Genomic DNA, 56306 nt, shown 5'->3' with positions numbered 1-56306 from the left:
CAGTTTACAAATCGATTTAAGAGGATCAGATAATCATAGCCAATTCCGCCAAGTTTAGCGATCCATTTGGCCTGATGCACGGAGTTATCGAAAATGTCACCGTGAAAAATCCATGCTTTCTTGCCGTCCATTTCCAAAATGAGTTTATTGACGATTGCAAAATTCCCCATTTCAGTATCGGCAAATCTCCGCAGCATTTCATCATGATTACCAGTTACATAATACACTTTAGTTCCTTTTGCAGTAAAATCAAGGATTTTTTTGATAACCTTCAAATGTGGCTTCGGAAAATAAGATTTTTTAAATTGCCAGATATCGATAATGTCTCCATTTAAAATCAGGATTTCCGGCTTTACAGAATTTAAATACTCCAAAAGTTCAACAGCATGACAGCCGTAGGTACCTAAATGAACATCTGAAATGACAACAGTGTTTACTTTTCTTTTTTTCAAGCGTTGTTTTATTTCAAAGAAAATACACTGCTATAACTTAATCATTAAATTAATGTTGTCAAATCTTTATAAATAATACCGAAATATTAGTTATATGATAAAAAAGTAACCTGTAAATGTCTTATTTTTGGTAAAAATATTAGTTATGGCAGGAAATTCTTTTGGTAACAGATTTAAGTTGATGACATTTGGCGAATCCCACGGCGAGGCTATCGGTGGGGTAATTGACGGTTGTCCTCCGGGAATAAGCCTGGATTTTGACGCCATTCAAAATGATCTTGACCGAAGAAAACCAGGTCAGTCTGCCATAGTAACCCAGCGTAAAGAGTCTGACACCGTTCAGTTTCTGTCCGGTATTTTTGAAGGAAAGACAACCGGGACACCTATCGGATTCATTATTCCCAATGAAAATCAGAAATCAGATGATTACTCCCATATAAAAGACACCTACCGTCCCAGTCATGCCGATTATGTTTATGAAAAAAAATACGGTATCCGTGATTACAGGGGCGGAGGAAGGAGCTCGGCCAGGGAAACAGCAGCAAGAGTTGTTGCCGGAGCCATAGCAAAACAAGCACTTCCTGATATTAAAATCAATGCATTTGTGTCTTCTGTTGGTGATATTTTTATCGATAAACCTTACCAGGAATTAGATTTCTCACTGATTGAGAGCAATCCTGTAAGATGTCCTGACCCGCAAATTGCAGCAAAAATGGAGAATTACATCAGGCAAATAAGAAAAGAAGGTGATACGGTAGGCGGTACAGTAACCTGTGTGATCCAGAATGTTCCAATTGGTTTAGGTGAACCCGTTTTTGACAAATTACATGCGGAACTTGGCAAAGCAATGTTATCCATAAATGCCGTAAAAGGATTTGAATACGGAAGCGGTTTTTGCGGGGCAAAGATGAAAGGAAGCGAGCATAACGACCTGTTTAACACGGATGGTACCACAAAAACAAATCTTTCCGGCGGAATCCAGGGCGGTATTTCAAACGGTATGGATATTTATTTCCGTGTAGCTTTTAAGCCAGTGGCAACGCTTATACAATTACAGGAAGTGCTTGATAATCAAGGTAATTTGATTGAACAACAAGGAAAAGGAAGACATGATCCATGTGTAGTTCCAAGGGCGGTGCCTATAGTTGAAGCGATGGCGGCAATTGTGATATTAGATTATTTTTTGCAAAAAATGTAGTTTTTTTTCAGCATTGAGTTTTTTTTATTTAATTTGTCTTACCAATTTTAAATATAAACGTATGAAAAAACTATTACTCGCACTTTCATTATCATTATCTTCTTTAGGCTTTTCCCAGATAACAGTTTTTCAGGACAGCTTTGATACTTATGGTGATTTTTTAATTACAGGATATGGTCAGTGGCAAACAATTGATGTAGACCTGTTAAATACTTATACAGGTGGATTACCGGATGGTGTTGATCCGACATGGGCTCATGCCGGTGAACCAATGGCTTTTCAGATATTTAATCCAGTTGCAGCTGGAGTATCTAATTCTACTGGGGCTTGTACTGCAACAACTGAAAACAGAAATTTTGATCCTAGAACCGGTGCCAAATATGCCGGATGTTGGGCTGGTGTTCCTTCAACAACAGGTGGAGCTACCGCAAATAACGACTGGTTAGTAAGTCCTCCAATCAATTTAGCTGGAGCAACAGGTTGTGCTTTAAGTGTTTGGGTTAAATCTTTAGGAGATTGTTATGGTTTGGAAAAATACAAAATCGGTATTTATGTAGGGTCAGGAACTCCTACTGCTACGGATTTTACAATAATTTCCGGTGTTCCAAATTTAACTGCTACTACAGCATGGACAGAAAGAACACAATCTTTATCGGCTTATGATGGTCAGACAATCCGAATCGGAATCAACTGTAAAACAGCAGATGCTTATATGTTCATGGTTGACGATTTCAAAGTAACTGCAACTACTTTATCTACTTCTGATTTTGTTGCTGAAAGATTATCAGTTTATCCGAATCCTGCAAACGACGTTGTGAACATCACTAACAACGGAGCATTACAAATCAATAAAGTTACAGTAACCGACATCAACGGAAGAACAGTTAAAACTATTAATTTAGATGGTGTTTCTGAATCTCAAATCAATGTGTCGGAATTAAATGCAGGTGTTTACTTTGTAAATATCGATACAAACGAAGGTTCAGCTACCAAGAAAGTAGTAAAGAAATAATCTAAATCGTTTAAAAAAAATGAAAAATCCCGATAAACGTCGGGATTTTTATTTTAGAGTGAATAATTGTTAATTTAATGGCATTCATGCACTTTATTTACAGAAATTACCTAATTTTGTTTAAACTTTAAAAAAAGTCCTATGATGAAAAAATTACTTTTAGCTTCTTTAGTATTAGGGTCTATTCAAATTTCACAGGCTCAATTATTAACTTCTGACAATTTCAATGCATTGACAGTAGGGAACATCGGTACTGATTTGACAGGCACAACAGCTGGTCAGGGCGGTTTTTATACTTATGTTGCTGCAGCTGGTTCAAATGCTGATTTCCAAATTGTTAATGATGGTGTAGCACATGCCAACGTGCTTCAGATAACAGGATCCGCCACTGCCGCCAATTCCAGATTTCTTTGGAAAAACGGTTTGGATGTTGCCTGGGCTGCAAGAACTGCCGGAAATAACATTTTAGAAGTTGAATATGACTTCTATACCGGAGGAACAACAACGAGTAAAAACTCTCAAAGAATCGTAGTATATAACACTGACGGAAGTAAAGCATTAGTTGGTCTAAGTGTTGCTATGGATACTAAAATTATTTCCGGTGTCGGATATTACAATAATGGAGGAACCCTAGGAAATTATTTATTTAATTTAGGTGCTTCTCCGGTTGTATTACCTTCAAATACTTGGGTACGTGTGGGAATGAGTTTTAACATGACTACAGGTGCACTTATCTGGAAAGGTCCTGGATTTGATGCAGGAGTAACTGTTACAGGTGCTGGTGCCGCTACTGATCCTGCTGAAATGGATTATGTCGCAGCTGCAGGAACAGCTAACGCAGTAGCTTCTACAGGACGATTTGACAATATCACTGTAAAAGCAACTAATACTGACACACTATTAGGATCTGAGGATTTCAACGGAGTAAGCGGTTCAAAAGTAGCTGTTTATCCAAACCCTGCTTCTGATTTCGTAACTATTGCAACTACAAGCAATGTACAAATCAACAATGTTCAGGTTTTGGATATCAACGGAAGAACTGTTAAAACGCAAAACTTCAACGGAGTTGCTGAAGGTAACATCAATATTTCAGATTTGAACGCCGGTGTTTATTTCATGACTATCGACACTAACGAAGGTGCGACTACTAAAAAAATCATCAAAAGCTAATTACGGTTTTGATATAAAATAAAAGTCCCGATAATTCGGGACTTTTTTTATTCTAAAAATTTAGCTTTCATTTCAGGAGTAGGCATCATGCAGCTTTCCTTTTTGCCAAACCATTTGTATCGGCTCTTGGCCACAAAGTCGTAAACTAAATTGTTTAATCGGGTAGGTAATACCGAGAATAAATTCAAAAGCGAATAAACACCACCAATGTTCTTAGCTATTTCAATGGCTGCTTCAGATTTGACATGATAGGCAATTCCGGGTTCATACAAAACAATACTGTCAATCTTTTGGGGATCAACACCAATATATTTAAGAATTTCTTTTCCCATTTCAGACTGCAAAGGGACAAATCTGAAAATATCGTTTTTATCCTTTTTAATCAGCAATTGAACGGTTGAATCACATAAATTGCAAACCCCGTCAAAGAGTACGATTTTCTTATTTTTGGGTAATTTTTCCATATTATTTCATTCGTTCTACTAATTCCAGACTGTCTAAATCGACCTTGGAGGTAAAAATCCCGTAATTTACTGTTGCTTTGTTTTTTTCAATACTATCGATACTTCCAACGGCTTTTCCATCGATCATTCGCACTCTGTCACCAACTTTTAAAGGGATTTTAGGCTTATTGGCCTCTTCTTTCTGGGCTTTTATTTTTTTCTCTTTCTTCTCTTTACGGATTTCGTCTACCTTTTCTTTTACTTCTTCAATAACCTGCTTTTGAATTACTTCCTTAGCTTTTTTCTCCTTGGCTGTAATTTTTTTACGTTTTGAATTTTCAATTTCCACCATTTTCAGGAATTCACTGATCAATTCTTTCTTGTTCTTATTGTTGAAGTATTTCTCGGAAATATCATCCAGTTTCTGTCCCATATAAACGAGACGTTGGTTAGAATCGTATAATTCCTGATAACTTTCCAATTTTTGCTGGATTTTCGTATTGATGTTTTCCATTTTTTTGCTCTCCTCACGGGCACGGCTTTCCTCTTCTTTCAGGTTTTGCGATGTTTTTTCCAGCTTGGAACGCTCTTTCTGAAGATTGGCAATGGTTTTATCAAAACGTACTTTTTCGCCTTCTATTTTCTTTTTAGCACGATTAATCAATCCGAAAGGTATACCGTTTTTCTGCGCTACTTCGAAAGTAAAGGAACTACCGGCTTGACCCAAATGCAATTTATACATTGGTTCCAGTGATTTTTCATCAAAAAGCATGTTGGCGTTAATAGCAAACGGAAGCTCATTAGCCAAAATTTTTAAATTGGTATAATGCGTTGTAATGATACCGAATGCTTCCCGTTCGTAGAATTCCTCGAGAAAAACTTCTGCTAAAGCGCCACCCAATTCAGGATCTGAACCCGTTCCGAATTCATCGATTAAGAACAAAGTCTTTGCATTACACTTCTTGAGAAAATAGTTCATGTTCTTCAATCGATAACTATACGTACTCAGGTGATTTTCAATAGATTGATTATCTCCGATATCCGTAAGAATCCGATCAAACAAGAAGGTTTCACTGCGCTCGTGTACCGGAATCAGCATCCCGCATTGCAACATCAATTGCAGCAAACCTATGGTTTTAAGCGTAATACTTTTTCCACCGGCATTTGGCCCGGAAATAACAATAATCCTACTGTCATTCACCAGTTCAATGGTTTGCGGAAACGTGGGCTTGTTTTTAGCTTTATTGTTTAAAAACAAAATAGGATGGAAGGCTTCCCTGAAATACAAACGTTTTTCATTGTTGATAGCAGGAAGGATTCCGTTTATTCTGTTGGCATAACGGGCTTTTCCTGCAACAACATCCATATCACTTAAGAAATCCTGATATTGATGCAAAAGCTCCGTATACGGCCGAATCGCGTTAGTAAGCTGCTTTAAAATCCGCGTGATTTCTTCCCGCTCTTCATATTCCAGATTACTCAATTCCCTTGAATACCGCAACGTGGCTTCCGGTTCTATATAAGCAATGCTCCCGGTTTTAGAACTACCTAAAATGGTTCCTTTAACCTTTTTTCGGTACATCGCCATAACGGCTAAAACTCTTCTGTTATCCACAATGGTTTCGCGAATATCGTCCAAATAACCAAGGCTGTTGTAACTGGACAACGCCATCCCGAAACTCTGGTTGATCTTTCCGCGAACAAGATTCATGTTTTTACGGATTTCGGCCAAAGCCGGAGAAGCGGTATCTTTTATCTCTCCATATTTATCAAGGACTTCATCAATCTTCTGGATAATAAATTTTGTCAGTTCTATGGAAGAGGCTTTTTCGCTTAATTTCGGGTAATAATCATCAAACTTCTTTAAAAAAAGCAGCAAGGTATTCGTAGTTTCAGAAATCGTAGCAATCTTTTTGAAACTGCTGACTTCCAGAAAACTATCCTCAATAGCCAAAAACTTTAATTCGTTGGTTATTTCATCAAAATAATGATTAGGGATAGCGTTATTGTTGCTATATGACGAAACATACTCTGAGGTTTGCAGCAAAGCATCCATCAGAATATCTTTTGTTTTAAATGGCTTTATATCGACAGCTTTCTGTTTTCCTAATTCTGTGGTACACAAATCGGAAACCGTTTCAAGCACGGTAGTAAATTCTAAATCCTGTAATGTTTTATTGTTAATTGAAATCATCTTACTGGTTACAAAGCATCAAAGTTACAAAGGTTGGAAGGCTTGATGCAATAGAATTTCATATTTTTGGGAAAATTTTATCCAATGCAAGTTGATATTCACCCATCCTGGGGTACTGTTCTGGCTTCCGAGTTTGAAAAGCCTTATTTTAAAAGCCTTATTTCGTTTGTACAAAACGAATATGCCACACAGAAATGTTATCCTGAAGAGAAGCAGATTTTTTCGGCATTTGACCATTGTCCTTTTGATAAAGTGAAAGTCGTAATCATTGGCCAGGATCCGTATCATGGAGCAGGGCAGGCCAACGGGTTGTGCTTTTCGGTGAATGACGGAATACCTTTACCGCCTTCGCTGGTTAATATTTTTAAAGAAATTGAGAAGGATTTAGGTATCCAATTTCCCGAATCCGGAAACTTAGAGCGTTGGGCAGATCAGGGAATTTTGCTTCTGAACGCTACGCTGACCGTTCGTGAAAGTGAAGCAGGCAGTCATCAAAAGAAAGGATGGGAAACTTTTACGGATGCGATTATCCAAAAAATATCGCAAGAAAAAGAGCAGGTCGTTTTTTTGCTTTGGGGCGGATTTGCCAAAAAGAAAGGTGCTAAAATTGACAGAAAGAAACATTACGTCTTAGAAACCGGGCACCCTTCGCCATTGAGTGCTAACAGAGGATTATGGTTTGACAATAAGCATTTCAGCAAAACCAATAGTTTCCTGAATCAAAAAGGAGAGAAAGCAATAAACTGGTAATAAAAAATCCACCTTTTGGTGGATTTTTTTATTCTTTAATTAACCGTAAATTGATAATATCCAAAAGCATCAAGAGCGTTGGCGTTGGTAGAAATCAATACCAAAGTTTTATCTGAAGGGTTTCTCGAGATCAGTTCCGTAGTTGCAGCTCCGGTATAACTTTCTCCAAAACTCAGACGGTACTGACCAGTCGTTGTTAAAGGTACTGCCACATCACATTTATAGGTCATGGTTCCAGACTGATAAACTGCTTCAGCTACGCTGTATTCATCATTGGCTCCTAACACATTGTTCCAGTTGTTATTAGCATCTTTTTTCTCTAAACGATAAGCAAACCGGAAAGATTCCGCTCCACTGGTTCTGTAGATATCCAAAAGATTAGCTTGATTTGCTTCCGGTAAATATCTTGAAAAATCAGTGTGAAATTCCAGATTATCACCGGTTGTATAACTGGGCGGAGTATCGATTGTAATCAAATCGGCCACATCCAGATAAACGGCATTGTAAAAATCATCATCGCTTTTACACGAAGTAAGTGACACAATACCTAAAACAGTTAGTAAAAATAAGCGAATTGTTTTCATGTATATTTTTTTAGAATCTGTAACCAAAATTAGCACCAACACGTTGAACATAAGTAGGACTTACATCTGTATTCAATAAGTTCTTACCGACACCTACGAACAATTCAACGGCGTATTTATCACTAAAATAAAGTTTGTAGCCTACAGCGCCACCAATGGCCAAATCGGTATAATTATCCTCTACAACAAGAACATAATTGTTTCCTAAACCATCAGGCATATGCTTCAACTCTTTGTATTTCCCGCCATTAACAGACATAAACGCTTCTACGAAATAAAAGGTTTTATGACTTTTAGACAACGAGTAACGAACGAAAGGGTTTATTTCATATTCCGGAAGCGTATTGTTGAAGTTTTCATCAAAATCTTCTTTATCTCTTTTTCCGACTCTCAGGCTGGTACTCAAACCAACGGAGAAGTCATTTTTAAGGAATCGTTCGTAACTAACATGAAGTTTTCCTTTTGCAATCAGAGAGACAACATCTAATCTGATTTCATTTTTTTTCGGTAAAAGCGGATTTTCAACAACTGTCGAATCCTGTTGCGCATTGGCAAACTGAAAAAACAGTAAACCCAGTAATGCAAGTTTTTTCATATGTTTAGATTTGTTTTTCATAGGTAACATATGGTATCGCCTTTTTAAGTATTGTTGTTTGAAACAAACTTGTTGTCAGTGGCGATTTCATAAATCGTTTTTAATTATATGATGGTAAATATAGCAAAAGGTTGCTTAATTAAAAGTAAGAGCTCCCAGAATTTCTTCGCTCATGAAAGGGCCGCCCGGGTATCTTGCTGTGTAATCGAGGTTTAGCCAAATCTGGCCTCTTTCATCAATATGATAGTGCACATCTTTGCCTTTCGATTCATCTTTGAATAAAACTTCTTTGATCAGATAATTGATGTTTTCAAAATCTGCTTTTCTACCGATTAACATTTCCGGATAGAGGTGTCCTCCGGTATGAATAATTCTCGGTGTTCCGCCGATGGCGCGTATCAGGGCGGAAGTAAAGATGGCGTGATCATCACAATCACCCGAAAAATGTTGCAGGGATTCACTGGCATAAGCGATGTATTCGCGGCCTTTCGGATCATTTACATAATTCCACCGGTTGCGGATTTCCTTAAAAACAGCAAAACATTGTATTACCTGACGGTATTCCCGGTGTCCTTTAACATCTTTAAAATGAAGTGTTGTAGCCTTTAATGCAAAATTCCTAACGCGGGGATTATCGTAATCAACAGCGTCAATGATTTTTGATTTATTAGGAAAGGGTAACAACTTGGAAATGATAACATCCTGAGGATTAGTATTTTCGTTCATCGTATAGATCATGGCCTGATAATCTTCAAATACAGAACCAAAACCATAACCACCTAAAAGAGTTCCCCAAATCAAGGCAATCAGATAAAGAAAAATACAAACTACAATAATGGTTTTCAACAATCTCAGAGTTAACTGTATAACCACCAGAATTATGATAAACAAAATGATCCGGTCAATATGGAGAAACCATTCCGGATCAATAAAATTCTGATGGGCAATGATAAAAACAGGAACTGCAATAAGAATGTTCAACAGAAAAATAACAACAGTGTCCCAGGGCTTTGGCAGGGAAAACCTTTTTTTAAGCAACTGGAGTTTTGTTGGCGTTGACGGAAGCATTCTCTTGAAGCTGTTTATTGTACCACAGTTTCGTAGTTGGTTTTTTCTGTAATCAAATTTAACTCAAATAATTGGTTCTGTATTTTATCAAACGTGGTTTTATCTAATTTCTTTTGTGACCAACGTGTAAGTTTCAGCCATTGTTGGATATCTTCCAGTTTTTGATGGTAGCGAGTAGCCAAAGTTCTGTCAATACTCGGGATTTCTTTAAACTCAATTGTAGTATTGTTGATAATTTCCAAAACCTGATTTACCACGTGTTTGTTGTTTTTCAGAAACTCATTTCTCACAGCGATTACGAAACAAGGCCAAGGAGTAGGGCAGTCGTCAATTCTTCTGAAAGTCCCGTTGTCCACCAAGGGCTTGGTCATAAAACGCTCCCACATGAAATAATCGGCTTTACCGGAAGAAAGCGCTTCCACGGCACCATCGATCGTATTTACAATTTCAAAGGCAATGGTTTCTGTATTCCAGTTTTGGCTTTTGGCATTCACGATAGCCATCAAATGCGAACCGGAGCCCATTCTGCTGATAGCCACTTTTTTATTTTCCAGATCGGATAAAGATTGAAAACCGGATTTAGCATCAACATGAATCCCCCAAATCAAAGGCGACTGAACATAAACCTGAACGATAGACGCATCATTTCCGGCCGAAATATCTTTTACGATTCCTTCGGATAGAATAACTGCCATATCCGTTTCCCCGTCGCGTAACATTTGACACATTTTACCGGTACCTTCCGGAACATCGGTCCATTGTAAATCGATATCTACTTCATCAAATTCACCGTTTTCGATACACAAATGCCAAGGCAGATTAAAATGCTCTGGAACTCCAGCTATACGTACTGTTTTCATTGTTTTAATTGTTTTTTGAAAGTGCTTCAATACAAGTTTCACGCAATTCCCAAAGCTCTTCTAAAGTAAGTTTTATATTAGATTCAGTCAGCCAATTTTTCAGATATTCTTTATGATAATCCACTTTAAAATCCCCAACCTGTTCCGGTTGAATAATTATTTCATTCAGTATATCTTGCCTGATCTTATCAAAATCAGAAACATTAGTCGTTAAATCAACATGTTTTCCATCAATTTTTAAATAACAATGTGCTTCCGGAATATACAGAATGTTGTTGTCAGAAAGCAATGTTCCGATAGGCGTGTTGCTTTCGTTCATTTTATACATTCCCAAAATTAGCGCTACGTTAGGAATTTTATTTTCAATGGCCACAGAGGCTGCTAAAGCGTGTTTAGAACTGCAAGTCCCTTTTTTTTCAGTGATTACCAATGAAAAATCATTTCTATTTCGATTTCTGCCGTATGGAATGACCTTGATAAAACCTAAAAATTCTTCCCATGATTCGATTCCTTTTGCAGCGAGCAAATTAGTGAGAAAACCATTTGAATTTAGATTAATCATTCCTGTAATCTTTTTTATTTATTTCAAACCAGAAACATTCATCCTCTTCATGAAAAAAAGTTCCGGTGTTCGTCATGCCTAATTTTTCAAGAATCCTTTTAGAACCTTCGTTTCCAACCATGGTGTGGGCATACACGGTTTTCAGGTGCATTTCGTTAAAAGCGTAGTCCAGACAAGCTTTTGCTGCTTCATAACCATAGCCTTTCTGCCAGAAATTCTTGATAAAACGATAGCCTAAATCATAGAAATTCTGATGACCGTTAATTTCCTCCTTATACAGTTTCAGGCCGGCCCAACCAATAAATTCATGATTTTCCTTCAGCAATACTGCCCAACGGCCAATTCCGTTTTCCTGATACTGTAGGCGGACAAAATCGATAACGTTCTGTGCTTCTTCAATGGTTTTAATCGGATTCTTGCCTAAAAATTCATGGACATCCATATCGGAATCCAAATGAAAAATACCGTCTTTATCAGAAGGGATCATTTCACGAATCAATAAACGTTCGGTTTCTATTATGATTTTCATATATGTATATTTTATTTTTTTAAGGTCATATATGGTATGCTTCGCCAGTTAGCTACCGCTCGGGTCGCCTTTTGTTTATTGGTGTTTGCGAGCAAACTTCTCTTTAGTGGCGATTTCATAATGTATTGTTTTCAAGTTCTAACCAATAACAAGGTATGTCCTTCCATAAAAATTCGGAAGTGATCTGCATGCCTAATTTTTCAAGTATTCTTTTTGACGCAAGGTTTTCTTTATTTACCGAAGCATATATTTTAGGGATTTTCATTTCCGTAAAACCGTAATTAATCCATGCAAATGCGGCTTCACTGGCATACCCTTTTCCCCAGAATTCTTCCCGAAAACGATATCCTATTTCATAAACATTTACTTTGTATTCTCCGGGTTCTGTGAGGAATTTAATCCCGGACCAGCCAATAAATTCATTGGTTTCCTTTAATACCACTGCAAATCGTCCAATACCGTTCGTTTGGTATTGATTGTTGAGATTATTGATGTAACCGATGCTTTCTTCGATAGTTTTAACGGGATTGTTTCCTAAATACGTGTTTACATTAGGATTACTGTCCAATAAAAACATTCCTTCCACATCAGAAGTAACAATCGGTCTTAAAATAAGGCGTTCGGTTTCTATTCTAATATTCATTAAACAGCTTTCAGATTTGAAATAATAATCCTGAATCCATCCGGATCAACAATCATTTTACCATTAGCATTCCAATACGGATTCTTGGAAAGAACCATTTCAATATTATTACTTATTATTCTATTTATCAGTTCGTTGTATTCTGAAACTGTAGTCGGATAAAACACTGTGATATCATCTTCATCAGGCAAATGATTCGCTTTTTCATCCGATTTTGTAAATTCCAGATGCCAGTCCGAATTTTGTCTGCCGATGAAAATCCCATCGTAGTGATCATGATTTTCAAAACTGCCCAGCAATTCAAAGCCTAAGATATCAATATAAAATGATTTAATCTTTTCTAAATCGTCTGTATGCCTTGCAATTCTGAGGTTCATTTATTCAACCAGCTTATTTAAAACATACACAATCAATTCATCCACAGCTTTGTACGGATCTGCACTGAAGGTTCCGTTGGCACGATTGGCAATAATTGCATTCATCGATAACGTTTCGTGGCCTAACAATTTTCCTAAACCATAAATAGCCGCGGTTTCCATTTCCAGATTGGTCATTCGGATGCCGTTGTAGTTGAAGTTGTCCATTTTCTGGTTCAGGTTTTCGTCCTGAATGTTCAAACGAACCACGCGTCCCTGTGGGCCGTAAAATCCGCCTGCCGTTCCGGTGAAACCTTTGTGAGTGGCTTCACTTTCAATCAGTTTGGCTAATTTTTCACTTACTTTTACTACGTAAGGGCGTCCTTTTCGCAAATCCCAATTGGTATGGTTGATAAAGGCTTCTTCAATGTTTTTATCGGTCACTTCATCAATTAAATAGGAGCGAAGCATGTTGTCCAGACCAATTGCATATTCAGACATTACAATGCTGTCTACCGGAATATCCGCCTGTAAAGAACCTGAAGTTCCGATACGAATGATATTTAAAGACGTCAGATTTGCTTTTGGCTGGCGGGTTTCCAGATCCACATTTACCAAAGCGTCTAATTCGTTTAAAACGATATCAATATTATCAGGGCCGATTCCTGTAGACATAACCGTTAAACGTTTGCCTTTGTAGATTCCGGTTTGTGTTTTAAATTCACGTTTTTGAGTGGTAAACTCAACGGAATCAAAATGTTGTGTAATTTTCTCCACACGATGCTGGTCGCCAACGAAAATAATATCATGAGCGATATGTTCCGGTTTCAGGTTTAGGTGATAAATACTTCCGTCCGGATTTAATATTAATTCTGATGATTTTATTGCTGCCATAATTTTTTTCTGAGTTACTTGGTTACTAGTTGTGTGTTTATAGTAGCTCAACTGCGACTGCGACTGCGACTGCGACTGCGACTGCGACTGCGACTAAAACTATTACTTATCCGCCAACACGCTTCACTTTAAACCCTTTTTCTTTAAGCATTTCCATGATTTTCTCACGATAATCGCCCTGAATGATGATGGCATCGTCTTTAAAACTGCCGCCAACACTCAATTTGGTCTTGATTTCTTTGGCCAGGATCTTGAAATCTTCCATTTCGCCTTCGTAGCCTTCGATTATCGTATTGACTTTCCCTTTACGTTTTTCGAATTTGCAGATTAAAGGTTCTTTCTGAATGAACAATTCATGATTCTCGTCCTGAACTTCTTCCGGTTCATTCGATTCTTGGTGTTCTGGGAATAGGTTTTTTAATTGATCGCGTAAGTCCATAAATATGAAATTTTCAAGGAGAATTTCCTATAAATTCAAAGGTATTTAAAAATTAAATTCCAAACCCCAATTTGACTTGGAATTTGGAATTTGTAAGATGTATTTTTAAGAAAAATTATTTTTTAATCAATCCTAAATCTACTAAACGTTCGTATAAGAAATCACCGGCTGTGATGTCGTCATACAATTTAGGATGTTCTGCATCGATACAGTTCTCCAGACAGTTTAATGACATATCTCCAACAGGGTGCATAAAGAACGGAATGGAAAAACGGGAAGTTCCCCATAATTCTCTAGGCGGATTTACTACCTGGTGAATAGTTGATTTTAATTTATTATTGGTGTGACGGGATAACATATCCCCAACATTGATAACTAATTCGTCCGGTTCAGCGATGGCATCAATCCATTGGCCGTCGTGATTTTGTACCTGCAATCCTTTCCCTTGCGCTCCCATCAATAAGGTAATAAGGTTGATATCCCCGTGAGCAGCAGCACGAACAGCACCGTCTTTTGGTTCATCAGTAATAGGTGGGTAATGGATTGGTCTTAAAATACTGTTTCCGTCTTTGATGTATTGATCAAAGTAGAATTCGTCTAACCCGATATAGATTGCTAAAGCTCTTAAAACATAAATACCTGTTTTCTCCAACATCTGGTAGGCTTCTTTTCCAACCGTATTGAATTTTGGTAATTCTGCAACTGTAACGTTTTCAGGATATTCCGAAGCGTATTTTGAACCTTCACTTACATACTGACCAAAGTGCCAGAATTCTTTTAAGTCTCCGGCTGAACGACCTTTAGCATGTTCTTTTCCGAAAGAAACATAGCCCCTTTGTCCGCCGATTCCAGGGATTTCGTATTTCTCTTTTACTTCGATTGGAAGGTTAAAGAAATTACGAACTTCACTGTAAAGTTCATCTACTAATTTGTCATCTAAGAAATGACCTTTTAATGCTACGAATCCAATTTCTTCGTAGGCTTTTCCGATTTCATTTACAAATTTTTGTTTACGTGCCGGATCATCCGACAGGAAATCACGTAAGTCAACACTAGGAATGTTTTGCATTGTACTTAGTTTTTGTTAATAACTTTTTCGGTTTGAAACCATTATAAAAACAAATGTAGAGAATAATTTCCGGAATAAAATAATTAAGTTGTTAACAATTCGAAAGTTTGGAAAAGGGAAGTTTGAAAGAATCAGATTTTAACGAAATATTTATCCACAACAATTTAGGCTAAAAGTGTTATTTTTTATACTTTTGGGAGCGTTAAAAAAGTACAATACAATGAACTTCGACAGAAAACAACTAACTAACGAGCAATTACTAGATTTATATAAAAAAATCCTGAAGCCGAGACTGATTGAGGAAAAAATGTTAATCCTTATCCGTCAAGGGAAAGTATCCAAATGGTTCTCAGGAATCGGTCAGGAAGCCATTTCCGTGGGAATTACTTCGGTTCTGGACAAAGACGAGTATATTTTACCGATGCACCGTAACTTAGGTGTATTCACTACAAGAGAAATTCCTTTGCACCGTTTGTTCTCACAATGGCAGGGAAAAGCTAACGGTTTTACCAAAGGACGTGACCGTTCGTTCCACTTCGGAACCCAGGAATATAATATTATAGGTATGATTTCGCACCTTGGCCCGCAAATGGGTGTGGCAGACGGAATCGCCTTAGCCAATAAATTAAAGAAAAACGGAAAAGTTACCGCTGTATTTACAGGAGAAGGAGCAACTTCCGAAGGAGATTTCCACGAGGCTTTAAACGTAGCTTCTGTATGGGAACTTCCGGTTTTATTCGTAATTGAAAACAACGGTTACGGATTATCCACGCCAACCAACGAACAATACCGTTGTGAGCAACTGGCAGACAGAGGTGTTGGTTACGGAATGGAAAGCCATGTGGTAGACGGAAACAACATTCTGGAAGTATTCAACTTAATTTCTGAATTAAAAGCTTCCATGATTGATAATCCGCGTCCGGTATTATTGGAATTCATGACCTTCCGTATGCGCGGGCACGAAGAGGCGAGTGGTACCAAATATGTTCCTCAGGAATTGATGGACATGTGGGCTATCAAAGATCCTGTTGAAAATTACAGAAACTACCTGAAAGCGACCGCTGTCTTAACAGAGGAGCAGGACGAAGCTTTCCGTGCGGAAATTAAAAAAGAAATCGATACGGATTGGGCAAAAGTTCAGGAAGAACCTGCAATTGTTGCCGATTTAGATGAAGAATTGAACGATGTATACGCTCCGTATTCCTTCGAAAGCATTGAGCCTAAAGGTGAAACCGAAAATATCCGTGTGATTGATGCAATTTCCCAGGGATTAAGCCAGTCTATGGAACGTCATCCAAATTTAGTGGTGATGGGACAAGACATCGCTGAATACGGCGGGGCATTCAAAATCACGGAAGGATTTGTGGACAAATTCGGGAAAGAAAGAGTTCGTAATACACCTATCTGCGAAAGCGTTATCGTTTCAGCAGCAAATGGTTTGTCTATCAACGGGCATAAAGCAGTAGTGGAAATGCAGTTCGCTGATTTCGTATCTACCGGATTCAACCCGATTGTAAACTTATTAGCAAAACAACACTATCGTTGGCAGGAGAAATCCGATGTGGTAGTGCGTATGCCTTGCGGAGGCGGTACACAGGCAGGACCATTCCACTCACAAACCAATGAAGCATGGTTTACCAAAACTCCAGGTTTAAAAGTAGTTTATCCGGCATTCCCTTATGACGCAAAAGGATTATTAAATACAGCCATTAACGATCCAAACCCGGTAATGTTCTTCGAGCACAAGCAATTATACCGCAGTGTTTATCAGGATGTACCTAAAGAGTATTACACTTTACCGTTTGGAAAAGCAGCTTTATTGAAAGAAGGTAACGATGTAACTATCATTTCTTTTGGTGCTGGTGTACACTGGGCTTTAGAAACTTTAGCTAAACACACTGAAATCTCTGCAGATTTGTTAGACTTACGTTCTTTACAACCGTTGGATTGGGACGCAATCTATGCATCGGTTAAGAAAACAAACCGCGTAATCATTCTTCAGGAAGATACTTTATTCGGAGGAATTGCGAGTGATATCTCGGCGATGATTATGGAGAATTGTTTTGAACACCTTGATGCTCCTGTGAAACGTGTGGGAAGTTTGGAATCGGCTATTCCTTTTATGAAATCGTTGGAAGATCAGTATTTACCGAAAGAGCGATTTGAAACAGAATTGTTGGAATTATTGAAATACTAAAAAATAGTTTTTATAGAAAAAGCCGTCTCGTTTTAGTTAACGAGACGGCTTTTTTATTTGTTATTTTTCATCAAAATAAGTTACAGTCCTCAATCAACAATAGCGATAATCCGCAACAGAGCGCGACGACCTCAGTTCGCAATCAAGAGCCACAATCTACCATTAAAGGGTTACTTTTTTTCTGTTGGAATATATGCGTATTTTTTTAACCGAAACAATTCACCGGCAACTTTTTGCGACCATATTTTTTGCGCAGTATCATTAGAATAAACAGCTTTATCATAGTCGTTCTGATATTTCTTGCATAACGCTCCTAAACGGGAATGTACTTCCTCGTATTTAGAAATATCAGTGCATTTTTTCGTGTATAAAATTTCAAATTCTTTTCTGATTTTTCGGGCGAAAATTTCAGTGATATCGAAATGTAATTGTTCATGTTCCAGCGTGAATACACTGTTGGTTGTAGTCCATGATTGGCTTTTTATAAAGTAGGATGAAATGTTAAATTTGGGTATCTCATTTTCATAATACGAAGCTGTGACTTCAATAATAGAAGCCGTCAATGCTTCAGTATTTGGCATGCTTGTATCAACATTTCCTTTAAAATCCTCCCAAACTAATTTTCGATTGCTATCCCAAAGTATTTGATCATCATTATTGTCGTTTGTTTTATTAAAACTAATAAGTGATAAAATAACAACTAAGAGCATTGATAACTTTACTGTTTTCATAGTTTGAAAAGAATTAAAATACAAATTTAGCCCGCAATTATCATGCCGTAGTTTGTGACCCTTAATTTATAACTTACAGATTTTCAGCGAGTTTAAACAAGGGCCTCTTCCATGCTTTTGTTTCTTTTAATTCATAAGGTTCAAGATTTTTGGAAAGGAAGAAACGTCTTTGGCAATTGTTATTCAACAATAGCGATAATCCGCAAGGGAGCGCCACTTCCTCCTTTGATTTTCATGGGTAATGCTATGATTTCAAATCCTTTACTTGGCAATTGATCAAGGTTAGCGAGGTTCTCAAAAGCAGGAATGTTTTTAGAAAGCAACGTCACATGACTTTCAAAATACGTTGATTGTCCATAATCAATACTTGGCGTATCGATGCCGATGGCATTAATATTACGTTTTTCAACCAACCATTTTGCCGCTTCAGGGGAAAGACCCGGGAAATGCAATTCTTTTACGGCTTTATCCCCACGATTACCAGTTCCCAGATATTTGACCTTGTCTGGATAATATTTTGAAAAACCGGTTTGCAATAGGACAATACTGCCATTCGGAATACCTGTTTTCTCTTTTTTCTCCCAATCAAGAAAATCCTGAACACTAATCAAATAATCCGGATTAGAAAGCGCCTTTGCTGAAATATCAATTTTAATAGCTTTCCCAATTAATTTTTCAAGCGGGATTTCATCTACGGTTTGCCCTGTTTTTGAGAAGTGGATTGGTGCATCTACGTGGGTTCCGCCGTGTTCCGCTGCACTGAAATTATTAGCGGAATAATAATACCCTTTCGGTGTATCGCCATTGAAGACGGTATCTAATTTAAATTCCTCCGCAGTAACCCAATAAATCGTTTCATCTGAAAAATCATACGATAAATCAATTAGTTTTCCGGCATGTGTATCAGTTGATGTATTGGGTTCTTGAGAGGATTTTGATTTGTCATCACAGGAAACTAATAGCAAAAAAAGAGTGAAATAAAATAGTGTTGTTTTCATCTGTTAAAAATTAATAACCAATTTATTTAGCATTCCTTTTATTTTTTTAAATTGAGATATTCTTCTACTTTTTTCAGAAGAAAGTACAGCTTTATTAATTCTTCCGCATTATTAGTTTAGAGTTGGCTGATGCACAATACGAAGATATGGTTTGAGTGTTTTCCATCCTTCAGGGTATTTTTCTTTTGCTTCATCGTCAGTCACTGAGGTAACGATAATTACATCCTCGCCAGTTTTCCAATTCACTGGTGTGGCAACTTTATGAGTAGCGGTGAGTTGCATAGAATCAAGCACACGCAGTATTTCATCAAAGTTACGGCCTGTTGTCATTGGATAGGTTAGGTGCAGTTTAATTTTTTTATCAGGACCGACAACAAATACGGTTCTGACCGTTTGATTATTGAGAGCAGTTCTGCCTTCTGAAGTATCAGGTTCTTCAGCAGGTAGCATATCATATAATTTTGCAATGGCCAGGTTTGGATCGCCTATCAGTGGATAATTTACTGCAAACCCTGTTGTTTCCTCAATGTCTTTTTCCCATTTAAGGTGGCTTTCCACAGGATCTACACTCAACCCGATAACCTTGCAATTACGAAGTTTAAACTCAGATTCGAGTTTTGCCATGTGCCCCAGTTCGGTAGTACAAACTGGCGTAAAATCTTTTGGGTGCGAAAAAAGAATCGCCCAACCATCACCAATCCAATCATGAAAATGAATGATACCTTGTGTGGTTTCCGCCTGAAAATCAGGTGCAGTGTCTCCTAATCTGATACTCATAATTTATTGATTTAAAGTTGTTTATAGTAAAAAAAAATATACTACAAATTTACTAATAAAAGAAGATAAGTATTTGTTTAATTATTTAAAAACAGACACGTAATAACTTTATAATCAATAAGTTAAGTTAAATCGTCTACGCCTTTGTATAGTGCAATTTTTTTCTGATTGTTTAATTTAAAAAATGGTATTAACAGTTCAATGTAGCATCGAATAGGGAAGAAGGCTCAAATTACCAGCCTCCTGAAGCACCGCCCCTACCAAAAGATCCGCCACTGCCGGAAGAACTGGATGAACTGCTTCCTGAGCTGAAAGAACCGCTGCTGAAACTACTACCGGAACTACTTCCAATGCTACTGCTACTGGAGGAATAGTTGCGGTTGTTATTGTAAAATCGGGGTCTCATATAAAAATTGTTGCTAACTCCGGAACCGCCCATATTGGTATAACCGTAATTAGCATGCTGCCCGAACACTGTTTTACCCTGAGCCAGTCTTATAATAGCAACAACTATAAAAATAAACAACGCAAAGCAAAGAAACCCAATAGCAAAAACCGTAGCAAAAGCCGACTGTTCCTCTTCAGGTGATTTTTCTTCAGCCACAACAGGAACATTACTTATCCCTTGATAACTGCCCGGTTCCCGCTGTAAATCAGTAACAAAGTTCTCAACAGCAACGGTTTGGCTTTCATTTGTAAATTCAGTTTTCAGTTTATCGAAAATAGCATTGAGTCCCTGGCTGATTCCCATGAAGAAATCCCCTTCCTTAAATTGCGGGGTTATTACCTGATCGATGATTCGTTTTGTTTCGGCATTAGTCATTACAGCCTCGATTCCGTAGCCGTTTTGAATGGTCATGTTTCGGTCGTCTTTGGCAATAAGCATTACGATACCGTTGTCTTTTCCGCGTTTGCCGATGCCCCATTTCTGTCCGAGCGCTTTTGCATACGACTCGATTTTTACACCTTCTGTGGAATAAACGACCATGACCATAATTTCAGTTGATGTAGTGAGGCAATAGTTCTTCAGTTTTTGATTTAAAATTGCCTTTTCATCAAAAGTTAACGTAATGGTACTGTCAATTATAAATGGAATCTGTTTTGGTCTTTCAGGAATATTTATCTGTGCTGTAACACTTAAAAAACTATTGAAAATAAGGGCTAATAAAAGTAATTTCTTCATTAGTAGGATGAAATTTCGTTTGACAATTCGTTTGCGTTTTCCTGCTCAAAAGGGAAGAAGAGCTGTAATTGATTGGCAGCCTGTTCAATTCCTGTAACAAGCCCTTTTTTAAACAAACCCTGTTTGAAGAGCTCCAGAACGTTATTCTTGGTGGCTTCCCAGAAATCAGGGGCAACTTTATCATTAATGCCTTTGTCGCCGATAATAATGAGCGATTTCGATTTCACACAGATAAAGAACAAAACTCCGTTTTTTAAATCAGTGTCACCCATTCCCAATTCATGGAAAACCTTGTGTGCGCTTTCAAAGGAAGGTTTTTTGTTTCCGTATTCGATATGGACACGGATTTCACCGGAAGTCTTTTTTTCGGCCGCTGCGATGGCTTGAACAATTTCATGTTCTTCTGAATTGCTTAATAGCTTTTTTGTCATGTTTAAATTTGGTTCTGTCAGGTAATTAGAATGATAATTTTCAATTATTCTTCATAAAATATATTGAATATTTCATGACGGTATTTATAAACACTGTCGATAAATACCTTATCGGTTTTAGCCAGGTATTTGTAATCCTCAAAATAGAGTGGTGTTTTGGCCACTTCGGTTTCAATCATATTTTTTAAATAGCCGCTGGTGTATTTTTCACGATTATGAAGCGCCTCAATGGTATTAATCATCGCTTCTTTCTGTTTATCAGAATAATTTTTCTCTCTTTCATACAGTTCACATTCCGTAAAAAGATGAATGCCGATGGCTTGTTGTTTAAGGTTTTCGTTGAACGATAAAGCATTCTTATCGCTATTCTTACCAAACAATTTGTGATAAGTACCGTTAAAGAAAGAGTATTTGTAGCTTAATGTTTCGTTTCTGAATTCAAAATCCTTCTGAAAGCCGAAATCAGAAGCCCAAAGCGAGATAAATATATAATAACCGATAAGAGCCCCGTAAAGAAAGACATTCTTTAAAATAGAAATCGGAGCTAAAATCTGGGCAATATTAACAAACACCAAAATAAAAACCGCAACAGCAAGAGAATAAACCGAATCTCCTCTATATGCAAAGGACGGTGTTATCATCAGGCAGAACAGTAGTATTGCTAATACTCTAAAGCATTTTCCAAGTATGACTCTCACTAAAACAGTATTTTTATTAATCCAGCAGTTTGTCTTTTATTTTCGAAGAATCTTTTCCATCGGCCTTCCTTTTGCCAACTCGTCAATCAGTTTGTCCAGATAGCGGATTTCCCGCATGAGTTTATCTTCAATATCTTCAATACGATACCCACAGATTACACCGGTAATTTTAGAAACATTAGGATTGATTTGAGGTGCCTGTGCAAAAAAGGTTTCAAAATCCGTTTGGTTGTCCAAATGATGCTGAAAGGTTTTTTCGTCATAGCCGGTGAGCCAGAAAATAATTTCGTGTACTTCTGCTTTAGTACGGCCTTTCTTTTCCGCCTTAGTAATATAATGTGGATAAACACTCGCGAATTTCATTTTGTACACTCTGGAATTGTCCATGGTAACGCTGTTTGGTTAAATGTTTTTACACTTTCAATATTCCTCTGAAACCTCTTACGGCATAATATGACTCCGCGCCGTTATGATACACAAATGTCGTGCCGTAGCGAAAATCGCAAAACAAAGCACCTCCTAATTTTCGGATAGCGGCTGGTGTTTTTATCCAACTTGATGATTTCATATCAAAATCACCCAGTTGCTGTAATTCACGGTATTGTTCTTCAGATAAGATTTCAATATTCATGGCTTTTGCCATATCGATAGCGCTGTTTTTGGGCTTATGTTCTTTTCTGGAATCCAGTGCTTCACGATCGTAACAGATACTTCTGCGTCCTTTAGGGGTTTCAGCGGAACAGTCACAAAAAATATATTCCTTTGTTTTTGCATCAAAACCGATAACATCCGGTTCACCGCCAGTGTTTTCCATTTCGTTCAACGACCATAATTTATCAGGATTGGTTTCCAGTTTTGCCTGTACTTCATTCCAATGCAGTTCTTTATGACGGGCTTTGTTTTTCTCAAAACGGGTTTGCAGCACTTTAAGCAATTCATGCTGTTGTTCCTGGGCCATACTCATTTTATCCGACTGTTTCATAATGATTTTCGTTAGTTGATTGTAATCCCAAAGCTACAAAAAAGAAAAGGACAATTTTGTTTTAAAGACAAATCCCTCCGAAAATTATTTCACAATAGTTGTTTCCGGTTCAACATTTTCTTCATACTGCTTTATGGCATCATACAGGATGTTTTTCATTCGTTTGCGCAAAAATTCAGGTCGCATTACGTTAAGCCCGTTGCCAAAGCCCAATAAAATCCTTTCAAATTCATAATTGATGATTAGGAAGACATGAACAATGATGCTTCCGTCCTCATTGGTTTTAATAAGCCGCTGCGAATGATGGAGCGGTTTTGTAAGTACGTAAGGCGCATTGGCTCTGTCAATCCAAAGTTCTATGCGTTGTGGCCGCAACCCTTCGTTTACCGTTACTCCGATCACATTTTTATAGAAAGTTTCAGGATTGAAATTATTTTCCAGATACGTTGCATTGAAATCATAATCAATAGAAATAATCCGGTCTAAAGCCAAATTGGTTATCGGCTGGCTTTGCTTTTTTCGGCCAATTAAAAACCAACGGTTATTGAATTCCTTAAGGATGAAAGGATGAAAAATAAATTTCTGTTCTTCTTTGGATTTGAATGACTTATATGTAATCACTAAAACTACTTTTTTAACTATTGCCTGATAGATTTCATCCAGAAAATGCAAGCCTTTCAGGTTATCGTTTTTATCCAGATGAATCACCGGCTGCGTATGGGATTTCTCTGCATAGATTTTATCTTCCAGTCGCTGAAGAATATCCGAAACATCGTTGAAAAGCGAAAAATCTTTAAACTGTTTCAGCATCGAAACGGTTTCGGTAAGCACGTTGATATCGGTTTCAGTTAACGGAATATCGGTAATGGAAAATTCATTGTCTTCATATTTATAATACTTCTTATCATGCACCACAATTGGCGCATTGTAACCAAGCTTCTCGCTGCGCATCATCTGTATGTCCAACTGAACGGTACGTTTGCTTACAGGCGATTCTTTTCCTTCATATTCATACAAAGCATCGGAACAAGCCTCTATCAAATCCTCCAAAGTCCAGGTACGATAATGGTTTTGGAGACATTTGTCTATGGTTTTATAGCGGATTAGTGCGTTTTTGTTTTGAGCCATTTTTTTCAGTGTTTAGTCTCAGTTTTCAGTCTCAGTTTTCAGTCTCAGTTAACAGTGGGTTTACAACAGATCAATTTCCTTTTGGATATTAATTCTGGCTTGTTGTTCGTATAGGCTTCTGAATTCTTCGGTTTGGTAGATGAAATCATGCTCCAAAAAATGTTCTAAAGCCTTTTTTCTGCCGGGATTGTACAGAAAGTAAGGGTAGATGCTGTATTCTTTACGAATCTGTTTGTAATAAACGGTGTAATCTTCCCATTCTTTTGAAAGGATTTTCAAATCAAAATCGATTAACCATTTTTCATCATTGTTATCAGTACACAAATGGTCTTTGGTCACCATAATCAGCTTGTAAATCCTGTCTTTGTTAACCGACGAATGCTCCGAAAGCAGGGAAACCGCTAACTCGGCACTTTTTAATTCATTGTCTTTGCGGGAACTGTTGTAAACATAATCATGATAGAAAATGGCGTACAACACTTCATGCGGAAACTGAAGTTCATTTTTATACTTTTCAAACCAGAAAATCATTTCTTCCAGATGTGTCAGGTTGTGATAATGTCTTGATTTATGGGAATACGCTTTTTGTAACGCAATCCATCGCATTATCGTTTCATCTTCCGAAAAGCCAATCTTTACAAGTAATTCCGTGAATAGTTGCTGTAAATCCATCCTGATAATTTTATCAAAAATAACTTTCTTTTTTTACTGCGCAAAATAATTGCGTATACCGCTACGCATCTTTGCCATGTCGAAAGGAACAAATGTTTAATTTAAAAGTAACCGAGATGAAATTTAATTATTTTAAAAGAGAAAAAAATGTAGTGACCAACTACGAAGGTGCCAAAGCCTACAGCATGTCGCCGGAAATGGAATTGTATTCAGCTGTGGTAACTTCGGGATTAAATGATGTTACTTACGAAAAAGGCAGCGATCGTTTAAAAAGAATCCAAAAACTGATTCAGAAATGCGATCCTGAGTTTACCGCTAAATTGGCCGTATATGTTCGCAACGAAATGTACATGCGTTCGGTTCCGATGGTATTGACGGTGGAATTGGCTAAAATCAATTCAGGCAACGATTTAGTGAACAAAACGGTACAGAAAGTAATTCAGCGTGCCGATGAGATAACCGAGTTATTAGCTTACTATCAGATGGCGAACAACCGTAATGAGACAAAGAAACTAAACCGCTTGTCAAAACAATTACAAAAAGGTTTAGCTGTTTCCTTCAACCGATTTGATGAATACCAGTTTGCAAAATACAACCGTCAGGGTGAAGTGAAATTGCGGGATGCTTTGTTCTTGGTACACCCAAAAGCAAAAGATGAAGCCCAGCAATTGATTTTCAACAAAATAGCAGATAACAACCTCGCCATTCCTTATACCTGGGAAACGGAGTTGTCGCAAGTTGGTCAGCATTCGTTCAAAAATGAAACGGAAAAGAAACAAGCCTTCCGACAAAAATGGGAAGAATTGATCGACAGTAACCAAGTGGGTTATATGGCCATGATGCGTAACCTTCGCAATATAATCGAAGCGGAAGTATCTTATGTTCATATGGAAAAAGTGTGTCAATATTTGAGCAATGCCAATGCGGTAGCGAATTCAAAGCAATTGCCATTCCGCTTCCTTGCGGCTTATCGTGAGATTAAAATAATGAAATCACCATACACCTCCATGGTATTAGACGCTTTGGAAGATGCCGTGATGCACAGTGCGCAAAACATCAAAGGTTTCAATGAAAACACTTCAGTAGTGGTGGCCTGCGATGTTTCCGGTTCGATGCAAAAACCAATATCTAAAAACAGTAAAGTGCTTTTGTACGATATCGGTTTACTATTGGGTATGTTGATGCAATCCCGCTGTAAAAATGTAATAAGTGGTATGTTTGGTGATACCTGGAAAGTGATCAACATGTCGAAACGAAATGTTTTGGCTAATGTTCAGGAGTTTTACCGACGTGAAGGCGAGGTTGGTTATTCCACTAACGGTTATTTGGTATTGGAAGATTTGATCAAGCGAAAAGTAATCGTTGATAAAGTCATGATGTTCACCGATATTCAGATGTGGAACAGCAACTTTACTGCACATTCCTTTGAAAATACTTGGAAGCGTTACAAAACCATCGCACCTAATGCTAAACTGTATTTATTCGATTTGGCAGGTCATGGTACCACACCGTTGGATATCAAGCAGCAAGACGTACACCTTATTGCAGGCTGGTCAGATAAAGTGTTTGACATTTTACATGCTTTGGAAGATAAAACCACAGCATTGCAATATATCAAAAGCATTGATTTGTAAAAAAATGCCGCAGTTGCAAGGGCTGCGGTACTTTTTAAAGAACAGCGCAAAATAATTGCGCAGTACATATAAACCTTTGCTTCAGAAAGTTCACTGAAACAGTACTGGAAAGTGTCGTAGATAAGTGTTACTTCGTTAGGGACGTCAGGGTCGTGGGTTCGAATCCCACCTCTTCCACAAGAGAAAAAAGAAATGGAAGAGTAGCTCAGCTGGTAGAGCATGTATATATCATTTATCGTTTTTTGCCTAGCCCGTGCTGTTTCAGTGAAAGTTCTATAAAAAGATTGAAAATAAAAAGAATGCCGTAGTAGCGTGTTACTTCGTCACCATTAGGGGAGGAATAGCGAAGTTGTAAAACCAGCAAGGCTATCCGGTTCGATTCCGGCTTTGACATGCCCCGTTTCATGCTACGCTTTTTGCTTCTTTTATAACATAAGATGCCGGTTATAAGTGTTACTTCGGTTGGTTGATTTTACATAGGTTCGAATCCTATAGAACATTTATAGATTTTTGCTCTTATGCCTAAAAGAGTGTCGTACTGTATAGTTACTTCGTATACCAGATGATTATTAGACTATACAGGCTTGTTGCCTCTTTTTTAAAAACAAAAAAACACTACGCAGAATCACTACGTAGAAGATTTTCAACTTTGTATCATCAAACAAAAAAACTGATTATGTCCTTAGCTGCCATAGTAACAAAAGCCTATACCGTGTTTAATTATCCCAGACCTTCAACCGTAACAAATGTTTGCACGGATTGTTGTGTAACCGCAGAAGATGCCCGAAAACTGCTAACACTGCCGTTAAAGGAAATCCCGGTTGAACTGATCAACGAATACAATGATCATGCTCAGGCTCTTGATTATAACATGAACGAGTTCAAGTACTTTCTTCCCAGATACCTGGAATTGATCAGTCGTTTTGAGTTCCCGTCGGCTATTGATACCTCTTTAAGCCTTAAGAATTTAAATTTCGAAAACGATTCTTATTGGTCAAAAGAAATAGAGAAAGAGGTATTACTGGATTTTGCCAAAGCATTTGTAACGGAATGTTTTAGCAGTGAATCATTTCCTGAAGATGAAACGCTGACCTCAATTCTGAATATGTTTTATACGGCGCAAATCCCGATTCAACCATTACTGGACATCTGGAAAGCAAACCTAAACGAAAAAGGAATGCTCATCATCAGCGAATTGACCTTAAACGATATTAATTCGAGAGGAACAAAAATAACCTGTGGTTTTGTATCCGAGGAACTTTCAGCCATTTTATTAAACTGGATACGAGAAAACAAAAATGATTTTATGAGGTTCATTGAAGAGTATATCATGAATGCTAAAAAAGAAGAAGGGCTGCAAAAACTCAGCTATTGCTACGATTTTCTAAAGCATTTTTAACTGCGCAAAATAAATGCGTACTGGGTTTTCAACTTTGTTCAGGAAATAATTCAAAATCTTTAATTTATGATATACACAATAGAAAAAGCAGATTTAATTACAGTTCAATTGGTTAAATTCAAAAGCATGCCTTCCTATAAACTATCAGGTCATTTTGCAAATTTTGAATTCTGGGAAGCTGAAGTAAAAAGTGCGTTAAAAGCAATTGAAGAACATTATAAAAGATTTAAAATCATGTCAAACGCACAACTAAATTTCATTGAAAATCACGGAGAGCCAATACATGATTTCTGTCCGATATGCAAAGGAATTTGTGAATTTTCAACCGGTAAGCCAGATGTGCCTAAACGAATAGTAAACAGTGAATTGACAGAAGTAAAAACAAAACTATTAAACACTTATTATCTTTTAGTAGTAAGAGGTTTTAATTCAAAAATTATTGATAAAAATCAGCTTGAAAAATTTTGCGAAGACGTTAACATTAGTATCGATGAAAACGATTTGAAAAATTAATTTATTTCAAACAAAACATGACCTTGTAGCTTAAAAGGAAAAGCCTGCAGCAAAATTGTTCTTACTGTAGTGTTTGCGGATATTCCGGTTAGACCTGCGCGGACTAATGGGTAGAATTTACAGAGGCACCGAAATCGTTAGGGAAAGTAGGGAAGCGTATTTAGAGCCGCAATGCCCGAGAGGGAATATGAGTTCGAATCTCATCAGGGTTACCAAAAAAGATTTAATTTAGAATTATGAACACACCAATCAACGGAAACGATTTATTAGCCATTGGTTACGAATCAAGTGCAGCATTAGGAATTGCCTTAAGAATCAACAAAAAAAGGCTTGGTTTTACAAGGGAGCAAATGATGGAGCATTACAAAAACATCTTGGAAGCTCCTGAAAACTACCTTGATGATAAGAATTTCAGCAAGTTAGCTTCGGCTTTGATTGAAAAAGCGAACGAGAAACCGGAAGATTTTATCAGTTTAAACCAAACACCAAACGATTTCAAACTTTTCGGAGGGGAACATATTGAAGAAGGCGCTAAAAAACAAATGGAAATTGCCATGAAATTACCCGTTACAGTGGCCGGCGCTTTAATGCCCGATGCCCATCAGGGTTACGGATTACCTATTGGCGGGGTTTTGGCAACAAACAATGCCATCATTCCTTACGGTGTCGGTGTTGATATCGGTTGCAGAATGGCCTTATCGGTTTACGATATTCCGGAACTTTTTTACTATGAAAATGAAGACAAGTTCAAACGTGAGCTGATGGCACATTCCAAATTCGGAGCCGGTCATGGTTTTCATGGACAATACAAATCCGATCATGAAGTGTTGGGAAGAACAGAATTTGACAATCATTCCTTCATTAAGAATTTAAAAGACAAAGCCTGGTCACAGTTAGGATCATCCGGTGGCGGAAATCACTTTGTGGAATTCGGTATCATGGAGTTCATGGAAGACGATGCTGCGCTGAACATTCCAAAAGGAAAATACGTAGCTTTATTAACACATTCCGGTTCAAGAGGTTTAGGCGCAACTATTGCCGGTCATTACACCAAAATGGCAAAACAGGTTTGTAAATTACCATACGAAGCCCAAAACTTGGCTTATTTAGATTTAAATTCCGAATTAGGTCAGGAATACTGGATTGCCATGAATTTAGCCGGAGATTATGCGTCTGCGTGTCACGAAATCATTCACGATAAAATGGAGAAAGCCTTAGGAGCAACCGTTTTAGCCAAAGTGGAAAACCATCATAATTTCGCCTGGAAAGAAGTCTGGAACGGTGAAGAAGTTATCGTCCACAGAAAAGGGGCAACCCCGGCGGGTAAAGGCGTTATGGGAATCATTCCCGGAAGTATGACCGCACCCGGATTTCTGGTTAGAGGAAAAGGCGAGGAAGAAGCCATCAACTCGGCATCACACGGTGCAGGACGTCAAATGAGTAGAACGCAGGCTATTAAAAAAATTACTCCCAACGAGATGCAGGCTATTTTAAAAGATCATGGCGTAACGTTAATTGGTGCCGGTTTAGACGAAGCCCCAATGGCGTACAAAGACATCAATTTAGTCATGGAATCGCAGAAAGAACTGGTTGATGTGGTGGCGAAGTTTACGCCGAAGATGGTTAGGATGGCGGATGATGGGAGTAGGGAGGATTAGATTTTTCTCTTTTCTTTTGTCTTGACACAAAAGAAACAAAAAGTCAAGACTGTAATGCTCCACCTAAAAAATAAAAGCAAATACTAAATTATCTGAACTCCCTTCGGTCAAACAGCAGATAATTCTTAACGGATTTGCTTTTATTTTTCTTAACGGTTACGCGTTCTGAGGTCGGGGAGGTGCGTTGATTTATGTTCTGTTTTGTTGTTCGTTTGCCTGTTACACAAGATGGCTGAAGCTCTCGAAGCCACACTTGTTTCTGTCATTGCGAGCGGAACGGAGTGAAGCGCGGCAATCTCTTCTTTTTATGCCACCAATATTTTTTTGAAAAATCAACAAATATGATGATTGTGTAGGTAAATTTTTATTTATAGGTTTGTCGGATTACAAGATATTAGATAATTTGAAATTACTTTTGCATATATATTTACAAGTTAGCAGCAATACATCGAAAAACTTAAAAAAAAAATAATCTTTAAATATGGAACATCAAAAATTAGGAGGTACAAGGCAAAGCTCTCCATTAGAAGACGAAATGACTTATCCGCTAACTGCGGATGAATTTTTATTATTAAGAGAGAGTTTAACATTAGATAAATTTACAAATTCAGAATCATTTCTATTATCAACTTTAATTACAACTTTAATCTCAGGTTTCGTTATCTATTTTACTGGGTCATTATACAAGGAGGTAATTACTAATAATATAAAACAAGATGTAATTAATATTTCTCAAGTTATTACTTTAATTATTTATTCTGCAATTTCAGTAGGCTGTCTAATTGGTTATATATTTTCTTATTTAATGAAAAAAAAATCAAAATCTTCACTTAGTCGTCTTGATGAAAAAATTAAAAAACATCTATCAATATGAAAAAGAAATATGCAATTATATATGATCCGATCAACGTTAGTTCTGAATTAGAAAACTTCACGGAGGTTATTAGTAACAACTACGTCTCAAAAAAAGCAAAGACAAACATGATTCTTATAATTGGAGAAAATACAAGCCCAAAAGAAATATATGAAAAATTAAATCTAAAATTTAAATATAAACCAAGCTTTATTATAATAGAATTTGACAGTTTCTACGGAATGTTTAAAATAGAGGCACAAGATTGGATAACTGAACATTTTCCTGATATGATTTGGGCAGACAAAGAAAATAAATAGTACTGCTGCTAACCACGGTTTTATAAAATGGCTAGCGCCGGTTCATAATAGAACGAGCGAGAATCAATCAAACTTTTCGCTATATTTGAAAATCAGCAACAAAATTTCCGCCACTCTATAAGGCCGGCGGGACGTTATGTGAAAGCTTATGAAAACATTAACTTTTAAGGAATGAATAAACTAATCATAGTTGGCAATGGTTTCGATTTAGCACATAATTTTCCAACTTCATATAAACATTTTATAGATGACTTTTGGAGAAATTTTGAAAGAGATAGAGAAAAAGATCATGTGAAAAATGTTTTAGAGTTAAATCCAGGTTATAGTGGTTATTATGGATATGGCGGAAAAAGTGTAAATGGTTACTCTGATTTTGTTGAATGCTTAAATCATTATTGTAAAGAGCATGGTCTGCTTATAGATACTGAAACGTTAAAGGTCAGACATCGTAATAATACACCAGTATTTTCTTTTAAGAATGAATTTTTTAGAATAATTTCACAGCAATCAATAAATAATTGGGTTGATATAGAAAACAAATATTATGAAATTCTGAAAAGCTTAGTCAATAACAAATTTCATCATTATCAAAAGGATATTATTCACTTAAATAATGAATTTGAGGAAATTAAGCTTTTACTCCAAGAATATTTAAAAAATGAAATAATTGACAAATTTGATTTTAAAACTGAGCCAACTGATAATAATAAAATTATAGAGCTTTTCCGCGTAAAACATAAAAATTTAAATTCAAATTCTACAGATAGTATCTTCCTAGAATTTCCCCCCGAAGATCACAGAGATTTAATCTCTTTTGATAAAAAATTAATCTTAGTAACAAACCCAAGACCACACAGTTTATTTCTTGACTTTAATTATACTCCAACTGCTACAAACTATGTTGAGCAAATCAATTCAAGATCTGAATCTGAATATGGCAAAGCATCAATTATTAAAATTCATGGAGAAATAAATTCTATAAATAATCCGATAAACTTTGGTTTTGGAGATGAAATGGATGATGACTATAAAATAATTGAACAGACTGGAGATAATCATTACCTTAAAAACATAAAGTCATTTCAATATATGCATAATTCAAATTATAGAACTCTTTTGAATTGGATTGAGACAGAAAAATTTCAAGTTTTAATATTTGGTCATTCTTGTGGCATATCGGACAGAACATTATTAAATACTATATTTGAAAATCATAATTGTAGATCAATAAAAATCTTCTATCATAAAAATAACGTTAAAGATAATTACACTGAATTAACACATAATATTTCTCGTCATTTTAATCAAAAGAAAATGATGCGTTCAAAATTAGTTGATAAAACAATTTGTACTGAGTTACCACAAACAATAAGATTTAAAAAAAATTGAATTAAACCATCGCATAACACAGTTTTATAAAAAGACAAAGCCGGTGGTTAATAGGATGATTGGGCTTTAAAGTCTTTGTTCACATTTTTCTTTTTTCTTTAAACTTTTCGGCATATTTGCAAACATCTGTAATAAAATCCCACCACTGAATACTGTGACTGTGACTGAACACTGCGACTGAGACTGCCCACTGCACTAAACCACCTCCACAATCCCCAACACATTAAACTTATCATCCTTCAAAGCATATTGCACACCGTTAACTTCCTGATAAAACGAAAGCATCAGCACAAAAAACAGTTGTCCGGTTCCGGATGGCATACTGGTCGGAGTAAGTACAATAGCAATAGGAGTGAGGTTTAACGGGACATTTTTTGCGGTGCTATATGCTACTTCCGATACGAGGGTTTCAAAATCCAAGGCACAAACCGCACTCTGAAAACTCACATGGGTTGCTCCGGCTGGATAGTTTATTTGTTCGGCAGGGCGTAAGGCTGTTATTGAAAGTGTCCCCGTTTCAACATTTAAATTGTAGTCAGCGTGCAAGACATTGCTCAGCAAAGCATTCGCGTTAAAATTGAAACCCTTCAAAGCTGATTTTCCTTCCGCTGTAGCCATTCCTCGCGCTACGGTGCGCTGTCCACGGGGCGATACTGTATCCATGTTCTTAATCCGCAACAGCACACTCAACAATCTGCTTTGCAATTGGGTATCTTTAGCCTTAATGACCATTGGTGCCAAAGCAGTGCGCAATACCTTTCCACAGGTGCCACAGTGGCCAAATTCACTGTTATTTTCCCTTGTACGCTCAAAATTGGGTTCTTTATGGATGCGCTCTTTTGAAATACCGCCTTTCTTACGAACATAATACACCCCGTCTTTTTTATAAAACGTCAAACCCTCTAGTGAACCTTCAATTTTAATGAAACCTGTTGCTTTAGCCATAATTGTTTTGATTACTGATATAGGTTTTTTCTTTCAAAATTTATGCCGAAAACAGCCATATAACAGAAATAGCATAAAAATCACTATAGTTTGAACAACATTTCAGTGCTGTTTTCCTTGTTCCAACTACGAAGATCCTTTACGCATACTCCATGGTAAAGCCATGGTAAAGCCATGGTAAAGCCATGGTAAAGCCATGGATACTTCATGGTAGAGCCATGCTTACTCCATGGTTACCTCATGCAAAACACTTTACAAATAAAAACCCAACTATTGCAAAATCTAAAACACCTGCTTTGTTAAAATGAAGTTATACTGCACCAATTGAAATCACTTTTTCCATAAATTTAACGTACTAGATAAATCAAACCCGGATATGGAAACCGCTAAAACTTTTCTTTTTATTGCAATTTTTGCAGGCTTTACAATTAGTAATGCAAATGCACAGGATAATGTTCAGGCGGAAACCTTTTACAAAATGGCAGATGATTTTAAAAGTAAATCCATTCCGGACAGTGCCTTGGTTTATTACGAAAAAGCAGCTACAGCCTTCAACAAGAGCGGAAATACCAACAAAACTATCAACGTTTACAATCAGATTGGAACGATTTTAAACCGAAAGGACAAATACGGTGAAGCAAAAACCTATCTGGAAAAAGCATTGGCAACCGGACGTTCTGCAAAAGACACCGACAGTCTAGCCATCGCTACTACCTATATTACCTTAGGCGTTAGTTATAGTGCTGAAGAGCAGTTTGAAAAGTCTTTGTTGTACCACAATAAAGCCTTAGTTATCCGTTTAGCAAAACTTGGAGAATACAATGCGGATGTTGCCACAAGTTATGGAAACATCGGTAATGTTTACTTCCGCCAGAAAGACTACGATAATGCTGTCAAAGCGCATCTTAAGGCTAAAAAAATCAGGGAGAAAGTTTTTGGCAGCAAAAGCAATGAAGTAGTTCAATCCTATACCAACTTAGGAAATGCCTATAAAGAGCAAAAGCAATATAAAAAAGCCCTAAACTATTACGAAAAAGCATTGACAATTAAACTTGAACTACTGGGTCAGGGCCATAAAGATCTGATACGATATTACAAAAGCATAAGCGAGGTATATAATTTGTCAGGCGATAAACCAAAAGCCGATGAATATCAATCAAAAGCAGAAGCCATTGAAAAGCAATCTAAACAGAAACCGTAATTGTAAACCGCTGTAATCAGCAGTAAATTATTTCAAAAACTCAAAAATTAAAAAATTATACTACATTTGTTCCCGTAATGAAAACACAAAACTTACATAACGCAAGCCTATCAATAGTGGCAGATTTTCGCTCAGGGAATGTATTTCCGGCGAAGCAACGGGCGTTTGTATCTTTTAAAGTGTTGGATAAATTGATGTAAATTAGTTTAGAATTCTATAAAAAGTAAAAGCGTCCTCATAAAAAAGGGCGCTTTTTTTATGGTAAAAACTGAAAAAGAATGCAATGAAAATAAATTTTTTAAAAAAATATAAAAAAATAATCAGCCATGTTTAATGAGTAAAACAAATAGTGATTTATAAGTGTCGATAAGTAACCAAATGAGAGACAGGCATTTGCTACAAACAGGAATCTGCAACAGTTCGCGGACAGGGATTCTATTATTTAAATAACACTGTTTAACTATTTGAAAATCAATATTTTAAATTAAAAAATATTTGGAAGTTAATTTTATTTGACTTTATCTTTGCAGCAGAAATCCGACAACGATTTAACGTTCGGACTTCAAAAGAACAAAACATGAAAACAATAACATTACATAACAGCAATACCATGAACCTAGCTTCATTACATATAGATTTTAGCCGCGACCCGAAAGGGAATATAAGAAAGGTGCACCGACACACATAGGATATCCGTATCCGTATGTATCAGTATAAGCACCTTCCACAAGGTGCTTTTTTTATGCCCAAAAAGTACTGGTTCCGTAGCTCAACCTGATAGAGCGTCTGCCTACGAAGCAGAAGGTTACAGGTTCAACCCCTGTCGGGATCACACAAGTTCTGTAGAAAGGAACCGGCTCATTGTGGTAATGGTCAACCTTCCCGACTGTCTCTCGGGAGCTACGAGTTCGAAATGCTTCAGCATTCGTGAACTCCTAATAGCTAAATGGAAAACCGTGAACAATCTCGTATGAGCCGCCAAATGGTGTTTTTAGTTTAACTGGTAAAACCCCGGATTGTGGATCCGGAGAACAGGGTTCGAGCCCCGAAAACACCCTACTACTGGGAAGATAACGATTGGTTGTTTACCTGCTTTGGATGCAGGAGGTTGCAGGTTCGAGCCCTGCTTCCCAGACAAATGGAACCGTGGTTTACAAGGTGTGCACGCCTGTCTGAAATGAATTTATTCATTCAGCGAATCCTAAAAAAATAAGCAAAATGAGCTAATATCAAAAGGTATTCGTTCGATTCGAATCGGTTCCACTTAAAAATGAAGTTTAATTTAAAAATGAATGTTATGAGACCAGACATTTTAAAAAGGTTTTTAACCAACACAGATGAGACCGGAAGATTCTTAATGAAATCCCGCAAAACAGGCATCATCTATTTCGTGGAGCCGATTTACAATGGTAAAACTCCCGAGTGGGGCGACGTAGACCCGGCCACTAAAAAAATCACGGGTAGCTATGGCTCAAAATATACAGGAGCCGTCACCAAAAAAGAATCGCTGATTACGGAAGATAACGGATTCAAAAACATCGGTTATTTCAAAGGCAGTCCTTTTGGTGAAATTGATCGCCGCGACAGAGAACATCAGGAAAGAATAGGGATTTAAAGCCGAAACAGTATGAAATACAACAGAATAGCATTAGTTGGAATTGAAGATTCGGAATACGAACATATCAGAGCAAATTTCAATGGTCATATCCTTTGGCATCAGGCATTACCTAAAATTTTGGTTAAAGAAGGTGTTCTTTTCATGGAAAAAGAAAATGGAATCGGAATGCTGCCGGTAGATAAAGTAGTGTACTACGGAATCTTTGATAATGATCTGGATTTTATTTCAGGGCTTACCTTGTGGGGTGGGGCTTGTTACCCGAATCCGAGAGCAATGCTGGATTGTCGTTTGAAAATCCCTTGTCTGATAAAAGCGTTGGAGCTTACAAAATTCGGACATCCGAGAGGTTTTGTTTCCGCCAATACCGAAATCACCATGAATACCGATACGGTTGCAAAATGGGGAAACTGGCATTGCGGTGAGAACAAAGAAAGAATCAGCGGTGATTGGACCAGTGAATTTGCCAGCACCCTGGAACCCTTCTTTGAAGGAGAATCCGTTCGCATTATGAATATCGGGGTACATTACTGGCAAATCAAACTGGAAGGCGACAACTGGTTAAAATCAATACACCCAGACAGCGCTTGTTTTATGGAGATTGATGATGATTTATTGCAGGACACCATTCATATTAAAAAGGAGCTGAAAATGGATATGATAGGGAACGACTACATCATTTTAAACAATGGCGAAAAGCGATTACTTGAAGTAAACCACATCCCGAATATCACCAGGTTTGATGTCGTAAGAGAAGCTTATTTGAGTACGGTTACGGAATGGATAAACAACTGCGCAAAATAATTACGCAGTACCATTTGAATCTTTGTTCAGGAAATAAAACAAGTTCTTTCAATATTGAAATTATAATATCAAACAAGTCCTGTTGCGTGTTTCTGTATAGCACCATTGCAGCATGTGGTACCGGAGGTATTCCGTTTTGCTGTGCAACTTGATTTGGAGGTTTCGAAGGTTTTCCAAAAAATCTTCCAACGCTATGGGGCGTGGGTTCGAATCCCACTCTCGATTTTATCGGGATAGTTCAGTTGGTTAGAACAATAGACAATTGCAGGTTCGAATCCTGTCACGACATTTTGGTTGTGTTGACAATGGTAGTCACTTAACAGGCTCAAAATCTGTTTGAAGGAGTTCCGCATTCACTCTTAAAAAAGAATGCCTGTCAAAGAAAACCTTTGGTCTTTATCAGTCACGATTGTTATTCAATCAATTGACACTCAGGATATGACCTGAAAGCAGCTTCGTTTGCTTAACCGTTCTTTTGCTTTGGTGCTTGATGAATTATAAAATAATTAGTGTTCAGATACAGCACAAAACCATTAGGATGCTTTTTCAAACCGGCCCATTTCCGTCCTTATCGGAGGATAAAGTCACGAAGGTTTTCTTATTTAAAAAGATCAACAATTTAAACGATATAACATGATTAAAAGAATTACAATCAAAGCATACCAAGCAGGATTGGTATTTGAAAACAGAAAATTGATTACCGTTTTAAAAGAAGGTAACCATTGGATTTTTGGCAATAAACAAGTTGAAGTTTACGAAATGAAGCAGTCATTCGTGGCGCCCATTGAATTGAATATCTTATTGGAAAACAAGGATTTGGCTTCAATGTTGGAAGTTGTCGAAATTGCCGACAATGAAATGGCGTTGTATTTTGTGAACGGCATTTTCAAAGAAGTGTTGACAACCGGGAGATTTGCTTTCTGGAAAGGATATATTAAAAATGAATTCATTAAAGTAGACTTGTCCAAAACGGAAATTACCGAAGACATCTCTTTAACCTTATTGGAAAACGTAAAAATCAGACCTTTCACAAGAAGATTTCAGGTAATGAGCTTCGAAAAAGGCTTGTTGTATGTAAATGGTGTTTTTGTATCCGAATTGACCGCCGGAACTTACTACTTCTGGAACAATGCCACACCGGTTGAAGTAAAAACCACGGATATCCGTCAGCAGCAAATGGAAATTTCCGGTCAGGAGTTATTGACAAAAGACAAAGCGACTTTGCGGATCAACTTCTTTGTAAAATATCAGATTACGGATATTGTTAAGGCAGTTGTGACAACCAAAGACTGTGAAAAGCAATTGTATGTTGTGATGCAATTAGCTTTAAGAGCTTTCGTTGGCGGTTATACTTTGGATGAATTGTTAAGCAAGAAAGACAGCATTGCTGAAATCATTATCGAAGAAACCAAAACGAAAATTGAAGCATTGGGTGTTTCAGTTTCTGATGCTGGTATCCGTGATGTTATTTTACCGGGTGATATGAAGGAAATCATGAATCAGGTGTTGGTAGCCGAGAAAAAAGCACAGGCCAACAGCATTATGAGACGTGAAGAAACCGCAGCCACCAGAAGCTTGTTAAATACCGCCAAATTGATGGAAGAAAACGAAATGTTGTGGAAATTAAAAGAAATGGAATACGTTGAGAAGATTGCAGAACGCATCGGCGAAATCACTATTTCCGGCAGTGGAAACGCCATTTCACAATTAAAAGAAATTTTTGTAAAATAGGAGGATAATCCTCAGTAATAAAAATATAAGATGAAAACTACAGATAAAATTATCATTATAGACCTGGAAGCCACGTGTTGGCAGGGCACAGTCCCCAAGGGCCAGGAAAACGAAATTATAGAAATCGGCTTAGCAGTTTTAGATGTCGCTACGGGAGAGGTTTCCAAAAACCAGGGGATTCTTATCCGGCCGCAACGATCGGAAGTCAGTCCTTTCTGTACAGAACTCACTACGATTACTTCAGAATTGTTAGAGCAGGAAGGTATCTTATTTGAAGAAGCCATTGAAAAATTAGTTGATGAATACAGTCCTGATCAATATACCTGGGCCAGTTACGGTCAATACGATCTGAACATGTTAAAGCGACAATGTAAATCATTCGGCATCCCTTATCCGATGGGTGATGAGCACATCAACGTAAAGACAACCTTTGCGGATGTTTATGGCCTGCAAAAGCCCACCGGTATGAATGGCGCTTTACATGTATTAGAGCTTCCGCTTGAAGGAACACATCACAGAGGTGTAGACGATGCCCGAAACATTGCCAAAATCCTTCATTGGGTATTAAGTCGCTAATATTTCATAACCGATTTTACGTAATCCAAAACCTACAGGTAAAACTACCTGAATCACTACTCTTATTTTCGAAAGACTCTGATTATCAGGGTCTTTCTTTTTATAAATTAATTTGTAATCAACTAAAAATCAGGTATTTATACTCATAAATACGCTCGTTGAACTTGATAATTTTACACTGTTCAAATTAACAGCGGTAACCGAAAAGCTTAAATAGAGTAGGTAATTAAACAACCAATTAGTTATGAAAAATCAAAATGGAACTGAGAATCCAGTTCAACAATCGGTAAGCAAAGAAATTGTAGCACATGATTTTCAAAGTGCGTTGCATGGTAAATTAGATGACTCTTTAATCGAGGCAGGTAAAAACAAAATTATGTCAACCAACACTGCCTATCCGGCAAATGGTAGTTCTGTAAGCATGATATTCTATCTGCAATTTCAGGTAATTATCAAAAACGGCGGTAAGACTTTTAATGGAAAAGCAGGTGGCATATCAACACCAGGCGGCGGAGCTTTATATGGAGACGTATATACTGATGATCTGAACCGTTTGTATTCAGACACTGTAAGTTTTCAATTTACCAGCACACCGGTGTACCTGAGCATCATCTTTTTTGATTCTAACGGAAATGTGCTTGGAACATTCCAGTGTGGTTCTGTTTCTACTGTAACAGGTGTAGGAGGCGGAAGCGGAAGCTGGTCATAAAGATCAACTGCTAATTGAAACTAAACAGCAATAATTTAAAACGCTCCGATAATCGGGGCGTTTTCTTTTTAAAACCAGCAGAGAAACCCAACATTGTTCAAAAACATCAAAATTGTTCGTCCCAAAAAAACAAGGATTAATCAAATAGCTAAAAAAATGTAAGTAAGCAAATACAGGATTCGTCACTATTTCATATGGCCTTCGTCACAAAGTACCTTTTTTATTGGTGGTTTAAATTCTTCAGAACATAGTTTTGCTCCATAATTTTTAATCAAACTAACAATGAAAAAATTTTCAAAATTACTGATTGCAGTTACTATGGTTTTCTTTGCATCTTGTGAAAAAGACGATGCTGTAACCAAAACCGAAAAAACCACCACAACACAAGACAGAACCGGAAGCCGCTACATGACTTACGGTGATGTGGTAACTATGGCTTACATCCCGACATTAAAATTTTTAACTGCAGAATCCAACGGAGATGCCACTATCAACAAAGCATGGAATACCTCAGTACCCAGTTTAAACAACGTGTGGTTGCCTTGGGCTAAATTCAGAATCGTAAATCCAAACGACCCGAGTTCAACTGCAGAAGTGAAAACTGGAGATGAAGTAGCCTTCAAGTGTTTACAGAACAATTTATATATGGTGGCAGAATCTTGGGATGATGATGTTAATGTGAACAGAACAGCAATCGGTCCTTGGGAAAAATGGAAAGTTTACGCGCCGAGTAATACAACTGCTGGAAATTCAATCTTCTATTCTTCGACAAATTACATGGCATTCGTATCGATTAAATCCGTTTGGGATAAATACCTGAGAGCTGATGCTTCAGGATATGCAAAAGCAGGTGGAAGCTTCGATCCGACAATTAATGTAATGAGCAATCAGAATACTTTCCAATTGTCAAAACAATAGTCGAAAAATAGCAGAACACTTTTTTTTCGCAACCAAGAACCATGGGTACAATTATTCATGGTTTTTTCGTTATTTAGAGTAAAATTTAACCGATGCGCTACTTTCTGATACTCTGTTCATTTTTACTGATTTCCTGTTCGGAACCAATAAGCACCAAAACCGTTGTAGGCATCCAAAGTTATAACGGTTTTTCAAAGGACAAAGCAAAACTGGTAGCCAAAACCATTGCCGATTTTTACGAAGTAAAGACCATATTGCTGACCGATAAATTCATCAGCAAAAAAGCCTTTATAAACGTAAAATCACCACGATACAGGGCTGACAGCATCATCTTGTTCCAACACAGGAACATCCCGGATTCTCTTGATTTCATTATTGGACTTACCACCAAAGACATTTCAACAACAAAATACAAGAATGGCAGACAAATGAAACTGCCTGCATACAAATATCAGGATTGGGGCGTAATGGGCTTGGGTTATTGTCCCGGAAACAGCTGCGTGGTTTCCACTTTCAGAATTAAACACAAAGACCCGGAAAAGGTTACGATGCGGTTACGGAAGGTTGCTGTACATGAATTCGGCCATAACTTAGGATTACCACATTGTCCGGATAAGAAATGTGTCATGACCGACGCCGTAGAAAGCGTGGCAACTATTGACAATGCTAAACTCGCCTTGTGCAGCTCCTGTAAAAGAAAAGCAACAAAGGACTGAAATACAAAAAGCCACGCAATAAACGTGGCTTTTTTTATAGGATAATCAACAACTATTGATTCAAGCTGAAGGTTACATTGATTTTAGTGTTCAGCAACTTCGAAATAGGGCAGTTAGCTTCAGCATCTCTTACCAATTCTTCAAATTTGGCAGTATCAATTCCCGGAACCGAAGCCGTAAGGTTAAGGTTTGACGCTACAATACTTCCGTCTTCGAATACGATTTCACAATCCGTTTTTAATTCATCAGGGGTGAAACCTGCAGCCTGCAAATTGAAAGCGAGCTTCATTGTAAAACAGCCCGAATGTGCCGCACCGACCAATTCTTCGGGATTCGTTCCAATACCTTCTTCAAAGCGGGAACTGAATGAATATTGTGTTTTATTCAAAACAGTGCTCTGAGTAGTCAAATGTCCTTTACCTTCTTTACCAGTGCCATTCCAAACGGCGGTTGCTCTTCTTTTCATAAGTTGCTTTTTTTAGTAATTTTTAAGCTACTAATTTACAAAAATACTACGACCTGAAAGCGGATAGCAACGAATAAATAAATTAGCTATAGTTGAATTTCATACTATATTTTAACTTTAAATTATAGTCGTTATAAAACTTTAAATCAGTTAAATAGCTGTATATTTTGTAACTTTGTTAGTTCTAAGGGTATTGATTTTTTTTCTGATCGTTTAATTTTAAAAATTGACATTATGAGAAAAATTATCTTTCTAATGACGTGCCTTTTTTCTTCCATTATTTCAGCCCAGGATGGTTCTTTGGATATGAGTTTTGATGCAGGATTAAGTGCAACAGATGTGGTAGACAGAGTATTACTGCAACCGGACGGTAAAATTCTCGTATCAGGGAATATGCAAATCAATTCAGTAGCTAAAAAGGTTATCCGATTAAACCCGAACGGTTCACTGGATGCCGGCTTCAATGTGCCAAATGTAACTGACAGTCATCCTTATCTTGCCGCTTTACAACCTGACGGAAAAATATTGCTTGTGGGGAATTCTACACAAGTAGGGAACAAATATGGCCTTATTTTCAGATTAAATGCTGATGGTTCTTTAGACGGGACTTTTAAAACACTAACCGGAGCTAACGATCCCATCAATGTTTTACTGTTACAACCCGACGGCAAAATCATCATCGGAGGCGGAATGACCATATACAACGGTACCGCTATTAATCATATCGCACGGTTAAACACTGACGGAACCATAGACAATTCATTCAGTTTTGGACTTACCGTTGACAATGTGTATTATATGCGATTCCTGCCCACCGGAAAAACCCTTGTTCAATTCGGACACCTCACCGGAGGATTGTTTATGACTTACGAAATCACCCGCTTGAATTCAGACTGGACTCAGGACAACACCTTTGCCACAGTTAACAACTGCTTTTTCAGTTATACACTTTGGCCGCAATCGACAGGGAAAATCATCATTTTTGAAACTTGTGTCGACTGGGATTTCAGTCCTCCGCCACACGAAATGCTTATCCGCCTGAACAGCGACGGAACCGTTGATAATACTTTCTATCGCGGTGGAGTAGGCGGCGGTTTGATTTATCAGTTTGCTTTACAGGGAAATGATCAGATCATTATCACCGGTGATTTTACAACCTATGACAGTTTTACGGAAAACCACATTGCCCGTTTAAACGTGAACGGAACTCTTGATGCTGATTTCAGCGGCGGAACAGGTCCTAATGATTTGGTTACCAATATCGAACAACAAGCCGACGGTAAAATTGTCATTGCCGGGGATTTCACTTCCTATAATGGCGTGGTACGGAATCATATCGCACGATTATTAAACGTTACCCTTGCCGCAAGTGAATTTGACAACAAAGCGTTTACTTTCTATCCAAATCCCGTAAAAGATATGCTGTATCTGAATTTTCCGGATGAAATGATGGTAAACGGATATGAAATCTATGATTTACTGGCACAAAAAGTAATAATCAGTTCGTTGATGGATCGTAAACAGATAAACGTCAGCAACCTGAGCCATGGAGTTTACATGCTGAAAGTCAAAACTGAAAACGGAACTTTTAACCGCAAGTTTATTAAAGAATAGAGCATAGAGTGCAGAGAATGGAAAGCCTCAGTTTTGAGGCTTTTTAAATGATTATTGTTTTTGAATCCGCTTGTAATGGTAAACGGTGTTATAGGAACTCCCGTTAGAAAAAATCAGCATAAAGCCGCCATAAGAATCATAATACGTATTCATCAGCAATCCGCCGTCTTTTGCAATTCCAATTCTGGTTTTTCTACTTGTGCAGCCACCGCAAAGCAAAGGAACTCCCCAACATTTTTTATACTCATTATCCAGATAAAAAAAGCCGTCTTCCTTAAGTATTCCCATAAAATAAAAGATATTAATTTTTTCATTATTCCTTTTGAATACAAATCTCACTTTCTCAAGACTAACTACTTTTGTTTCAATGGAATACTCCGAAAGCGTATCAAGCTGTACCCATTTGATATCCACATTGTCAGAAAAGTCATTGATTAAAATCTTTGATTTCAATGTATCGGCGACACCTTTCTTATCGTACTCTATGTCTGGAAAAAAGTGATAATTCCCTTCGATGCTTTTAAAATTTATTTCTGATAGTTGGGCTGCGTTGTTTTTCACCATCTTCTTTGAAAAGTCCGCACATCCGGTGAGAAGCAGGGAAGCGGCAAGCAACATATATATTGATTTCATAATTTCGTTAGTTGAATTAGGTTATTATTTCTTAGCTAAAAACTGCTTTTACTGAGATCCCAGCTTTTTCAAATATTTAAAATGTGACAGAATTGCTTCTGGAATACTTTTTTCATGATAGGGCAAGTTGTATTTTTTTGTTTTTTCTTTGATCAAAGGTGTTATTTGTGTGTATAATGTATGTTGCATGTTTGGAAACAAATGGTGCGCAGTATGGGAATTAAACCCTCCGAAAATAAAATTCGCCAGTTTGTTTTCCGGGTGATAATCCAAGGACACCGCCAACTGGTGTTCATAGTAATCATAAGGCAACTCTCCGTTTTCATCTACTTTTGGGAATTCTGTTTCCAAACACAAATGCGAGATTATCAAAGTCATTACAAAGAAGATGGAAATGACTAGATGCATAATCAAAAATGCCAGTACTATTTGTTTGAATGTGGCCTGGGTAAATAAGACCGGAAGAACAATAAATAGTGTCAGATACATTAATTTCAAGAAGATAAATTCCAGAATAAAAACAAAAGAGTAGGTTTGATTTTTAATGTTTGCCAAATCCTTTTTATTCAGATAGATAAAGTCTTTTATAAAAATCCAATGCAGTGTGTAGGCAAAGTATAGCAGAACAGCATATAAGTGCTGATACTTTTGATGCTTCCTCAATTTATGATTTGGCGAAAGCCGCATAAAAAGATTATCATCAATGTCGGCATCACAACCGTCAACATTGGGAAATATGTGATGGGAAGCAATGTGTCGTTTACGCCATAAATGTGAATTAACACCTTGAAGATTAAAAACCAAATAAAACACAACCTTGTTTACCCGTTTGTTTTTGGAAAAGGTATTATGAACGCAATCGTGCGCACAATTAAAGGCGAGTAAAATTCCTGTCAGGCCAAACAAAATATAGCATAGTATGAGGTAATATAAATTTGAATTTACAAATGGTTGATAGACCGAATAATATAATGCGGTATAAACCAGAACATAACAAGTAAATTTTATCCACATCTTTTTTTCGGCTTTATTACGGATATCACTGTTCAATAATTCATTTACCTCGTTTTTTAATTCAGCATAGAAAGGGGAGGCGTTTTTTTTAAATTTTATTTTATCAGATGTTTTAGTTTCGGTTCCTGTTTTTTCTTTAGGATTATATACTTTTTTCATAGCCTTTGTTGTTTAATTACAGTTCAAAACCGTTGTGATAAATACAACATCATTGATCTTATAATTTCGTTGGTTAAATGAGGTTGTTATTTCTTTGTCTGCCAGTTAAAAAAGGGCAATTTCCGTTTGCCATTGGTGTTCCATAAGCCAATTTGAATACCTCTCAGGTTTTTGGAATGATTAAACAACCCTATTTGAATTCCCCTGTGGTTTCTGCAGACATTGGAAGGAGCAATCTGGATGCCGTTACCATGGTCGCTTATGTTGGCAATTCCGGCAATGGATAGTCCGTTGAATTTTTTGGTACTGATAAGGGAAGCATTTAAGGAAAGCCCGTTCATCTGATTCATGGCCGTTAACACACTAATATTCAAGCCATTCATTTTAGCACCGCCCATAAAACCGCCACTGCTGATGTTCAGACCGTTTATTTGGATGTAGGTAGGATAATCATCATCCATGTAAGCTGTATTGCTAATCGAATTATCATTGATCCCCACGACCAATCCTTCAAAAGGAATATTCAATCCCACAGAAATCAGTGCAAGGGATATAGGACTCGCTTCAATATTCAATCCGTTCACTTTCTGAAACTTAATTTTTTCGTTCTCATAATGCCCAACACCTAAGGCGAAACCGTTTACGCGATTCACTCTTCTGGAAATAGGTGATAAACTGAAAATTTTAATACTGTCATTACGGGTTACTTTTTCGGATTTCCATCTGAAATAGCTTCTGGTTTTATCATCAAGGATGCTTATGTTATTGTTTAGCATTTGCACTGTGTCCTGAGCAGGCGCCACTTGTAAGGAGTCCTGGGCCGGCATCATTTGTGACACCATCATCATAAAAAATAAGAATCGCTTTTTCATACATTTTCTTTTTTGAATTACAGTTCAAAGCTATTGCGATAAATACAACTTATATTGTGAAAAATAATTTTATTATTGCTTATATTTGTGAAAATCGCAAACATGAATTACCAGGAAATGTTGCTGAAAGAAGTCCGAAAGCACCTTTCAGAAGACCAGTCAATTATCGATACTTTAGCAGGCGTACTCAACATCAGCTATGATGCGGCGCATCGTCGTGTGTCGTTAAAAAGTAAATTTTCGATAGAAGAAACCGCCGTTTTGTGCACGCATTATTCCATTTCCATGGATAATTTATTTGCCGGGAAGAATAGGGTAGTGCTTAACAAAACATCAGCAATTAAAGGCATTGAAGATTTTGAAACCTATTTTAAACAATCCGCTGAATTCCTTTTTAAGCATAAAGATTCCGGATCGGTTTTGTATTATTCAGCGAAAGACATTCCGTTGTTTTATACTATTGGCGGTACATTATTGTCTAAATTTAAGATCTACATCTGGACGCAATTACTCAACGGAGAAGAGGATCAACTGTCTTTTGAACAGTTCAAATTAGATTCAGGCTTATTGGAACAAACCTCTAAACTGAAATCCGTATACGAAAGTTCCAAAGTAATCGAGTTGTGGAACGACACCACCATCAACAGTACCTTGCAACAGATTTTTTATTTTTTTGAAGCAGGATTGGTTTCTTTTGACACGGCCATGCTTTTGTTGGAAGATGTTACAAAAGTTATTCAGACAGTTGAAGCCAAAACCAGTAAAAATGATAGCCGCTACCAATTGTTTTACAATGAATTACTGATTTTGAACAACAATGTTTTACTGACGAATCAGAAAGAAAAATCGCTTTTCGTGCCTTATAATATGCTTGGTTATTTTATAACGGAAAATAGCGAAACCTGTACCGAAGTAGAGTCGTTTTTCAAAAACCAGTTGCTGAATTCCAAACTATTGCAAACAACCGGAAAACGTGACCGTAATTTGTTTTTCAATAAAATGTACCAGAAAATCGAATTTTACAGCAACCGGGTAAAGAGTTTTGTAAATGAATAAAAAAAGCCTCAAAACTGAGGCTTTATATTTTAAAATGTGGGTTGAAAATCAATCCTATAACATTGTCCCAGGGATCTTTCAGTGTCGCCACCACGATTCCGCCTCCGACTTCCTGAGGGTTTTCATGAGCTTCGGCGCCAAGCTCCAACAATCTGCTGAATTCGGTTTCGACTTCATCCACACCCCAATAACTCACCACATTGTCTGATTTGGGAAGTGGCTTTTCTTCAGGCTGTAATCCTAATTCATATCCACCAACATTGAAACCTACATAAAAAGGTTCGTCAAAATAGGGTTCCGTCTGAAACGCTTTTGCATACCATTCTTTAGCCTTAGCGATGTCGCTTACTTTGTAAATGGTAGTCCGTAATCCCTGAATCGGTTTCATATTTAATATTTTCCACTTAACAATTCTCCTCCGATCGGCGCTTTTGCTTCGATACCCAATTTCTTCATCATTTCGTAAGTCGTACAAACCGCTGCTGAAGTAACCGGAATCCCGACTTCTTTCTGAATCAGGTCAATAGCTTCCAAAGACGGCATCTGAACACAGGCTGAAGCTACTAAAACATCAACTCCCGTTAAATCCAAACGCTTGTAGATTTCCAATAAATTCATCGGATCCTGTGCTGCAACTTCTAAGTTATCCGGGATTTCCAAAGCGATGGAATCCACCACTTCAAAACCTTGATGTTCAATATAATCCACAACCAGATCCGTCAACGGACGCATATAAGGTGTAATTACCGCTACTTTCTTAGCTCCCAAAACTTTCAAACCGTTGATTAACGCACCGGCAGAAGTTACAATTGGAGTAGGGAAGTCATTCTTAATCGTTTCCTGGTGCAGGTTTACTTCCGAAACACAGTGATAACCGCGCCCCATGCTCATAATCGCTACTAAACACGCATATCCCATGACGTCTACGTGTGCGTCGGATAATTCGGTGGCACATTTTAAACTCATGACGTCCATGGCTTCCAATTCTTCTTTGGTTACCTTTTTCATGCGCATACGGCTGGAATGAAAAGTAAAACGCTCCGGTAAAATAGTTTCACGAGAACGGAAAACCGCCGGAATCTCTGTTTCCATGGTTACGTTGGAAGAAGGTACAATCTGCCCAATTCTGTATTTTTTCATTTTATTTTTATTGCAATTAGTATTAAATCTGTTGTGTTTGATCCGTCCTGTTCCGGGAATTTTTTCCGCTGCAAAGCTATGATTTTGAAACCATTTTGCCCCAGCGCTTCCGCTAAATAATCTTCCTGATGATAATGCATATAAATTTCATCACCGGTACTGCCTTTTTTAAAACCGGATTTACTGTAATCATCTTCCATGGTGCTCAGGTACAGAATTCCTCCGTCATTTAAACAATCATTAGCATCTTTTATGAGCTGAATCGTTTCTTCTTTAGACAGATAAGGTAATCCGAAACCACACATAATTCCGTCAAACTTCTTGCCCAATTTTAGAAAACCCCTGCAATCCAATAATTGAAAGCTGGCAGAAGGGTTGTTTTTCTGAGCCAATTCAATCATCTTTGGCGCTAAATCGGTTCCTAAAATTTTAAAATCAGCACGTTTTTTCAAAAGATATTTCGTGATGTTGCCCGGACCGCAAGCCAGTTCTAAAACTTCAGCATTTTCCTTTTCAATAGCCTCACAAAACAAGTCAAAAGTGTCGTTATACAAATCAAAATCCATGAAACGTTCTTCATAGAGATTTGCACATTTGTTGAACACCTCGGCTGCTTTATTCATTTTAAAAGATTTATCATTACGGTTCATAACTCTCGAAGCCGCGTGACATGAAGTACGAACTTATCCAATAACCGTTTATTTTTATAGCATTACGCAATAATTTTTCCATAAAATTATCCCCAAAAGCCCAATCACTTCTTCTTTCGTTAGTAACATATCCTCTTGAATTGGAATACGAAGTATAATCCGTAACATTTTTTAAGGAACTTTTATTATAGGAATACCCGGAATTTGTATTCCAACGCCTGTATTTGAATAGCTTTAAATCGCTTAAATACTTTTCCCTAATAGCTTTTACATTGGCATATTTTATAGCATCATGCTTAAAATCAGTGTTTTTCAACAAATCGAGCAGGTGCTCTGAAGGGGCTATTTTTAAAACAAAATCATTCAATGCATCATCTTTGGGATCGTCCAAAGCCTTTACTAAAGCAAACTTCAATTCATCAAAGGTTTTAAAACCATCGTGAGGCTGCATCGGGACTTCCCGGGTTAAAAACACACCCTTGCTGTTCACTACACGCATGTTTCCTTTGTAAAAGGTATAAGCCTGAAAGTCAGATTCTGTATTTGATAATTTTTTTAACGATTCAAAATTGGCAATTTCATCAAAAGGCCCTTCATTAATCACTTTATTTTTAGCATTGATTATTTGATAGTACTTGCCTTTTTTCGCTTTGAACAAACCTGAATAAGAGATGCGCTTTAAATCCTTATATTCAAATGGAATGACAATGTTATTTTTCAAATCTACAGCGCCAAATTTATTTCCGTCAGACACAACAACTATAGGGGAGTTATCGCTTTCGTTTTCATAATTATGTCGCAGAAAATCTAAATTTATGGTATCGTATTTAAATGGAATTACAATTTGGCCCATTTCGTCAATAAGCCCAACTTTATTCCCTTTCCTAATACTGATATAAGTGTTTTTTTTAATTTCAAAACGCTGTAAAACAGCATCATAAATTATTGGGACAACCAATTTTTTACTAAACTCTTCGAAGATTCCGATTTTTCCTTTAATGTCTTTAACAAACAGCAGGTTTTTTTTATTGGAATAACTAAAAGGATTCAATAAATTTTCTTGGTTCAAAATGTAGCCGTACTCGCTTAAACCCTCTGCAAAAATCAGGTTATTACCGGCATCTAAAAAATTAACGAATTCTTTATTCTTTTTCAGGATAATCAATTTACTGTCAGGTGTATCGCTATCGGTTATCCAATCATATTCGACGGGGATTACCATTTTTCCATCGTGATTATAAAGCCCGAATTTGCGATTGGTTTCAGAATTTCCTTTTACAACTCTTAACAACTTCCCTAAAACACTGATGTGCTCAAATTCAGCCGGAACCACAATTCTGTTATCCCGAGTTACCAATCCGAATTTTTCTCCTGATTTTACTTTCAGTAAATCTTCATAACCGGTTTCATAAAAAGTATCAATATCATCATAGATAGGAGGAACAATTACTTTGCCTTGTTTATCAAGGATTCCTTTTTTTCTGTCTTTAGCTACCTGATATCCGATACCGCTATATTGAGCAATAAAATCAGTATCATATTCAAAAGGCGCTATTTGCTCTCCCTGCAGATTAAAAATACCCGCTTTTTTATTCTTTGATGCCATAACTGCACCATAACCGTCAGTAAAAACACGGTCGAATTCTATTTCGGTTTTTTTCTTATTAGTACTGTTTGAAAAATAAATACCGTAAAAATCTCCTTTTTTCACACTATAATAGCCAAAGGAATCTGCATTGAATACAGCATCATTTTCAGCAGGGTAAATAATAGTCCCATTAGCATCAATTAATCCAAACTTGTTGCCTTTTTGTATGGTTAAATATGGAATATTTTGAGAGGACTGTAATAACAGATTAGGCGCTTTTACTTTTTGTTGCGGCTTATTGTTATAGTTATTATAATGCTGATTTCTTATCGGAATAAAAATGCTGTCATATTCAAATGGAATAATCGTTTGATCTTTTATCACACCGTATTTTCCATCTGTCTTTACAATTGCTACGTTTTGGTATACTGCAGCATACTCAATCTTTTTTGGTAGTAATTTATTTTGCTTGTTGAAAATAAGCTGCGTAGCATTCTTACTGTTTTTTATTACTGTAATATGATTATTTCCACCAATAATTCTGTCATATTTAATAGGCAGCAAAACCTCACCATTTACTGAGATTTTACCATATTTCTTCTTTTGTTTAACTACAAATCCTGGTCCTGTTTTATATACATCTGAACCAATACTGTCAAACTCAATTTTACCAATCAATTCTCCTTTTTTGTTGGCAATTCCGAAGAGATTGTTCTTTTTAACGATAAAACCATCTGAAGCCCATTGAATATCATCATAAATTGTTCCTTGTCGAACATCCCGAGGAAAAACAAAACCACTTTTACCATTTTCTTTATAAGTTCCCGCTGATATATATTCAGCGTTGGGAGCTTCCATTACCTCGACAGGGTAATCACCTTTTTCTTCAACTTCAATGACTTGAGCTGAAGCTGAAAATCCTAAAAGGAAAAGCGGCAAAAGATATGTTTTGTTCATTTTCAACAACTTAAAGATTATCTCGAAATTTCCTTAACAGTATTCACAATGGTTCCGATACCTTCCACAGTAGCTTCCACCACGTCACCGTCCCACATCCATTCCTGAGGATTTCTTCCGGCACCAACGCCAGCAGGTGTTCCTGTTGCGATTATATCACCGGATTCCAAGGTGAAAACCGTACTCAAATCTTCAATCAAATCGTTGATGTTGAACAACAGGAATTTTGTATTGGAATTCTGTTTTTCCACACCATTCAGTTTTAAGGACAAATTCAGGTTATGAGGATTTTCGATTTCATCCGCAGTAACCAAAACCGGGCCCATTGGTGCAAACGTATCCTGTCCTTTGGAAACGATCCATTGGCCTTCACGACGGCAATCGCGGGCTGAAATGTCATTGATTACAGTATAACCGAAAACATGGTTTAAGGCATCTTCTTTCGGGATATATTTTCCGCCTTTACCAATTACCACAGCTAATTCTACTTCCCAGTCCAATTGTTGTGTCAATCTTGGATTCAGCAAAATGTTTGTATTGGTAGCCGTTACTGATGTTGGCGGTTTTGAAAAGATGATTGGTTTTTGAGGCAATTTCCCCGTAGTATCCAATGTTCTTGCACTTTCCGCAACGTGTTCCGTATAATTCAAACCGATTCCGATGATGTTTTTTCTTGGTTTCGGAATAGGAGCAAGGAAGGTTATATTTGATAATGGATACGAACAATTGCTCAATTCATCTGAAGATAAACCGTTGATAATCCCTTGAATACGTGTTACTTCCACCAATCCCATATCGATTAAATCCAACATGGTTTTCGGTAAGTTTTCTTTTTTGATTTGTGCCAGATCTTCCAAATCGATCATGTGGCCGTTTTGTACAACACCTAATCGCGGTGCAGCGTGGTTTATTTGGTACGTTGCTAATTTCATTAATTCTCTATTTTAATAAGGACGGTTTTATTTTCTTTTGTTTTAATTTCCATTTCATAGGAAGGAGTTTCTTTTCTGAAGTTTTTCAACTTTAATATATCGCAAAGATCGAGTTCGCTTAGCGTGTAATTCCCCATGCGCACGATTTCATCTCCATAATGCAATTGATTGCGGTAAGAGGCGTTCCAAACAAAACCAACCGACAATCTGTTGTTCATAAAAGTGGCTGCATAAACAGGTACTTTTTCAGAAAGCGTAATGTTGGGATCAGCCTCAAAATAAAACTTTTTGTTTTTGAAATCTATGGTTATGTCTCCGTGTTTTAACAAATCAAAGCCTATTCTCGAATTGTTGTCTTCAGTAGTGGTGGTTATAACGTTTGAAAAAACAGTCTCATTTACTTTAAAATAATTTGTCTGAAGAAGAAACTGTTCTTTTTCTGTTGATGCCCCAAACAAGCCAACACTGCCACTTCCGGAAGAGCTGGACAATTCTTTAAAGAACTTTTCATTGGCCAATTTAGAATAAACACGTTTTGAAATTTCATAAAAGCCATCCATACCGGTGTCAATCATCAAAGATTCAGAACCTTTTTGATTGGATCCGTTTAAAAAATCCACTGAAATGAATGGGGCTTTCTGTTCTCCAACCAATGTTAATTTTGTTGATGGAGCTTTGATTTTCAACTTTTCAACACGATCGGTTACCCATATTTTACGGTCCTTCAGGCTGATTTTCAAAATTGAATTTTTAAAAAAATTGCTTCCGATCAAGCCATCAATCTTATAACATTTTAATAACGGATGATTATCCAAATCTGAAATCAAGGCAACATTATCTTGAAAATCCAGCGTTCCTAATTTCATTGACTTCAAAGCACCCATTTCTAACGTGCTTTTATTGTTATTGGCATCCGTAGTAACTATGCTTTTTTTGTCCTGAAGTTTAATTTCGTCTGCCACTCGTTTGGAAATCAAATTCGGAGCACCTGTATCTAACATAAAATAATACACTTTATTGTTGATAGTTACCGGTACCTTTATTTTCTCATTTACCAATTCGAAATCGATTACTTCATAGTAATTGGACTGCGCTATTTTACCACTGTTTATTTTTAACTTTTGCCCGTAACCAACTACGGTGAGCAAGCAAAGCACAACCAAATAATAAAATCCAATTTTCATTTTAAACAGTTTGATTCCCATTATTCTCCGAATACACGCGTTCCTGATACAGTCCTAATCCTTCAATAACAGGTAAATCATTGAACGAGAACAAACAAGCGTCTTCAGTCCCGGAAGCATTATGATGCTCATGCCAAGCCCATGACGGTACACAGAAAATATCTCTTTCTTTCCAGTCAAAACGTTTTCCGTTGATGATTGAATATCCGCTTCCTTTTGCACATTGATAGACAAAAGAACCGGTATGTTTATGTGCTTTTCCTTTAAAACCGGCTGGTAACAATTGCATCGAAGCCCCCATGGTCTGCATCACATGTCCGCCCGTTAACGGATTCGAATATTGCATGATTATACCATCGAAAGGTGATCCTTCGTTCACTTTTGCAGCTTCCAGCAAGGCCGGATAAACCTGTTTCCAGGAATATTTGAATAAAGGTGAATACGGTTTGTCCCATACTTTATCTGCAGGGATAATTCCGGCACCTCCATATGATAATGGCAAATAATTAACCGGAGCCTGTAAAGGTTGTTTCCCATCAAAAACAGCATAATCATTTGCTTCCAAAGCATTTACCAATGGGATATCTAAACCATCCTGCCAAACACAGGTTTTTCCGCCTTCTGCAACACCGTGTTCGTGCCATGCGGAATTTGGTGTAATCACAAAATCGTTTACTTCAAAAGTTACTTTGTTTCCGTCAACGACAGTATAACCGCCTTCGCCTTCCATAATGAAACGTAGGGCAGAGGCCTTATGACGGTGTGCTGAAGTACTTTCTCCGGGACGTGTCACCTGAATTCCCGTGTATAACCAACCAACAGCCGCTGAAACATCTTTACGCTTATCATTTACTAAATAAACTACGCGACGTCCCGCTTGTTCCGGGGTAACCAATTCTGAGGATTTCAGAACCAATTCACGCAAATCTTCGTATTTCCAAAGCATTGGCACTGAAGATGTTCGCGGTTCCCAAGGTTCAATATCATTGGCAACTGTCCATAAAGCGCCGGCGCCTAAACCTTCAAGTTCTTTGTAGTAAGCTTCCAGTTCGGGAGTATCTTTAACTCTTGCGCGACCGATTTGATCGTCTGAATATTTATCTTCCATTTTATTATTTTTTGGAGCGAATGGTTTGGGCTTTTTTGCCATCCTTTTTCCTGCTTTCCGCTTTTGCGTGGCGACCGCTGCAATCAGGGCTGGAGGAGAAAACTATTCGCTTATTTGTTATCTTTTTTATTTAAACGCAAAAGTCACAAAATTTAAAAATCCGTAAAACCCGCGCTTGGAAATATGTTTTAATCCGTGTTCAATTTTAGCGCTTATTGAATTCTTCGTGATTGTCAATAAACGTGATTTTTCTTGTTGGTGCTACATTCACACGCAAATCAAAAATATCGAAACGGTTGTAATGTCCTAAAATGTCGTGCATTTGTTTCGGTTGTATACATTTTGCCAAATCGATATCGGCATAAACAATACCTTCCTCATCGATTAAAGGTTCTCCAATTACAGCGCCATTTGGCCCGATAAAACCTGAAAATGCAGAATTTTTACGGGTTAACAATTCTTCAATGTTCGGAACATCATCTTTCAAAGCATCCATAATTTCTTTGGAAATTGTGGAGCAGGAAACAATCGTAAACAATTTTCCTTCAAACGAATGCGCAGCCGCACGGATCTTAATGGCTTCCGCCATATTGTAATCAGGAGGGGCAACCGGTAAGGAAATATAATTCGCAATGTGAATCAATTCACCCTGTGATAAAAGTGTGAAACGTGCTAACGTATTGGTGTTTTCACCGCAAGCCAAAGTTCCGATTGGACCAATTTCTGTATCGTAAACTTTCAATGAAGAACCGTCTCCGGAAGTCCAGGTTAATTTTTCCGCCCAAGTTGGAACTAACTTTCTATGTCTTCCAATCAGGGTTCCGGTATTGTCGATGATTAAATTCGTATTGTAGATTTCCCCATAACTGTTTCCGCGTTCGTTGATTCCCATGACAATGTGAATATCATTGTCTTTGGCAGCCTGATACAAACGTTTCATGTCTGCATCGTCTGTAGTAACTGAGTTTTTATAAAGTTCTTCATACCATTTACTACCCTGAACGGGTGTCATCACCCAATTCCAATACGGATAGCCCGCTACGAAAACTTCCGGAAAAGCAATTAATTTGGCTCCGTTTGAAGCAGCTTGTTCAACAAAGGAAATAGCTTTATCAATAGTTTTTTCAACGTTTAGAAAAACGGGTGAGGTTTGAACGGTGGCGGCTTTGAATTTTTTAAATTCCATGTGTAAATTATTGTGGTAAAAGGAAATAACTTATTTTTTCTCTCATTTCTTCACTAAAGGCTTCCGCAGAAATAGTTTTACGGTCTTCGGCGATTTTTACGTTAACCAAAGTCACTTCGCCTTCCAGAATAGTTTCCCCTTGTTGGTTCTT

62 protein-coding genes and 3 tRNA genes (2 of these 65 only partly in view) are annotated in these 56306 nt (G+C 37.3%); 26 read left to right on the top strand and 39 right to left on the bottom strand.

Annotated features, from left to right (window positions below):
• Nucleotides 1–452 carry the 5' portion of a UDP-2,3-diacylglucosamine diphosphatase gene (locus ACWPKD_RS02830; RefSeq protein WP_455411161.1) on the bottom strand. Its footprint begins 379 nt before the window's first position, so only the first 452 of its 831 coding nucleotides appear in the window; its start codon is at nt 450–452; its stop codon lies off the left edge, out of view.
• A gap of 145 nt (nt 453–597) precedes the next feature.
• Here ACWPKD_RS02830 and aroC point away from each other — a divergent pair, with 145 nt between their 5' ends.
• The 3 genes from aroC (at nt 598) to ACWPKD_RS02815 (ending at nt 3832) form a co-directional block, all read left to right on the top strand.
• Nucleotides 598–1650, top strand: a complete 1053-nt coding sequence (gene aroC / locus ACWPKD_RS02825) for a chorismate synthase (protein ID WP_455411160.1) — start codon at nt 598–600, stop codon at nt 1648–1650.
• A 61-nt stretch (nt 1651–1711) separates the two neighbouring features.
• Entirely contained in the window at nt 1712–2662 is a 951-nt protein-coding gene (locus ACWPKD_RS02820; protein ID WP_455411159.1) for a T9SS type A sorting domain-containing protein, read from the top strand.
• A 141-nt stretch (nt 2663–2803) separates the two neighbouring features.
• Complete coding sequence (locus tag ACWPKD_RS02815) at nt 2804–3832, top strand: T9SS type A sorting domain-containing protein (protein ID WP_455411158.1); 1029 nt, start codon at nt 2804–2806, stop codon at nt 3830–3832.
• A 47-nt stretch (nt 3833–3879) separates the two neighbouring features.
• Here the strand turns inward: ACWPKD_RS02815 and ACWPKD_RS02810 are convergent, their stop codons facing one another.
• Complete coding sequence (locus tag ACWPKD_RS02810; protein WP_455411157.1) at nt 3880–4296, bottom strand: thiol-disulfide oxidoreductase DCC family protein; 417 nt, start codon at nt 4294–4296, stop codon at nt 3880–3882.
• Nucleotide 4297: 1 nt separating this feature from the next.
• Nucleotides 4298–6469 (bottom strand): endonuclease MutS2, encoded by a 2172-nt coding sequence (locus ACWPKD_RS02805; RefSeq protein ID WP_455411156.1) that lies wholly within the window; start codon nt 6467–6469, stop codon nt 4298–4300.
• 84 nt (nt 6470–6553) lie between these two features.
• Here ACWPKD_RS02805 and ACWPKD_RS02800 point away from each other — a divergent pair, with 84 nt between their 5' ends.
• Nucleotides 6554–7219, top strand: a complete 666-nt coding sequence (locus ACWPKD_RS02800) for a uracil-DNA glycosylase (RefSeq protein ID WP_455411155.1) — start codon at nt 6554–6556, stop codon at nt 7217–7219.
• Between the two features lie 35 nt (nt 7220–7254).
• Here ACWPKD_RS02800 and ACWPKD_RS02795 read toward each other — a convergent pair whose 3' ends face one another.
• The 11 genes from ACWPKD_RS02795 to ACWPKD_RS02745 form a co-directional block, all read right to left on the bottom strand.
• Entirely contained in the window at nt 7255–7803 is a 549-nt protein-coding gene (locus ACWPKD_RS02795) for a hypothetical protein (RefSeq protein ID WP_455411154.1), read from the bottom strand.
• A gap of 10 nt (nt 7804–7813) precedes the next feature.
• Nucleotides 7814–8398: a hypothetical protein gene (locus ACWPKD_RS02790; protein ID WP_455411153.1), complete on the bottom strand. Its 585-nt coding sequence runs from the start codon at nt 8396–8398 to the stop codon at nt 7814–7816.
• A gap of 135 nt (nt 8399–8533) precedes the next feature.
• Complete coding sequence (locus ACWPKD_RS02785) at nt 8534–9466, bottom strand: transglutaminase (protein ID WP_455411152.1); 933 nt, start codon at nt 9464–9466, stop codon at nt 8534–8536.
• Between the two features lie 14 nt (nt 9467–9480).
• On the bottom strand, nt 9481–10326 hold the full coding sequence (locus ACWPKD_RS02780; RefSeq protein WP_455411151.1) for a substrate-binding domain-containing protein: 846 nt from the start codon (nt 10324–10326) through the stop codon (nt 9481–9483).
• Nucleotides 10327–10330: 4 nt separating this feature from the next.
• Nucleotides 10331–10888 (bottom strand): hypothetical protein, encoded by a 558-nt coding sequence (locus tag ACWPKD_RS02775; protein ID WP_455411150.1) that lies wholly within the window; start codon nt 10886–10888, stop codon nt 10331–10333.
• Nucleotides 10881–11417, bottom strand: a complete 537-nt coding sequence (locus tag ACWPKD_RS02770; protein WP_455411149.1) for a GNAT family N-acetyltransferase — start codon at nt 11415–11417, stop codon at nt 10881–10883. Before ACWPKD_RS02770 ends, ACWPKD_RS02775 begins: the two co-directional genes overlap by 8 nt.
• Before the next feature lie 115 nt (nt 11418–11532).
• Complete coding sequence (locus ACWPKD_RS02765) at nt 11533–12060, bottom strand: GNAT family N-acetyltransferase (RefSeq protein WP_455411148.1); 528 nt, start codon at nt 12058–12060, stop codon at nt 11533–11535.
• Nucleotides 12060–12437 (bottom strand): VOC family protein, encoded by a 378-nt coding sequence (locus ACWPKD_RS02760; RefSeq protein WP_455411147.1) that lies wholly within the window; start codon nt 12435–12437, stop codon nt 12060–12062. Before ACWPKD_RS02760 ends, ACWPKD_RS02765 begins: the two co-directional genes overlap by 1 nt.
• Nucleotides 12438–13310 carry a nucleoside phosphorylase gene (locus ACWPKD_RS02755; protein ID WP_455411146.1) on the bottom strand — a complete coding sequence of 291 codons (873 nt, stop codon included), beginning with the start codon at nt 13308–13310 and terminating at the stop codon, nt 12438–12440.
• A 106-nt stretch (nt 13311–13416) separates the two neighbouring features.
• Nucleotides 13417–13749 (bottom strand): translation initiation factor, encoded by a 333-nt coding sequence (locus tag ACWPKD_RS02750; protein ID WP_455411145.1) that lies wholly within the window; start codon nt 13747–13749, stop codon nt 13417–13419.
• A 115-nt stretch (nt 13750–13864) separates the two neighbouring features.
• Entirely contained in the window at nt 13865–14818 is a 954-nt protein-coding gene (locus tag ACWPKD_RS02745) for an isopenicillin N synthase family dioxygenase (RefSeq protein WP_455411144.1), read from the bottom strand.
• A gap of 220 nt (nt 14819–15038) precedes the next feature.
• On the opposite strand from ACWPKD_RS02745, the gene ACWPKD_RS02740 reads away from it, so the two are divergent.
• Entirely contained in the window at nt 15039–17015 is a 1977-nt protein-coding gene (locus ACWPKD_RS02740) for an alpha-ketoacid dehydrogenase subunit alpha/beta (RefSeq protein ID WP_455411143.1), read from the top strand.
• A gap of 170 nt (nt 17016–17185) precedes the next feature.
• On the opposite strand, the gene ACWPKD_RS02735 is transcribed toward ACWPKD_RS02740, so the two are convergent.
• The 10 genes from ACWPKD_RS02735 to ACWPKD_RS02690 all read right to left on the bottom strand — a co-directional run bounded on the left by ACWPKD_RS02735 (nt 17186) and on the right by ACWPKD_RS02690 (nt 24615).
• Nucleotides 17186–17746: a hypothetical protein gene (locus ACWPKD_RS02735; protein WP_455411142.1), complete on the bottom strand. Its 561-nt coding sequence runs from the start codon at nt 17744–17746 to the stop codon at nt 17186–17188.
• A 179-nt stretch (nt 17747–17925) separates the two neighbouring features.
• On the bottom strand, nt 17926–18744 hold the full coding sequence (locus tag ACWPKD_RS02730) for a cyclase family protein (RefSeq protein ID WP_455411141.1): 819 nt from the start codon (nt 18742–18744) through the stop codon (nt 17926–17928).
• A gap of 111 nt (nt 18745–18855) precedes the next feature.
• Nucleotides 18856–19524: a peroxiredoxin gene (locus ACWPKD_RS02725; protein ID WP_455411399.1), complete on the bottom strand. Its 669-nt coding sequence runs from the start codon at nt 19522–19524 to the stop codon at nt 18856–18858.
• 229 nt (nt 19525–19753) lie between these two features.
• Nucleotides 19754–20704 carry a TPM domain-containing protein gene (locus ACWPKD_RS02720; RefSeq protein WP_455411140.1) on the bottom strand — a complete coding sequence of 317 codons (951 nt, stop codon included), beginning with the start codon at nt 20702–20704 and terminating at the stop codon, nt 19754–19756.
• Complete coding sequence (locus ACWPKD_RS02715; RefSeq protein WP_455411139.1) at nt 20704–21135, bottom strand: TPM domain-containing protein; 432 nt, start codon at nt 21133–21135, stop codon at nt 20704–20706. The genes ACWPKD_RS02720 and ACWPKD_RS02715 overlap by 1 nt, the downstream gene beginning before the upstream one ends.
• Before the next feature lie 44 nt (nt 21136–21179).
• A complete protein-coding gene (locus ACWPKD_RS02710) occupies nt 21180–21833 on the bottom strand; it encodes a hypothetical protein (RefSeq protein WP_455411138.1) in 654 nt (217 codons plus the stop codon).
• Nucleotides 21834–21869: 36 nt separating this feature from the next.
• Nucleotides 21870–22220, bottom strand: a complete 351-nt coding sequence (locus ACWPKD_RS02705; protein ID WP_455411137.1) for a DUF2200 domain-containing protein — start codon at nt 22218–22220, stop codon at nt 21870–21872.
• Between the two features lie 25 nt (nt 22221–22245).
• The gene (locus ACWPKD_RS02700; RefSeq protein WP_455411136.1) at nt 22246–22815 is read right to left on the bottom strand and encodes a DUF4256 domain-containing protein; all 570 of its coding nucleotides are present in this window, start codon (nt 22813–22815) and stop codon (nt 22246–22248) included.
• 84 nt (nt 22816–22899) lie between these two features.
• Nucleotides 22900–23943, bottom strand: a complete 1044-nt coding sequence (locus tag ACWPKD_RS02695; RefSeq protein ID WP_455411135.1) for a helix-turn-helix transcriptional regulator — start codon at nt 23941–23943, stop codon at nt 22900–22902.
• A 60-nt stretch (nt 23944–24003) separates the two neighbouring features.
• On the bottom strand, nt 24004–24615 hold the full coding sequence (locus ACWPKD_RS02690) for an HD domain-containing protein (RefSeq protein WP_455411134.1): 612 nt from the start codon (nt 24613–24615) through the stop codon (nt 24004–24006).
• A gap of 116 nt (nt 24616–24731) precedes the next feature.
• On the opposite strand from ACWPKD_RS02690, the gene ACWPKD_RS02685 reads away from it, so the two are divergent.
• On the top strand, nt 24732–26249 hold the full coding sequence (locus ACWPKD_RS02685; RefSeq protein WP_455411133.1) for a TROVE domain-containing protein: 1518 nt from the start codon (nt 24732–24734) through the stop codon (nt 26247–26249).
• A 232-nt stretch (nt 26250–26481) separates the two neighbouring features.
• Here the strand turns inward: ACWPKD_RS02685 and ACWPKD_RS02680 are convergent, their stop codons facing one another.
• Nucleotides 26482–26643: a hypothetical protein gene (locus ACWPKD_RS02680; protein WP_455411132.1), complete on the bottom strand. Its 162-nt coding sequence runs from the start codon at nt 26641–26643 to the stop codon at nt 26482–26484.
• Nucleotides 26644–26925: 282 nt separating this feature from the next.
• On the opposite strand from ACWPKD_RS02680, the gene ACWPKD_RS02675 reads away from it, so the two are divergent.
• From ACWPKD_RS02675 to ACWPKD_RS02645, 7 genes are all read left to right on the top strand, one after another.
• Nucleotides 26926–27648 (top strand): hypothetical protein, encoded by a 723-nt coding sequence (locus ACWPKD_RS02675; protein WP_455411131.1) that lies wholly within the window; start codon nt 26926–26928, stop codon nt 27646–27648.
• A gap of 66 nt (nt 27649–27714) precedes the next feature.
• Nucleotides 27715–28161, top strand: a complete 447-nt coding sequence (locus ACWPKD_RS02670) for a hypothetical protein (RefSeq protein ID WP_455411130.1) — start codon at nt 27715–27717, stop codon at nt 28159–28161.
• Nucleotides 28162–28267: 106 nt separating this feature from the next.
• Nucleotides 28268–28393 (top strand): hypothetical protein, encoded by a 126-nt coding sequence (locus ACWPKD_RS02665; protein WP_455411129.1) that lies wholly within the window; start codon nt 28268–28270, stop codon nt 28391–28393.
• 4 nt (nt 28394–28397) lie between these two features.
• Nucleotides 28398–29819 (top strand): RtcB family protein, encoded by a 1422-nt coding sequence (locus tag ACWPKD_RS02660; protein WP_455411128.1) that lies wholly within the window; start codon nt 28398–28400, stop codon nt 29817–29819.
• Nucleotides 29820–30300: 481 nt separating this feature from the next.
• Nucleotides 30301–30693, top strand: coding sequence for a hypothetical protein (locus ACWPKD_RS02655; protein WP_455411127.1), 393 nt, complete (start codon nt 30301–30303; stop codon nt 30691–30693).
• A complete protein-coding gene (locus tag ACWPKD_RS02650) occupies nt 30690–30992 on the top strand; it encodes a hypothetical protein (RefSeq protein ID WP_455411126.1) in 303 nt (100 codons plus the stop codon). The genes ACWPKD_RS02655 and ACWPKD_RS02650 overlap by 4 nt, the downstream gene beginning before the upstream one ends.
• Nucleotides 30993–31163: 171 nt before the next feature.
• Nucleotides 31164–32381, top strand: coding sequence for an AbiH family protein (locus ACWPKD_RS02645; RefSeq protein ID WP_455411125.1), 1218 nt, complete (start codon nt 31164–31166; stop codon nt 32379–32381).
• A 195-nt stretch (nt 32382–32576) separates the two neighbouring features.
• On the opposite strand, the gene ACWPKD_RS02640 is transcribed toward ACWPKD_RS02645, so the two are convergent.
• Nucleotides 32577–33326 carry a hypothetical protein gene (locus ACWPKD_RS02640; protein ID WP_455411124.1) on the bottom strand — a complete coding sequence of 250 codons (750 nt, stop codon included), beginning with the start codon at nt 33324–33326 and terminating at the stop codon, nt 32577–32579.
• 376 nt (nt 33327–33702) lie between these two features.
• On the opposite strand from ACWPKD_RS02640, the gene ACWPKD_RS02635 reads away from it, so the two are divergent.
• The 11 genes from ACWPKD_RS02635 to ACWPKD_RS02585 all read left to right on the top strand — a co-directional run bounded on the left by ACWPKD_RS02635 (nt 33703) and on the right by ACWPKD_RS02585 (nt 41596).
• Nucleotides 33703–34527 (top strand): tetratricopeptide repeat protein, encoded by an 825-nt coding sequence (locus ACWPKD_RS02635; RefSeq protein ID WP_455411123.1) that lies wholly within the window; start codon nt 33703–33705, stop codon nt 34525–34527.
• 758 nt (nt 34528–35285) lie between these two features.
• Nucleotides 35286–35359 (top strand) — tRNA-Arg (locus ACWPKD_RS02630).
• Between the two features lie 153 nt (nt 35360–35512).
• Nucleotides 35513–35583, top strand: a tRNA-His gene (locus tag ACWPKD_RS02625).
• Between the two features lie 6 nt (nt 35584–35589).
• Nucleotides 35590–35662 (top strand) — tRNA-Pro (locus ACWPKD_RS02620).
• 162 nt (nt 35663–35824) lie between these two features.
• Entirely contained in the window at nt 35825–36142 is a 318-nt protein-coding gene (locus tag ACWPKD_RS02615) for a hypothetical protein (RefSeq protein ID WP_455411122.1), read from the top strand.
• A gap of 12 nt (nt 36143–36154) precedes the next feature.
• The gene (locus ACWPKD_RS02610; protein WP_455411121.1) at nt 36155–36946 is read left to right on the top strand and encodes a hypothetical protein; all 792 of its coding nucleotides are present in this window, start codon (nt 36155–36157) and stop codon (nt 36944–36946) included.
• Nucleotides 36947–37579: 633 nt separating this feature from the next.
• The gene (locus tag ACWPKD_RS02605; protein WP_455411120.1) at nt 37580–38677 is read left to right on the top strand and encodes a slipin family protein; all 1098 of its coding nucleotides are present in this window, start codon (nt 37580–37582) and stop codon (nt 38675–38677) included.
• Nucleotides 38678–38707: 30 nt separating this feature from the next.
• On the top strand, nt 38708–39253 hold the full coding sequence (locus ACWPKD_RS02600) for an exonuclease domain-containing protein (RefSeq protein ID WP_455411119.1): 546 nt from the start codon (nt 38708–38710) through the stop codon (nt 39251–39253).
• A 244-nt stretch (nt 39254–39497) separates the two neighbouring features.
• Nucleotides 39498–39962 carry a VapA/VapB family virulence-associated protein gene (locus ACWPKD_RS02595; protein ID WP_455411118.1) on the top strand — a complete coding sequence of 155 codons (465 nt, stop codon included), beginning with the start codon at nt 39498–39500 and terminating at the stop codon, nt 39960–39962.
• Nucleotides 39963–40244: 282 nt separating this feature from the next.
• Entirely contained in the window at nt 40245–40880 is a 636-nt protein-coding gene (locus tag ACWPKD_RS02590; RefSeq protein ID WP_455411117.1) for a fascin domain-containing protein, read from the top strand.
• 92 nt (nt 40881–40972) lie between these two features.
• The gene (locus tag ACWPKD_RS02585; RefSeq protein ID WP_455411116.1) at nt 40973–41596 is read left to right on the top strand and encodes a matrixin family metalloprotease; all 624 of its coding nucleotides are present in this window, start codon (nt 40973–40975) and stop codon (nt 41594–41596) included.
• Between the two features lie 52 nt (nt 41597–41648).
• On the opposite strand, the gene ACWPKD_RS02580 is transcribed toward ACWPKD_RS02585, so the two are convergent.
• The gene (locus ACWPKD_RS02580) at nt 41649–42062 is read right to left on the bottom strand and encodes an OsmC family protein (RefSeq protein ID WP_455411115.1); all 414 of its coding nucleotides are present in this window, start codon (nt 42060–42062) and stop codon (nt 41649–41651) included.
• Nucleotides 42063–42296: 234 nt separating this feature from the next.
• Between ACWPKD_RS02580 and ACWPKD_RS02575 the strand changes: the two genes are divergently transcribed.
• Nucleotides 42297–43676 (top strand): T9SS type A sorting domain-containing protein, encoded by a 1380-nt coding sequence (locus ACWPKD_RS02575; RefSeq protein WP_455411114.1) that lies wholly within the window; start codon nt 42297–42299, stop codon nt 43674–43676.
• Nucleotides 43677–43727: 51 nt separating this feature from the next.
• Here ACWPKD_RS02575 and ACWPKD_RS02570 read toward each other — a convergent pair whose 3' ends face one another.
• The 3 genes from ACWPKD_RS02570 to ACWPKD_RS02560 all read right to left on the bottom strand — a co-directional run bounded on the left by ACWPKD_RS02570 (nt 43728) and on the right by ACWPKD_RS02560 (nt 46354).
• Nucleotides 43728–44309, bottom strand: coding sequence for a hypothetical protein (locus tag ACWPKD_RS02570; RefSeq protein ID WP_455411113.1), 582 nt, complete (start codon nt 44307–44309; stop codon nt 43728–43730).
• 48 nt (nt 44310–44357) lie between these two features.
• Complete coding sequence (locus ACWPKD_RS02565; RefSeq protein WP_455411112.1) at nt 44358–45482, bottom strand: fatty acid desaturase family protein; 1125 nt, start codon at nt 45480–45482, stop codon at nt 44358–44360.
• Between the two features lie 86 nt (nt 45483–45568).
• Entirely contained in the window at nt 45569–46354 is a 786-nt protein-coding gene (locus ACWPKD_RS02560; protein WP_455411111.1) for an LA_2272 family surface repeat-containing protein, read from the bottom strand.
• A gap of 102 nt (nt 46355–46456) precedes the next feature.
• On the opposite strand from ACWPKD_RS02560, the gene ACWPKD_RS02555 reads away from it, so the two are divergent.
• Nucleotides 46457–47410, top strand: a complete 954-nt coding sequence (locus ACWPKD_RS02555; RefSeq protein ID WP_455411110.1) for a hypothetical protein — start codon at nt 46457–46459, stop codon at nt 47408–47410.
• 22 nt (nt 47411–47432) lie between these two features.
• Here the strand turns inward: ACWPKD_RS02555 and ACWPKD_RS02550 are convergent, their stop codons facing one another.
• From ACWPKD_RS02550 to ACWPKD_RS02510, 9 genes are all read right to left on the bottom strand, one after another.
• Entirely contained in the window at nt 47433–47798 is a 366-nt protein-coding gene (locus ACWPKD_RS02550; protein WP_455411109.1) for a VOC family protein, read from the bottom strand.
• A gap of 2 nt (nt 47799–47800) precedes the next feature.
• A complete protein-coding gene (locus ACWPKD_RS02545) occupies nt 47801–48550 on the bottom strand; it encodes a maleate cis-trans isomerase family protein (RefSeq protein ID WP_455411108.1) in 750 nt (249 codons plus the stop codon).
• The gene (locus tag ACWPKD_RS02540; RefSeq protein ID WP_455411107.1) at nt 48547–49173 is read right to left on the bottom strand and encodes a class I SAM-dependent DNA methyltransferase; all 627 of its coding nucleotides are present in this window, start codon (nt 49171–49173) and stop codon (nt 48547–48549) included. The genes ACWPKD_RS02545 and ACWPKD_RS02540 overlap by 4 nt, the downstream gene beginning before the upstream one ends.
• Nucleotides 49174–49189: 16 nt before the next feature.
• On the bottom strand, nt 49190–51745 hold the full coding sequence (locus ACWPKD_RS02535; protein ID WP_455411106.1) for a WG repeat-containing protein: 2556 nt from the start codon (nt 51743–51745) through the stop codon (nt 49190–49192).
• Between the two features lie 17 nt (nt 51746–51762).
• On the bottom strand, nt 51763–52677 hold the full coding sequence (locus ACWPKD_RS02530; protein WP_455411105.1) for a fumarylacetoacetate hydrolase family protein: 915 nt from the start codon (nt 52675–52677) through the stop codon (nt 51763–51765).
• Nucleotides 52677–53861, bottom strand: coding sequence for a retropepsin-like aspartic protease (locus ACWPKD_RS02525; RefSeq protein WP_455411104.1), 1185 nt, complete (start codon nt 53859–53861; stop codon nt 52677–52679). The genes ACWPKD_RS02530 and ACWPKD_RS02525 overlap by 1 nt, the downstream gene beginning before the upstream one ends.
• Before the next feature lies 1 nt (nt 53862).
• The gene (locus tag ACWPKD_RS02520) at nt 53863–54969 is read right to left on the bottom strand and encodes a cupin domain-containing protein (protein WP_455411103.1); all 1107 of its coding nucleotides are present in this window, start codon (nt 54967–54969) and stop codon (nt 53863–53865) included.
• 205 nt (nt 54970–55174) lie between these two features.
• Nucleotides 55175–56155: a carbon-nitrogen hydrolase family protein gene (locus ACWPKD_RS02515; protein WP_455411102.1), complete on the bottom strand. Its 981-nt coding sequence runs from the start codon at nt 56153–56155 to the stop codon at nt 55175–55177.
• 7 nt (nt 56156–56162) lie between these two features.
• Nucleotides 56163–56306, bottom strand: partial view of an acyl-CoA thioesterase gene (locus tag ACWPKD_RS02510; protein WP_455411101.1) — the 3' portion only. The gene runs 282 nt beyond the window's last position; the window shows 144 of its 426 coding nt (coding positions 283–426); its start codon lies beyond the right edge, outside the window; its stop codon occupies nt 56163–56165.

Source organism: Flavobacterium pedocola (genome assembly GCF_053764385.1).
The sequence above is the reverse complement of the archived record's forward strand: the minus strand, read 5'-3'. Positions and strand labels throughout refer to the sequence as shown.

Coding starts and splice junctions, on each gene's coding strand:
- ACWPKD_RS02685 (WP_455411133.1), top strand. CDS start 24,732: ATGAAATTTAATTATTTTAAAAGAGAAAAAAATGTAGTGACCAACTAC.
- ACWPKD_RS02570 (WP_455411113.1), bottom strand. CDS start 44,309: ATGAAATCAATATATATGTTGCTTGCCGCTTCCCTGCTTCTCACCGGA.
- ACWPKD_RS02795 (WP_455411154.1), bottom strand. CDS start 7,803: ATGAAAACAATTCGCTTATTTTTACTAACTGTTTTAGGTATTGTGTCA.
- ACWPKD_RS02780 (WP_455411151.1), bottom strand. CDS start 10,326: ATGAAAACAGTACGTATAGCTGGAGTTCCAGAGCATTTTAATCTGCCT.
- ACWPKD_RS02790 (WP_455411153.1), bottom strand. CDS start 8,398: ATGAAAAAACTTGCATTACTGGGTTTACTGTTTTTTCAGTTTGCCAAT.
- ACWPKD_RS02540 (WP_455411107.1), bottom strand. CDS start 49,173: ATGAATAAAGCAGCCGAGGTGTTCAACAAATGTGCAAATCTCTATGAA.
- ACWPKD_RS02785 (WP_455411152.1), bottom strand. CDS start 9,466: ATGCTTCCGTCAACGCCAACAAAACTCCAGTTGCTTAAAAAAAGGTTT.
- ACWPKD_RS02550 (WP_455411109.1), bottom strand. CDS start 47,798: ATGAAACCGATTCAGGGATTACGGACTACCATTTACAAAGTAAGCGAC.
- ACWPKD_RS02635 (WP_455411123.1), top strand. CDS start 33,703: ATGGAAACCGCTAAAACTTTTCTTTTTATTGCAATTTTTGCAGGCTTT.
- ACWPKD_RS02675 (WP_455411131.1), top strand. CDS start 26,926: ATGTCCTTAGCTGCCATAGTAACAAAAGCCTATACCGTGTTTAATTAT.
- ACWPKD_RS02585 (WP_455411116.1), top strand. CDS start 40,973: ATGCGCTACTTTCTGATACTCTGTTCATTTTTACTGATTTCCTGTTCG.
- ACWPKD_RS02640 (WP_455411124.1), bottom strand. CDS start 33,326: ATGGCTAAAGCAACAGGTTTCATTAAAATTGAAGGTTCACTAGAGGGT.
- ACWPKD_RS02520 (WP_455411103.1), bottom strand. CDS start 54,969: ATGGAAGATAAATATTCAGACGATCAAATCGGTCGCGCAAGAGTTAAA.
- ACWPKD_RS02800 (WP_455411155.1), top strand. CDS start 6,554: ATGCAAGTTGATATTCACCCATCCTGGGGTACTGTTCTGGCTTCCGAG.
- ACWPKD_RS02660 (WP_455411128.1), top strand. CDS start 28,398: ATGAACACACCAATCAACGGAAACGATTTATTAGCCATTGGTTACGAA.
- ACWPKD_RS02730 (WP_455411141.1), bottom strand. CDS start 18,744: ATGAAAACAACACTATTTTATTTCACTCTTTTTTTGCTATTAGTTTCC.
- ACWPKD_RS02765 (WP_455411148.1), bottom strand. CDS start 12,060: ATGAATATTAGAATAGAAACCGAACGCCTTATTTTAAGACCGATTGTT.
- ACWPKD_RS02525 (WP_455411104.1), bottom strand. CDS start 53,861: ATGAAAATTGGATTTTATTATTTGGTTGTGCTTTGCTTGCTCACCGTA.
- ACWPKD_RS02565 (WP_455411112.1), bottom strand. CDS start 45,482: ATGAAAAAAGTATATAATCCTAAAGAAAAAACAGGAACCGAAACTAAA.
- ACWPKD_RS02615 (WP_455411122.1), top strand. CDS start 35,825: ATGAGACCAGACATTTTAAAAAGGTTTTTAACCAACACAGATGAGACC.
- ACWPKD_RS02705 (WP_455411137.1), bottom strand. CDS start 22,220: ATGGACAATTCCAGAGTGTACAAAATGAAATTCGCGAGTGTTTATCCA.
- ACWPKD_RS02740 (WP_455411143.1), top strand. CDS start 15,039: ATGAACTTCGACAGAAAACAACTAACTAACGAGCAATTACTAGATTTA.
- ACWPKD_RS02555 (WP_455411110.1), top strand. CDS start 46,457: ATGAATTACCAGGAAATGTTGCTGAAAGAAGTCCGAAAGCACCTTTCA.
- ACWPKD_RS02805 (WP_455411156.1), bottom strand. CDS start 6,469: ATGATTTCAATTAACAATAAAACATTACAGGATTTAGAATTTACTACC.
- ACWPKD_RS02590 (WP_455411117.1), top strand. CDS start 40,245: ATGAAAAAATTTTCAAAATTACTGATTGCAGTTACTATGGTTTTCTTT.
- ACWPKD_RS02575 (WP_455411114.1), top strand. CDS start 42,297: ATGAGAAAAATTATCTTTCTAATGACGTGCCTTTTTTCTTCCATTATT.
- ACWPKD_RS02645 (WP_455411125.1), top strand. CDS start 31,164: ATGAATAAACTAATCATAGTTGGCAATGGTTTCGATTTAGCACATAAT.
- ACWPKD_RS02755 (WP_455411146.1), bottom strand. CDS start 13,310: ATGGCAGCAATAAAATCATCAGAATTAATATTAAATCCGGACGGAAGT.
- aroC (WP_455411160.1), top strand. CDS start 598: ATGGCAGGAAATTCTTTTGGTAACAGATTTAAGTTGATGACATTTGGC.
- ACWPKD_RS02610 (WP_455411121.1), top strand. CDS start 36,155: ATGAAATACAACAGAATAGCATTAGTTGGAATTGAAGATTCGGAATAC.
- ACWPKD_RS02745 (WP_455411144.1), bottom strand. CDS start 14,818: ATGCAAAACATTCCTAGTGTTGACTTACGTGATTTCCTGTCGGATGAT.
- ACWPKD_RS02695 (WP_455411135.1), bottom strand. CDS start 23,943: ATGGCTCAAAACAAAAACGCACTAATCCGCTATAAAACCATAGACAAA.
- ACWPKD_RS02775 (WP_455411150.1), bottom strand. CDS start 10,888: ATGATTAATCTAAATTCAAATGGTTTTCTCACTAATTTGCTCGCTGCA.
- ACWPKD_RS02600 (WP_455411119.1), top strand. CDS start 38,708: ATGAAAACTACAGATAAAATTATCATTATAGACCTGGAAGCCACGTGT.
- ACWPKD_RS02560 (WP_455411111.1), bottom strand. CDS start 46,354: ATGAAAAAGCGATTCTTATTTTTTATGATGATGGTGTCACAAATGATG.
- ACWPKD_RS02810 (WP_455411157.1), bottom strand. CDS start 4,296: ATGGAAAAATTACCCAAAAATAAGAAAATCGTACTCTTTGACGGGGTT.
- ACWPKD_RS02720 (WP_455411140.1), bottom strand. CDS start 20,704: ATGAAGAAATTACTTTTATTAGCCCTTATTTTCAATAGTTTTTTAAGT.
- ACWPKD_RS02665 (WP_455411129.1), top strand. CDS start 28,268: ATGGGTAGAATTTACAGAGGCACCGAAATCGTTAGGGAAAGTAGGGAA.
- ACWPKD_RS02655 (WP_455411127.1), top strand. CDS start 30,301: ATGGAACATCAAAAATTAGGAGGTACAAGGCAAAGCTCTCCATTAGAA.
- ACWPKD_RS02580 (WP_455411115.1), bottom strand. CDS start 42,062: ATGAAAAGAAGAGCAACCGCCGTTTGGAATGGCACTGGTAAAGAAGGT.
- ACWPKD_RS02545 (WP_455411108.1), bottom strand. CDS start 48,550: ATGAAAAAATACAGAATTGGGCAGATTGTACCTTCTTCCAACGTAACC.
- ACWPKD_RS02535 (WP_455411106.1), bottom strand. CDS start 51,745: ATGAACAAAACATATCTTTTGCCGCTTTTCCTTTTAGGATTTTCAGCT.
- ACWPKD_RS02815 (WP_455411158.1), top strand. CDS start 2,804: ATGATGAAAAAATTACTTTTAGCTTCTTTAGTATTAGGGTCTATTCAA.
- ACWPKD_RS02680 (WP_455411132.1), bottom strand. CDS start 26,643: ATGTCAAAGCCGGAATCGAACCGGATAGCCTTGCTGGTTTTACAACTT.
- ACWPKD_RS02820 (WP_455411159.1), top strand. CDS start 1,712: ATGAAAAAACTATTACTCGCACTTTCATTATCATTATCTTCTTTAGGC.
- ACWPKD_RS02650 (WP_455411126.1), top strand. CDS start 30,690: ATGAAAAAGAAATATGCAATTATATATGATCCGATCAACGTTAGTTCT.
- ACWPKD_RS02700 (WP_455411136.1), bottom strand. CDS start 22,815: ATGAAACAGTCGGATAAAATGAGTATGGCCCAGGAACAACAGCATGAA.
- ACWPKD_RS02715 (WP_455411139.1), bottom strand. CDS start 21,135: ATGACAAAAAAGCTATTAAGCAATTCAGAAGAACATGAAATTGTTCAA.
- ACWPKD_RS02735 (WP_455411142.1), bottom strand. CDS start 17,746: ATGAAAACAGTAAAGTTATCAATGCTCTTAGTTGTTATTTTATCACTT.
- ACWPKD_RS02760 (WP_455411147.1), bottom strand. CDS start 12,437: ATGAACCTCAGAATTGCAAGGCATACAGACGATTTAGAAAAGATTAAA.
- ACWPKD_RS02530 (WP_455411105.1), bottom strand. CDS start 52,677: ATGAAATTAGCAACGTACCAAATAAACCACGCTGCACCGCGATTAGGT.
- ACWPKD_RS02670 (WP_455411130.1), top strand. CDS start 27,715: ATGATATACACAATAGAAAAAGCAGATTTAATTACAGTTCAATTGGTT.
- ACWPKD_RS02515 (WP_455411102.1), bottom strand. CDS start 56,155: ATGGAATTTAAAAAATTCAAAGCCGCCACCGTTCAAACCTCACCCGTT.
- ACWPKD_RS02690 (WP_455411134.1), bottom strand. CDS start 24,615: ATGGATTTACAGCAACTATTCACGGAATTACTTGTAAAGATTGGCTTT.
- ACWPKD_RS02750 (WP_455411145.1), bottom strand. CDS start 13,749: ATGGACTTACGCGATCAATTAAAAAACCTATTCCCAGAACACCAAGAA.
- ACWPKD_RS02770 (WP_455411149.1), bottom strand. CDS start 11,417: ATGAAAATCATAATAGAAACCGAACGTTTATTGATTCGTGAAATGATC.
- ACWPKD_RS02605 (WP_455411120.1), top strand. CDS start 37,580: ATGATTAAAAGAATTACAATCAAAGCATACCAAGCAGGATTGGTATTT.
- ACWPKD_RS02595 (WP_455411118.1), top strand. CDS start 39,498: ATGAAAAATCAAAATGGAACTGAGAATCCAGTTCAACAATCGGTAAGC.